Consider the following 55,222-nt stretch of genomic DNA (forward strand, 5'->3'; position numbering starts at 1 on the left):
GCGAGGCGCGCTTTGACGCCTTTGATTTCTGGCCGAACTTCACCGGCGATTTCGGCCCCTTCCTGACGCCGCTGGAAGAGGTCGGCACCCTGGCCGATCTGGGTTTCGATGATATCGCAAAGCCGTTCCAGCTGCTGAACCGCTACGAGAACAAGCTGGTCGGCGTGATGATCGACGGCGATATGTTCGTGAACACGATCCGCTCTGACCTGTTCGAGAGCGGCTCCGAGATGGAGGCGTTCAAGGCGAAATACGGCTATGATCTCGCGGCGCCGACCAACTGGCAGCAATATCGCAACTCGGCCGAGTTCTTCACCCGCCCGGATCAGAATCTTTACGGCGCGGTCGAGGTGACGAATTTCTTCGTCTATGCCTTCTTCATCAACCAACTGGTGCAGCTTGGCGCTGAAAAGGGCGTCCGCTACGGTGACCTGTTCGATGAGCAGATGAAGCCCAAGCTTCTGAATGAGATCGGGATCGAGGCGCTGAACCGCTACCGCGAAGTCACCGCCTTCATGCCGCAGGACCTGGCGGCTTCGATGCCCTGGGATGTCGGCCGGCAGATCTTCTTCGAGGGGCGCGTCGCCCAGGCCAACTGGTGGACGGACATGCCCAAAGGGGCGGCCGATCCCTCGATCTCGCAGGTGGCGAAGAAGATCAAGGTCGCGAAAAGCTGGGGCGATGTCACCGTGCTGCCCTATGGCCGCGCGATGGGGATCGCCAGCAATTCGCAAAACAAGGAAGGCGCGTTCCGGGCCATCGCCTGGCTGCAGCAATCGGCCCAGGCCAATCGCTGGGTTGCCGAGACCTTTGCGCAATCGCTGATGGATCCCTGGCGGATGTCGATGTTCAACGATCCGGCCAGCACTTTCCCGCTGCAATCGGAATCGGGCTTCGCCGACAATTTCGCCGAGGTGAGCAAGGCGGCGCTTTCCAATCCGAAGGCCTATCTGGATATCTCGATCCCCGGCACCAACCGCTATCTGGGCGCGATCATCCAGCATACGCAGCGCGCCGTGACCGGCCAGGCCACCGCCGAAGAGGCGCTTGGCGCGATGGAAGCCGAGTGGGAGGAAACCACCGAGACCTTCGGTCGCGACCGCCAGATCGGCCATTATCAGGAATATGTTCAGCGCATGGTTGCCGAAGGCTACTGGAGCTGATCCCTGCCTGACCAGTCCCGGCGCGGTATCGTGCCGGGAACTCATTTCCGAATTTCATGAGGCGCCGGCATGTCACATGCTGCAACGCGATCCGATGCTGCCCATCGGGACGCGGCGATTTTGCCACGATCCGCCGCCGCGAAGGCGCGGGCCCGCTCGGAACGCCGGGCGCTCTGGTGTCTGCTCGGGCCGGCTTTGGGCTTTCTGGCGCTTTTGTCGATCTGGCCCTTCGCCTATCTGATCTATGCCTCCTTCACCTCTTATCAGCTGGCGGTTCCGGTGCCGGTCGAATGGGTCGGCCTTGAGAATTTCCGCCGCGTGCTGGTCAATCCGCGCTTCTGGCACAGTCTGAGCGTGACCGCCACTTTCGCGTTGATCTCGGTGCCGTTGCAGATCGCGCTCGGGCTTGGCCTTGCCATGCTGATCAACCGGCTGAGCCGCGGCCGCGAGATCTATGCCTCGCTCTTTCTCTTTCCGATGATGCTGGCGCCGATCGTGGTCGGCTTTTCCTGGAACCTGTTCCTCAACCCGATCTACGGGCCGCTGAATGCGGCTTTGCGCGGGCTCGGTTTCGCGCCGCCGGCCTGGACCTCTTCGCCGGAATGGGCGCTGCCGGTCGTGATGCTGGCCGATATGTGGCAATGGACGCCTTTCGTGATGATCATCCTGCTGGCGGGGCTGCGCTCGATCCCGTCCAGGGTCTTCGAGGCGGCGCGGGTCGACGGCTCGAACCGCTGGCAGACCTTCCGCTACATCCTGCTGCCGATGATGGCGCCCTATATGACGGTCGCTTTCGTCCTGCGCTTCATCGACAGTTTCAAGGTCTTCGATGTGCTCTACATCCTGACCAAGGGGGGGCCCGGCACCAGCACGCAGAACCTAGCCTATTATACATATGATATGGGCTTTGGCCGGTTCGATTTCGGTCTCGCCGGGGCGCTTTCGATCATCCAGCTTCTCCTGCTGACCTTCGGCACCATGGCGATCCTGCATTTCGCCCGGCGCTCGGACCGCAAGCAGGCCCATCAGGAGTCGCGTCTATGACCGCCCTTACCGGATCCGGGCGCGGAACGCGGATCCTGCACGCCGTGCTGACCCACGCCCTGATGATCGCGCTGGTGATCCTGTTTCTCTCGCCGCTGATCTGGCTGATGCTGACCGCCTTCAAACCCTATGAAGAGCTGTTCATCAACCCGCCGACACTCCTGCCCGCCAATGGCACGCTGGAGAATTTCTCCGGCGGCTGGAATGTCGGCGGCGGCAAGGGGATCGTTGACAGCCTGATCGTCTCGTCGATCTCGACGCTGATCTGCCTGATCCTCGGCTATCCCGCCGCCTATGCGCTGGCGCGCCGCTTTCCGCCGCATGGACAGCTGAGCTTTACCATCCTGTCCCTGCGGATGCTGCCGCCCATCGTGCCGGTGATCGGGTTCTACCTGCTCTACCAGGAGCTGTCGCTGTTCGACACCTATACCGGGCTGGTGATCATCTACACCTTCATGAACCTGCCGCTGGTGATCTGGCTTCTGGCCGAGTTCCTGCGCCAGATCCCGCGCAGCTATGAAGAGGCGGCGCGGATCGACGGGGCGCCCTGGTATCGGTTGTTCCTCGATGTGCTTTTGCCGCTCTCGGCACCGGGGATCCTGACGGCGGGCATCCTTGCGATGATCTTCGCCTGGAACGAGTTCCTCTTCTCGCTGGTTCTGACCGGGCAGAATGTCATCACCCTGCCCAAGGCCCTGGCCAGCTTCTTCCTGTTCCAGCAGCCCAACTGGGGGCAGCTCGGCGCCATCGGCATTGTCGCCGCCGTGCCTTTGCTGATCCTTTCCTTCTACATGCAGCGGGCGCTGGTCCGCAGCTTTTCCGCCGAACTTGGCGGTCGCTAAGGATATCCGATATGGCCTCGATCACGCTTCAGAACATCAACAAATCCTATGGCCTGGTTCAGGCCGTAAAGGATGTCAGCTTCGAGATCGCCGATGGCGAGTTCTTCGGTCTGCTCGGGCCTTCGGGATCGGGGAAGACCACGGTTCTGCGGATGCTTGCGGGGCTGGAACATCCGACCGGCGGCTCGATCCTCTTTGACGGGCGCGCGGTCGAGGATCGCAGCCCGCAAGAGCGCAATATCGCGATGGTTTTCGAATCAAACGCGCTCTACCCGCATATGAGTGCGCGGCAGAACATCTCTTACCCGCTGAAGATCGCGAAACTGCCGGCGGCGCAGATTGCGGCCAAGGTCGGGGAAGTGGCGCAGATGCTGAACATCGCGCATCTGCTGGACCGCCGCGCCGGGCAGATGTCGGGCGGGCAGCAGCAGCGGGTGGCGATTGCGCGCGCCCTGGTGCGACAGCCGAACCTTCTGTGCCTCGATGAGCCGATCGCCCATCTCGATACGCTTTTGCGCGCCCGGCTGCGCGGAGAGCTGAAGCGGCTGCAACGCGCGCTCGGCACCACATCGGTCATCGTGACCCATGACCCGATCGAGGCCATGACCATGACCGACCGCCTTGCGTTGATGCGCGATGGCGTGTTGCAGCAGGTCGGCACCCCCGATGATATCCATAACCGGCCGGTGAACTCCTTCGTGGCGCAGTTCTTCGGACTGCATTCGATCAATCTACTGCCGCTCTCGGATCTGAGCGGCACCGACCGCCATACCGCACGCATGGGCGAGGCAGAGGTCGCGCTGCCCGCCTCGGTCCCGGGGGATGCAGGGCCGGACGGGCGTCTGGTGATCGGCGCGCGCCCCTCGCAGGTGGATGTGCAACGCCGGGGCACGGCAAGCGATACGCGCGATGCGGTGCGGCTTTCGGGCCGGGTCTATGTCGCCGAACAGCTGGGCGATGCGCTTCTGGTCACCGTGCAGTCGGGCGAGACCAGCCTTCAGGCGCTGGTGCCGCATGACCGCGATTTCGCGATTGATGAGCCGGTCGATGTGGTGATCCCCGACGAGGCGCTTTTCGTGTTCGACGCGGCGACCCAGGCCACCCGCCGCTTTGCCCGCCAGACCAGCACGGTGTCCCGTGCCGCAATCTCGGGGCCTGAACGCCTATGGGTCATGTGATCGGCATCGACAAGGGAACCAGCTTCGTCAAGGCGGTGGTTTTCGACGCGGCGGGGCGCGCCCTTGGCCTCGCTTCGGCGCGGGTCGCGGTGCTGAGCCCGGAACCCGGCTGGCATGAAGAAGATCCCGAGGCGAGCTGGGCCCTGACGGAGCGGGTTATCCGTGAGGCCATGGCGCAGTCCGGGGTCGATCCGGCCTCGGTTATGGGCATCGGTATTGCCGGTCACATGGGGGGGCTCTGGCTCATCGACGGGGCCGGAAAGCCGGTCCGGAATGCGATCTGCTGGCCCGATGCCCGGGCGCAGGCGCTGCAGATCGGGCTGGAACAGACCGGCGCGCTGGAACGGGCTTTCGCGATTTCCGGCAATGGCATGATGCCCGGCATTTCGGTCATGCTGATGGCCTGGCTGTCGCGCCATGAACCGGAAAGCCTGGCGCGCAGCCGCTATGCGCTTTGCGCGAAGGACTATCTGCGTTTTCGGCTGACCGGAGAGATCGCGACCGACCCTTCCGATGTCAGCTTCGTGCCCGGCGATATCGATGCGCGGGACTTCTCGCCCGAGCTGATGCGGCTTTGCGGTGCCGATGCCTGGGCGGACCGGCTGCCGCCGGTCATCGCTTCTGAGGCGATTGCCGGGCGGCTGACGCCGGCTGCCGCGGTCGGCACCGGCCTGCCCGCGGGCATTCCGGTGGTTACGGGGCTTGGCGATGCCTGTGCCAATGCGCTTGGCACCGGCTGCGTGGCGCCCGGGCAAAGCGTGACCGTGCTCGGCACATCCTGCCTCAACAGTCGGGTGCTCGACCGCGCGTCGCGCCAGCCCGAGGGCATGGGCTTTCTCTTCGCGATGCCCTTCGGGCGCTATCTGCGCATCCTGCCGAACACATCGGGCACGATCACGATGGACTGGTTCCTTGAAAGCTTCGGCGGCCCGCGCCGCGCCGATGGCGCCTGGGATTTCGCGGCGGCCGAGGCGCTTGCGGGCGCGATTCCGCGCGGGGCGGGCGGCGTGATCCTCTTGCCCTATATCAATGGCAGCGGGGTGCTGGCGCCGTTTCACGATGCCCGCGCGCGGGGTGCCTTTTTCGGCGCATCGAGCCAGACCAGTCGCGACCATCTGCTGCGCGCGGTCTATGAGGCGCTGTGCTACTCGACGCGAGACTGCCTTGCGGCGATGCCGGGGCAGCCGGGGCAATCCGGGCCGTCGGAGCGGCTGACCCTGACCGGCGGCGGCAGTCGCAGCGCCTTCTGGGCGCAGATGTTCGCCGATATCTGCCGGGTCGGGATAGATGTGACCGATACGGCGGAATCGGGCGCGCTTGGCGTGGCCATGCTGGCGGGCGCGGCGACGGGACTGTGGTCGGATCTGGAAGAGGCGCTTGGCGCCACGCAGCGGCGCGCGGCTTCCTATGAGCCTGACCCGGTCGCGGCTGCTGATTATGACGACTGGTTCGGCCTCTACCGCGAGGTCAGCGCCATGAGCCGCCGGCATTTCGCCGCCCGCGCCGCGCTGAGCCTTGCGGATGCAACGGGGGGGCAGGCGGCATGAGCTGCGTTCTCGGGATCGACAAGGGCACCACCGCGACCAAGGTCGTCGTCTTCGACGCCGCGACCGGGCGCGCGCTCGGATCGGCGAGCCGGCCGACGCCGGTCTTCCATCCGCGCCCCGACTGGCATGAAGAGGATATGGAACAGACCTTTGCCGGTGTGGTTGCGACCATCGGCGAGGCCATCGCCGCAGCCGGGATCGACGCGAGAGCCATCCGGGCGGTGGGGGTCTCGGGTCATATGGGCGGGCTCTGGGCGCTGGATGCGGATGGCGCGCCTGCCGGGCCGGCCATCGCCTGGCCCGATGCCCGCGCCGCCGGCCTGCTGGCGGAATGGTCGGAACAGGGTCTGACCGCGCATATCCATGAAGTATCGGGCAACGCCGCCATTCCCGGCGTGCCGCTCGTGTTGCTGGCCTGGCTCAAGGCCCATGACCCGGCGCGCTACACGCGGATCGCGACGCTGTTCTTCGCCAAGGATTACATCAACTACCGCCTGACCGGGGTCGCGGCGACGGACGAATCCGATCTGTCATTCTTCCCCTGCGATATCCGCGAGCGTCGGCTTTCGTCCGATCTGCTGGAGCGCGCGGGCATCCCGGAAATGGCGGCGAAACTGGCCCCCGTCCATGCAATCGGCGAGACGGTCGGCCATGTCACGGCCGAAGCAGCGCAGCTGACCGGCCTGCCCGAGGGGATTGCGGTCGTCACGGGGGCAGGGGATGCCGTGGCGGCTGCCATCGGGGTCGGCGCGCTCGCTCCGGGCGAGGCGGTGACGGTGATCGGCACCAGCTTCATGAACAATCTGACCGTCGATCGACCCGAGACCGAACCGGCGGGGGTGGGGTTTCTCTTCCTGATGCCAGGTGGCCGCTGGCAACGGCTGATGTCGAATACCGGCGGCGGCTCGCTCTGCCTTGACTGGATTTTGCGCGCCTTCGGGCAAGAGGTCTATGGCAAGCCCGATGCCGCGACCTGGGCGCGGATCGAAAGCGAGGTGCGTGCCGAGCCGCCGGTGCCGGGCGGGCTGATGATCCATCCCTATTTCGGGACATCGGGCATGACCGCGCCGCGCCATGAACCCGATGCCAGGGGCTTTCTCTTCGGGCTCGATCTGCAGACCCGGCCGGCGCGACTGGTGCGCGCGGTGATGGAGGGTGTCGCGCTGGCCATGGTGGATTGCTATGGCGCGCTCCAGACCGAGGTCACCTCGATCCGTATCACGGGCGGCGGCGCGCGCAGCGCGATCTGGCGCGAAATCTGCGCCGCTGCGGTCAACCGGCCGCTTCTGTTGCCCGAGGTCGAAGAGACCGGCGCCCTTGGCGTGGCGATGCTGGCCACGGTCGCCACCGGGCTGCATCCGGACCTTGCCACCGCCGCGACGCGCATGGTCCGCATCGCCGAGAAGATCACGCCCGACCCCACGCTTTCAGCGCGCTACGCCGCTGCCGCGCCGCTGTTTCGAGATATCGGTGCGGATCTCGTCCCTCTCTGGAAACACCGTGCGCGCCTGATCCGGGCCCGCGCCACGCAGGAAATGCCATGACGATCTTTACCCGACCCCATGTCCTTTTCGATCTGGACGGCACGCTTGTCGATACGCGGGCGGCGGTGCTCGAATGCTATACGCGGGTGTTCCGGGAGCGGTTGAACAGCGATTTCCCCCCGGATGCCGTCCCGAAGGGAGAGCTGTTCGCCATGCGCCCGGCCGAGATTTTCAGTCTGGTCGCCCCTGATCGCAAGGATGAACTCTATGCGGCCTACAGCGCGACCTATCCCGATTGCATCGACCATATCGCGGTCTTTCCCGGCGCCGCGAGGCTGATTGAGATGCTGGTGGCTGCGGGGCGCAAGCCGGGCCTCGTGACCAACAAGGGGCTGGAGCGGACGCTGATCGACCTCGATCACGCAGGGATTCCCACCGCCTCCTTCTCGACCATCGTCACCGCCGAGGACACGCGCGAAAGAAAGCCGCATCCCGCGCCAATCCTTCTGGGCCTTGAACGGGCCGGCGCCCGCCCCGAAGAGGCGGTCTATGTCGGAGACGGGCCGCAGGATGTCATTGCCGCCCATGCCGCCGGCCTTCCCTGCATCGGGCTGACCTACGGGTTCTACAAGGCGGATGATCTGACCCCGCATGAACCCGAGGTCCTGGCGGGGGATGTCGCTGCGCTGGCGCGGGCGCTTGGCGTGGATCTGGCAGAGCCCGTGGCATGAGCACTCCCTTCAGCATTCTGGCCGAGGATCTCGCCTTTCCCGAAGGGCCGGTGGTGATGCCCGATGGCAGCGTGGTCGTGACCGAAATCGGGCGCGCTTGCCTGACGCGGATCGCAGGCGGGCGCACATATCTGCTGGCCGAGACCGGGGGCGGCCCGAATGGCGCCGCTCTCGGCCCGGATGGCGCGCTTTATGTCTGCAACAATGGCGGCTTCTCCTGGGATACCAGCCAGGGCTGGCGACCGGTCGCACGCGCGCCTGAGAACCGGGGAGGCTCGATCCAGCGGGTCGATCCGGAAACCGGGCGGGTCGAGCTGCTCTATGATCGCTGCGGCGATATCCCGCTGGTGGCCCCGAACGACCTCGTTTTCGACGCGCATGGCGGCTTCTGGTTCACGGATCACGGCCATCGCTCGGGGCGAAAGCTCGATTTCGGCGCCGTGTTCTATGCCAAGGCCGATGGCAGCGCGATCCGCGAGGTCGCCTTCCCGCTGATCGGGCCGAACGGGATCGGCCTTTCCCCTGCGGGCGACCGGCTTTACGTGGCCGAAACCTCTTCGGGGCGGGTCTGGTCCTGGGCCGTCACCGCACCCGGAGAGGTCGCCAAAGCCAGCTGGCCCTCGCCGACCGGCGGCGATCTGCTGGCCGGGCTGCCGGGCTTCTGGCGCTTTGACAGCCTTGCCGTCGAGGCATCGGGCAATGTCGCGGTGGCCTGCCTGCGCCAGGGCGGCATCCTGGTGATCTCGCCCGAGGGCAGCCTCGTCGAAAGGCTGCATTTCGACGATCCCTATACCACCAATATCTGCTTTGCCGGTGCGGATCTGCGCACCGCCTGCATCACGCTTTCCGGCAGCGGGCGCCTCGTTTCGATGCCCTGGAAGCGTCCCGGCCTCGCCCTGAACTGATTCCCGAACTGATCCCCTATTCCGAACCGAACCGGAGACCGTCATGTCGCCCCTGAACCACCCGCCCGGCACTGCCGATATTGCCGGATTGAAGGCGCGCGCGCTCAATCTGCGGCGCCTGATGATGGAGATGGCCGCAGGCAAGGGCGAGGGATATATCGCCCAGGGGCTCGGCATCGCCGATTGCCTCGCTGCGCTTTATTTCCACGAAATGCGCTATGATGCCGCCAATCCGGCCTGGCAGGACCGCGACCGTTTCGTGTTGTCGACCGGGCATTATTCCATCGCCATGTATGCCGCTTTGGCCGAGGCCGGCTATTTCCCGAAGGAAAAGCTGCCGGATTACGGGCTGAACGGATCGCGTCTGCCGATGTCGACCTTTGACGACACGCCCGGTGTCGAGATGGTCGGCGGCTCGCTCGGGCATGGCCTTGGCCAGGCCGTGGGCATGGCAATGGCGCTGCGCCTCGACAAGCGCCCCTCGCGGGTATTCTGCGAATTCTCGGACGGGGAATTGCAGGAGGGCTCGACCTGGGAGGCGGCGATGGGTGCCGCCACTTTCCGTTGCGACAATCTGGTCGCGCTGATCGACTGCAACGGCATCCAGGCCGACGGGCCGGTGACAGTGGCGATCGAGCCGGTCGCCGCCAAGATGGCGGCCTTTGGCTGGGACACGGTCGAGATCAACGGCAATGACATCGCGGCGCTGGTCGCGGCGCTTGAGGGTGCGCGCAAACCCGATGGCCGCCCGAAATGCATCGTGCTGCGCACCGTGCCGGGCTTTGGCGTGCCGACCATCATGGCCCGCGACCGGGCGCATTTCGTGCGTATCGCTCATGACGAATGGGATGCGCTCAGGGAAGAACTGGAGGCCGCAAATGGCTGAGACCACCCTTCAGGGCCGCACCCGCGGCATGGGAGAGATCGTCGATGTGGCGGGCAAAGAGACCGTGCTTGCCCCCTTCGGCACCACATTGGCCGAACTGGCGCATGAGCGGCCCGAGATCGTCGGGCTGACGGCGGATATGGGGCGCTATTCCGATATCCTGCCCTTCCGCGACGAGCATCCGACCCGCTTCTTCAATGTCGGAATGGCCGAGCAGAACCTGATCATGACGGCGGCCGGCATGGCAAAGGCGGGCAAGATCGCCTATTGCACCACCTATTCGGTGTTCATCACGCGGCGCGCCTATGATTTCGTGGCCATCGCTTGCGCCCATTCCATGGCGAACGTGAAGATCTTTGCCGGGATGCCGGGCCTCGTGAACGGCTATGGCGCCACGCATCAGGCGACCGAAGATCTGAACATGATGCGCGGCATTGCCGATCTGACCATCATCGACCCCTGCGATGCGACCGAGTTCCGCCAGGTCGTGCGCGCCGTCGCCGATATTCCCGGCACGGTCTATGTTCGCAATATGCGCGGCAAGGTGCCGGTGGAACTGCCGGAAAGCTACCGCTTCCTGCCGGGCCGCGCCCAGGTCATCCATGCGGCGCCCGGCGCAAAGATCGGCATCATCGCGACCGGCTATATGTCGGCGCGCGGCATGGAGGCGGCGCGGGCCGCTGCGGGCGAGGGCGTCGGGGCTTCGGTCCTGCATGTCGGGACGATCAAGCCCTTCGACACGGCCGGCGTGGTCGATTTCGCCCGCCGCTTCGACCGTTTGATCGTGGCCGAGAACCACAAGACCACAGGCGGCCTGACCTCGCTGGTGGTCGAGGCGCTCTATGACGCCGGGGTCGTGAAGCCGCTGATCAAGATCGGTCTCGCCGACAGCTTCTTTGAATGCGGCTCGCAGGAATATCTCGAAGGCAAATACGAGGTCGACCTGCCGCGCTTCATGCGCGCCATCCTGGCGGGCAAGTGATGGCGGGCGAACTCGCGGGCCGGGTGGCCCTGATCACCGGGGCGGCAAGCGGGCTCGGCCTTGCCACCGCGCGCGCTTTTGCCTCCGAGGGCGCGCGGATCGTGATCAATGATCTGCGCCCTGATGCCGCCCGGGCGGCTGCGGCGGCACTGCGCGCCGATTTTCCGGGCGAGGCGCATCTTGCGGTCGCGGGCGATGTCTCGGATGAGGCGGTCGTCACGGCGATGGTCGGCGATATCCTCGCGCAGACCGGAAGGATCGACATACTGGTCAACAATGCCGGAATGCCCGACAGTTTCGTGCCCACGGTCGATCAGCCGCTTTCACATTGGCAGCGGCTGATTGATGTGCATCTGACCGGCACCTATCTGGTCTCGAAAACCGTGGCGCCGGGCATGATCGAGCGGGGCGAGGGCGGTGTGATCCTCAACCTCAACTCGATTGCCGGGGTGGTGGGCCTGCCGGTCCGCACCGCCTACAGCGCCGCCAAGGCCGGGATCGGGATGCTGACCCGGGTTCTGGGCTGTGAATGGGGGCCGCACCGGATCCGCGTCAATGCGGTGGCGCCGGGCTATATGATGACGCCGCTGACCGAGAAGCTGATCGCCGAGGGCAAGATCGACGAAAAGCGGATCCGCCGCCGCACGCCGATGGGGCAATTCGGCACGGCGGATGACATCGCCCAGGCTATGCTGTTCCTCGCCTCGGACCGTGCGCGCTTCATCACCGGCACCACGCTGCCGGTCGATGGCGGCTATATGGCCTGGGGCGCGCCCTCCGATGCCTTTCCGCTGGAGGAGTGAATGAACGCTGATCCGCGCAAGGTGCCCTATGCGAAGCCCCAGCCCTTCGGAATGCAGTCGGATATCTTCAGCCCCGGCGCGCTGGATCTGGATGCCGAGGACGGGCTCTGGGTGCCGCAGGCCGAGGGGGTCTGGTTCCGCCCGCTCGTGCTGAATGTCAGCCAGGGCTATTATGTCAACCTGCTGCGGGTGCGCCGCGCGGGCGTGCTGTCGCGCCACCGCCATGCCGGCCCGGTCCATGCTTTCACCCTGCGCGGGCGCTGGCATTACCTGGAACATGACTGGGAGGCGGTGCCCGGATCCTACGCCTTTGAGCCTCCGGGAGAGACGCATACCCTGGTCGTCCCCGATGATGTCGATGATACGATCACGCTTTTTCATGTCACGGGCGGCTATGTCTATGTTGACCCGCAAGGCGTGGCCGAAGGCTATGAGGATGTCTTTACCAAGCTTGATGCGGCGCGGTCCTGGTGTGCCGAAGCCGGGATCAATCCCGAACGCATCGCGGAGATCGTGAAATGAGCTTTCTCTTCGGCGCCCCCCATCGCTATCACCAGGGGCCGGGCAAGCTGGATGAGCTGGGCCCCGTCATCGCGCATTGCGGCCCCGCGCCGCTGATCGTCGCGGATGCTTTCGTGCTCGACCTGCTGGGGGATCGCATCCGCGCCAGCTGCGCCGCGGCAGGGCTTTCGCCGCAGATCCGCGCTTTCGCGGGCGAGATCACCTATCCCGCCATCGATGCGCTGATCGCCGGTCTTGGCGGGCAGATCCCCTCGGTCGCGGTGGGGGTCGGCGGTGGCAAGGCGCTGGATGCGGCGAAGGCGGTGGCGCTGAAGCTGGGCCTGCCGGCGGTGACGGTGCCGACCATCGCCTCGAATGACAGCCCGACCAGTGCCTCGATCGCGATGTATGACGAGAACCATACCATGATCGCGGTCGACCGGCTGCATCGTAGCCCCGAGGTGGTGCTGGTCGACAGTGCGCTGATCGCGCGCGCGCCGGTCCGCTTTCTGCTGGCCGGGATCGGCGATGCGCTGTCGAAGAAATTCGAGGTCGATGGCTGCGCTTCCGGCACCGGCATCACGCCTTTCGGCACCCGGCCCGGCCTGACGGGCATTGCCATTGCCGATGCCTGCTACCGGACCTTGCGTGCCCATGCCGTGGCCGGGGTGGCCGCCGCCCGGCGCGGCGAAGTCACCGCCGATCTGGAGGCGGTGATCGAGGCCACTCTGCTGATGAGCGGGCTCGGATTCGAGAATGGCGGCCTCTCGCTGGCCCATTCGCTGACGCGGGGCCTTGTGAAGGCGCGGGGCGCCGCTTCGGCACCGCATGGCGATCACATTTCCTGGGGGCTGCTGGTGCAGCTGGCTGCCGAGGAGCGCGAGGAGGCCTTCCTCAGGGATCTGCTGGGATTCTACCGTGAGATCGGGTTGCCGGCCTCTTTGCCGGAATTGGGCATGGATCAGCCAGAGGCTGCAGAGATTGCCGCAATCGCACGCGGGACCATGACGGCGCCGCATCTGAAGAACCTGGCCCGGCCGGTAGATGAGGCGGCGATCATCGCGGCAATCATCCGGATCGAGGCCCTTGCCGGGGGCCGCGATGTTTGACGATCTGGCAGGGAAAAGCGCGCTCGTCACCGGGGCCTCGGGGGGGCTCGGGCGGCATTTCGCCTGCACGCTCGCGGCGCGGGGGATGCGCGTCACCGTGGCTGCGCGCCGCCAGGCCGCGCTGGAAGAGACCTGCGCCCTGATCGCGAATGCGGGCGGCACGGCGCGGGCGCTGGCGCTTGATGTCAGCGATCCGGCCTCTGTGGCGGCGGCTTTCGCGAGCGAGGCCTATGACCTCGTGGTGAACAATGCCGGGGTCACCTCTGACGGTCCGGCGCTGATGACCGCCGAGGAAGACTGGGCGCGCGTGATCGACACCGATCTGGGCGGCGTCTTTCGCGTGGCGCAGGCGGCTGCGCGGGCGCTGATCCGAGAGGGTCGGGGCGGCAGCATCGTCAATATCGCCTCGATCCTTGGCCTGCGGGTCGCGGGTCAGGTGGCCGCCTATGCGACCGCCAAGGCCGGCGTCGTGCAGCTGACCCGCGCGCTGGCGCTGGAATGGGCGCGCCATGGCATCCGGGTCAATGCGCTATGCCCCGGCTATATCGAGACCGATCTGAACCGCGACTTCTTTGCCTCGGAGCCAGGCCAGGCCCTGATCCGCCGCATTCCGCAGCGCAGGCTCGGCCAGGCCTCGGATCTTGACGGTCCGCTTCTGCTGCTGGCCGGTCAGGCCGGCGCTTTCATGACCGGAACCGAGATCGTCGCCGACGGCGGCCATCTCGTCTCTTCGCTTTAGGATAAAGCCGATGGATTTCACGCTCTCGCCCCGTATCGAGGATTTCCGCGCCCGCATCGTGCGCTTTGTCGAGGCAGAGATCCTGCCGGTCGAGGCGGATCGCGCCAGCTATGACGAGCATGACAATATCACCCATGAGGCCCTGAAACCCCTGCGCGAAAAGGCCAGGGCGCAGGGGCTGTGGTGCCTGCAACTCTCGGCTGAGAATGGCGGCCAGGGCCTGGGTCGCATCGGCATGGCGGCCTGCTATGAAGAGATGAACCGCTCGATCTTCGGGCCGGTCGTGTTCAATTCGGCCGCGCCTGACGATGGCAATATGATGGTGCTGGAACGCGCCGCGACGCCCGAACAGCGCGCGCGCTGGCTGGCGCCGATTGCCGAGGGCCGGGTCCGTTCGGCCTTTGCCATGACCGAGCCCGCACCGGGCAGCGGCTCTGATCCCGGCATGATGCTGACCCGCGCCACGCGCCGGGGCGATGCCTATGTCATCCGTGGCCGCAAATGGTTCATCACCGGCGCGGGCGAGGCGCAGCATTTCATCCTGATGGCCCGCACATCTGAGGATGAACGCAAGGGCCTGACCGCCTTTCTGTTCGACCGCGACCAGCCCGGCTGGCGGATCGAGCGGCGCATTCCGATCATGGGCCCCGAGGAACATGGCGGGCATTGCGAGCTTGTGTTCGACGGGCTGGAGATCCCGGTCGAAAACCGTCTGCTCGGCGAGGGCGACGGGCTGAAGCTGACGCAGATGCGGCTTGGTCCGGCGCGGCTGACGCATTGCATGCGCTGGCTGGGCCTGTCGAAACGCTGCGTCGAGATCGCGTCGGACTATGCGGCAGAGCGCCAGGGCTTCGGCATCCGGCTGGCGGATCGCGAAAGCATCCGGCTGATGCTGGGGGAACTTGCGATGCAGATCGAGATCGGGCGGCTTCTGGTGATGAAGGCGGCCTGGGAGCTCGACCGGGGTGGCTTTGCCCGCAAAGAGGTGTCTATGGCCAAGGTCCATGTCGCCAATCTGCTGCACAAGGCCGCCGATACGGCGATCCAGATCAATGGCGCGCGGGGCTATTCAAAGGACACGCCGCTGGAATGGATCTACCGCTATGCGCGCCAGGCCCGGCTCGTCGATGGCGCCGATGAGGTGCATAAGATGGTGCTTGACCGCAATCTCGCCGCCGAAGGCCGCGACTTCTGGCGCTGGCCGGTCGGGGCCACGTGATGCACGCGGCTCAGCCCCATCTGGCGCCGCGCGCCGCCAATCACCGTCCGCTCAGCCCGCTCGAGCATCTGGCCCGGATGCTTGAGACCCGCGCCGATCAGCCGGCGGTGATCTGGCGCGACCGGCGCTGGGACTGGCGCGGCTTCGGCGCCATGGTCGCGCGGCTGGCCGCCCGGTTGCGAGAGGCCGGAATCGGCCAGGGCGATGTCGTCTCGGTTCTGCTGGTGAACCGGCCGGAAATGCTGGCCGCGCATTTCGCGGTGCCGATGCTGGGGGCGGTGCTCAACAGCATCAATACCCGGCTCGATGCCGGGGTCATCGCGCATATCCTGGCGCATTCGGGCAGCGCTCTTCTGCTGGCCGAGCCCGATACGCTTGAAACCGCCCGCTTGGCCGCGGCAGAGGGGCCGCTTGTGGTGCTGCTTGCCGATCCCGGTCCTGTGCCGGAGGGTGCCTGGCCGATCACAGGCTCTGACGAGGATCCGGGCCTGCCCGACGATATCCTGTGCAATGTCGCGGATGAATGGCAGCCGATCTGCCTGAATTACACCTCTGGCACCACCGGCCTGCCCAAGGGCGCGGTCTATCATCATCGCGGCGCCGCGTTGAATGCGCTTGGCAATGTGCTGACCATGGGGTTCGGCGCGGGCTCGGTCTATCTCTGGACGCTGCCGATGTTCCATTGCAATGGCTGGTGTCATCCTTGGGCGGTCACGGCGGCGGGGGGCGTTCATGTCTGCCTCGACAAGCCAGAGCCCGGTGCGATCTTTGCCGCGATCCGGGATCATGGCGTCACCCATATGGCCTGCGCGCCGGTGGTGCTTTACATGCTGCTGAACCACCCCGATCGCAGCCTGCGGGGCGGCGCCCCGGGCCGCGTGACGGTGGGTTCGGGTGGGGCAGCGCCTTCGGTCGCGCTGATCTCGGGGATGGATGCGCTCGGCTTCGATTTCTACCATCTCTACGGGCTGACCGAGAGTTTCGGCCCCGCCAGCGCCTGCATCGCCAGCGCCGGCAGCACGCCCGAGGAGAGGGCCGCCCGCCTCGCCAGGCAGGGCGCCCGGCATCCGACGGCAAGCCTGCTTTCGGTGCTGGATGCGGAGGGGCAGCCCGTCCCGCAAGACGGCGAGACGACGGGAGAGATCACCCTTCGCGGCAATACGCTGATGGCCGGTTACTGGCGTGACCCGGAGGCCACCGAGCGTGCCTTTGCCGGCGGTGCCTTCCATACCGGTGATCTGGCGGTGCGCCATCCAGGGGGTGAGATCGAGATCCGTGACCGGGCCAGGGATATCATCATCTCGGGCGGCGAGAACATCTCGAGCCTCGAAGTCGAGAATGCGCTGCACCGGCACCCTGCGGTGCTGCTGGCGGCGATCGTCGCGGCGCCGGATCCGAAATGGGGCGAGGTGCCCTGCGCCTTTATCGAGCTGAAAGAGGGCGCCGCGGTCACCGGGGCAGAGCTGTCCGCCTTTGCCCGCTCGCATCTGGCCGGTTACAAACTGCCGCGCCGCTATGTCTTTGGCCCGCTGCCGCGCACGGCGACCGGCAAGATCCAGAAATACATCCTGCGCGAGAGGCTGCGGCAAGGGGGCGAGGCACATGCAGACTGATTTCGATCCGGCAAACCTTCAGGCGCTGCTTGATGCCCGTTTCGGCCCGGCCGCGATGGATTTGCAACGCATCTCGGGCGGGCAGTCCAACCCGACCTGGTTCGTGACCCATGGCCCGGCGCGGATGGTTTTGCGCAAGCAGCCGCCGGGAGAGATCCTGAAGGGCGCCCATGCCATCGACCGCGAATACCGGGTGCTGAGCGCGCTTGCGCCGACCGCGGTGCCGGTGCCGCGCCCGATCCTCTACCATGCCGATCCGGAGCTGCTCGGCACGCCCTTTTACCTGATGGAGCGGGTCGAGGGCCGGGTGTTCGAGGATTGCGCGCTGCCCGATGCCCGCCCCGAAGAACGCCGCGCGCTCTGGATGGCCCTCGCGGATGCGCTGGCGCTTTTGCATGATGTGCGCCCTGAGGCGGTCGGGCTCGGGGATTTCGGCAGGCCCGGCAATTACTTTGAACGCCAGCTTGCCCGTTGGAGCGGCCAGCTCGCGCAGTCGGTCACCGGGCCCTGGCCCGAGCTGGAGCGCCTCGCCGCGCTTTTGCCGCCGCTTTTGCCGGAGGAATACGGCGCGAGCGGCATTGCACATGGCGATTTCCGCATGGGCAATGTGCTCTTCCATCCGAGCGAGCCGCGCGTGGTCGCGATCCTCGACTGGGAGCTTTCGACGCTCGGTCATTCGCTGGCAGATCTGGGCTTTTGCACCATGCCCTGGAATACCGCGCCCGAGGAATATGGCGGGCTGAAAGGGATTGACCTCGCGGGGGCCGCGCTGCCTGATAAGGCCGAATTCGTCGCCCGCTACCAGATGCGCCGCCCGGAATCCGGGCCGCTTCTGCCCTTCCACGAAGCCTTCGCCCTGTTCCGCTTTGCCGTGATATTCGTGGGCATCGCGGATCGCGCGGCGCGGGGAAATGCGGCCGGCAGCAATGCCTCTCGTGTGGCGCCGCTTGCCCGCAATTTCGCGCTTCGCGCCCTGCAGATCATTGAAAGGACCTGACATCATGCGCCATGGCACTGTCATCATCTCTCCCTGCGCACCGCCATCGGCGATTTCGGCGGATCGCTTGCAGGGATCGCGCCGACCGAACTCGGGGCGATCGTGATCCGTGAGGCTCTGGCGCAGGCCGGGGTCGCCGGGAATGAGGTCGGCCAGGTCGTGATGGGCAATGTGATCCATACCGAGCCGAAGGATATGTATCGCGGTCGCGGGCGGCGCCGAAAGCATGAGCCGGGCCGGTCATCTGCTTACCGCCACACGGGCGGGCCAGAAGATGGGCGATGTGACGGCCATCGACATGATGACCGGCGCGCTGACCGATCCTTTCGGCCATGGCCATATGGGCATTACTGCCGAGAGTGTCGCCGACCGGGACGGCATCACCCGCGATCCGTGAAGGTGGTGATGCCTTCCTCGGTCCCGTCGTGGATATGGATCATCTCGCCGTAGTCGATGTTGTCGGAGTTCCAGCTGACCACCTCGATCAGCTGTATCGGCGAGTGGACATCGAGATTCACTGCCGTGTCTTGCTTCTGGAACGCCTGCGGAGGTGCCGTGCTCCCAGATGTCATGCCATTGACTCCCAATCATCTTGGATGATAGTCCCAATCTGCAAGGATCGGAAGCTGGCATGTACGAGCGGTTCGTTACGCAGCGCGTGGAAGAGGTGCTGGCCGATACGCCGGTGGTCCTCATCGTGGGGCCGCGGCGGGCCGGCAAGACCACGCTGGTCCGTAAGATGGGTGAGGTCGGGCGCAGCTATATCACACTCGATGACCAGACCGTTCTGGAGGCCGCCCGGACGGATCCAGTGGGCTTCATCCGTGGTCTTGACCTTGCAATCATCGACGAGATCCAGCGCGCACCTGACCTGCTGCTGGCGATCAAGAAATCCGTCGATGACGACTACCGCCCGGGGCGCTTCCTGTTGACCGGCTCTGCCAATGTTCTGACGCTGCCCCGCGTGGCCGACAGCCTTGCGGGACGGATGGAGACCATCCGCATGTTGCCATTGGCCCAAGCCGAGATCGAGGGCCGGGCGCCGACTTTCCTGGAGCAACTATTCGACGGCAAGCTGCTGAAGTGTGAAAGCCCAATCCTTGGCGAGGATCTTGTCAGGCTGGTGCTTCGAGGCGGCTATCCGGAGGCGATCGGCCGCGAGAGCGAGCGGCGGCGGCAGGATTGGGCGCGAGCCTATCTCACCTCGATCCTGACGCGCGATCTCAGGGATATCGCCGATCTCGAGAAGCTGACCGAACTGCCAAAGTTTGTCCGGCTGCTGGCGGAGCATGCCGGGCAGTTGGTCAACTACTCCCAGTTCGGGGCCGCCATCAATGTCACGCACAAAACGGGTCAGCGCTATGTCGGCCTGCTGGAACAGGTTTTCCTGATCACGACGCTACAGCCCTGGTTCACCAATGCGCTGAAACGCATCGTCAAGACGCCAAAGCTGCACTTTCTGGATTCCGGTCTTCTCGCCGCCGTGCGCGGGATGACCATCGAGCGAGTGCAGGCCGATCGCGGCGCGTTCGGCGCCTTGCTGGAGAATTTCGTCTTCGCCGAAGTAATGAAGCTGATGACGGCTTCCGAATTGCGGCTCAGCCCCTATCATTTCCGCGATGGCCAGATGCGCGAAGTTGACATCGTGCTGGAGCGTGACGACGGAATGATCGTGGGGATTGAGGTCAAGGCAAGCGCCACGGTGAAGTCAGGTGACTTTGGCGGCCTCCGGGCTTTGGCTGATGCTTGTGGCGACCGCTTTGCCTGCGGTGTCGTACTCTACGATAGCGCGGACGTCGTTCCGTTTGGGGATCGTTTCGTTGCGGCCCCCTTGTCCTGCCTATGGGCATGAAGGCGAGGCGAGTGGACTTCGAAACGGGGTTTCCCAAACGACGGCAACGAGTTACACTAAGCGGCGAGCTTGGGGATCTGGCGTTCGACCAATCGCAAGTATCGGTGGTTGCGCGCCCCCGCAACCAGTGGATACGAGAAAGCCTCGCCCTCCCGGGCGAGGCCCATGAACGCGGCCAGATCGCCCTCGATCACGAGGGCATACTGGCCGCGCTTCGGTTTCGGCTCCACCTTGATCCGAGAGATCAACGCCCCGAGCGCCGAGCGCGCCTCCGCGCCCTCTACGGGATCGTCGGCCAGCCGCGCCCAGAGTTCCTCGAGGTTCCGGATCAGGTGATCCGCCGAAAAGCGGTTCAGGTCGACCACCGAAGCCTCGGCCGGCAGCTCTGCGATCTCCGCCTTCAGCTCTGCGATCCGCTCCGCGACCACGCCCAGCCGAGCGGCGAGCGCGTCGACGGCCGCCTCCGGCACCCGACCGATGGTGCTGACGATACGATCCTGCTCGCGCTGCAGCTCGCCGAGCTTCCCGGCGCAGCTCTCGCTCCCTTGCGGCGCTCGTCTCCCGAAGGCGTTTGCGCTCGGCCACATACGCGCGAGCATAGGCTTCCACCGCGTCGGGGTGGCAGAGATGCGTACGCAGGCCCACGAGGACGCGGCGCTCGGCATCCACCGCCGGGACCGTCCGGCCGTTCTCGCAGAGGCCCTGCTCCTTGTTCACCGGGCAGCCATAGCGGTCGGTGCCGACAATCGTCATCTTCCGCCCGCAGCAGCCGCAGACGAGCAGGCCCGAAAGGGGGCGCGTCGGCCGCTTGACGCCTCCTCGCTTCACCACCGCGCCCTGCCGCTGGCGAACCGCGGTCCAGAGCGCCTCGTCCACGATTCGGAGCTGCGGCGCGGCGGTGACCACCCACTGCGCCTCGGGCAGCGGGAAGGGCTGGCGCCGGCCGGTGGTCGGGTTCTTCCGCCACGTCGAACGGTTCCAGACGATCTCGCCGACATAGATGCGATTGTTCACGATCCCGACGCCGAGGGCGCGGTCGCCGAGGATGGTGTTCCCCTTCCACGTCCCGCCGCGCGGGCCCGGCACACCTTCCATGTTCAGCGTCTTCGCGATGGCGCGCGGGCTGATCCCGGCGGCGTACTCCCGCATGATCCGGCGGACGATCTCCGCCTCCTCCGCCACGATCTCGAAGCGGCCGCGCTCGGCCGTGGGGCGGTAGCCGTAGGCGCGCCCGGCGGCGATCCGTCCGTCTGCCACCACGCCGCGCAGTCCGCGACGGGTCTTCTCGGCGAGCTGCTCGAGGTAGAGCTGGGCCATGGTGCCGGAGAGGCCGATATGGAGCGCGCCGATCTCCCCCTCGGAGAGCGTGACGATCCGCGCGCCGCGGAAGGCGATGCGCTTGGCGATCCGGGCGACGTGCTCGAGGTCGCGACTGATCCGGTCGAGCGCCTCGGCGATGAGGACGTCCGCTCGGCCCGCCTCGATCTCGGCGAGCGCCGCCTCGAGGCCCGGGCGAGCGAGGGACGAGCCGCTGATCGCGGCATCAGAGAAGGCGCCAATCTCGCGGAGGCCGAGGCGGGGCAGCGCATCCCGAAGGGCGCGGTTCTGGTCGTTGATGCTCGCCGGCGACTGAAGGTCCGACGAGTAGCGGGCGTAGAGGACGGCGCGCATCAGGGCTTCCGCTCGGCTTCGACACGTTCATGGTCCATACGTGCGGCCGCCCTGGCAAGGGCTTCCGCTAACCGTATCACGGCTTCCTTAACCGCCGGCGGGAGGGGCGGCGCCGGCGAGCGATCAGCCATCGGGCAGATTCCGGCGTTCCAGGAAGGCGAGCGCCCGCGACCGGCACGCCGCCAGGCTCTCGTTGGGGATGGCCTTCCCGCTGGTCTCGATGAGGATATCGAGCAGCATCGCCTCAGCCGCAGCGAGTTCCCGTTCAAGGCGGACGATCTCCCGATCGGCTTGACGAATTCGGGGAAGTCCGAGATCCGAGGGCATCATTCGCCCTCCGCAAGGTCGGTCTTGATGGCGCGCACCGCGTGGGTGAAGTTCGCGGCCGCCTTAACGAGACCGAGCTTCGCTCCCCATTGCGGATCCGCATGGACGCGCATGAACAGGGTGGGGTCCCGGAAGGCGAGCATCCCGTCGCGATCCGACATCACCGCATACAGCCCCTCCCAATCGACGTGCTGAAGGATCTGGCAGGCCAGAGAAACCTGCTGCATCGCCTGAGCGAAGTCGGTCAGGCGCCCCGGGATGGCCGGATGGATGCCCTCCATGATCATCCCCCGCACTGCAGGACCGCCAGCACGGCGATGGCGCCGACCGCGACGATGGACATCCATCGCTCGAGGCGCAGCTGGCGGCGCAGGCCTGCGAGTTCGAAATTGGCCTGCGCCAAGGCCAGACCGGTTTCCACCCGTTCGAAATTGAGGGCGGAATTCATGGCGTGGCGCCCGGGACTTCGACGGCGCCGAGAGCCGCACTGACCATGCGCAGGGCGTCACCGACAGTCTGCATGGCCTCGCCGTCCTCCTCGGGGAGTTCAACGCCGAACGCATCCTCGAGCGCCATGAAGATCTCGAGCCGGTCGAGGCTGTCGGCGTGGAGGTCGGCAACGAAATGCGCGTCGTCGGTCATGCGCGCGATATCCGCGAGCAGGCAATCGGCGATCACACGGCGCAGGCGATCCGCGATCTCCGTCACAGCCGCATCTCCGGCCCGGCGAATGCCCCCGGCTGCTGCTCCGCCTCCGGCAGGATGTAGTGGTCGTCCTCGATCTCGTAGTGCCAGTCGGCCAGCCAGCGGTCGATCTGCCAAGCCAGAGGAAGCCCGATGCCGGCAGCGAGCGCCAGCCCTACGCAGGCCGCGCGGATCAGCGTCAGATGGCGCCGGTGCTGCACAGCATCCCGGCCGTCGTCCCGCGCCGCATAGACCGTCTTCTGCACCGGGGGATGCCGCCGGCCAGGCCGGTCAGGGGAATCGAGCACATGCGCCTCCATCGTTTCGATGGGCCGGGGTTCGCATGGGCGGGTTGGTGGCGAAGAGGCGGTGAACGGCGGTGGAGGTCCGGGTGGGCCGCCGATCGTGCCGCCAGCCATTGACGCGAGAGTCTTTGTGCGGCCGCGCGTGATCGTGATACGGAGGATCGAGAGCGCGAGAACGCCGAACTGAACGAGGAAAGAGCAGGAAGTGATCGGCAGACCGGAAGCGCTGCGCATCTATCGCGTCAGGAAGTCCGACCGGCAGCCGCTGGTGGATTTCATGATCGCCGGGCTGCGTGACGCGGGATGCCGGATCCTTCATGAGCCCGACGCTTCGCAGGCGCCGTTCCTGATCGCGTTCGAGACGCCGGACAAGGAGCGGATAGGAATTGTCGCCTACGCTTTCTATATCGGGCCGCGAACCGAGACGAAGAACCGGCCGACGGACGAGCGGAGCTTTCAGATCAAGTATGGATCGAAGGTGCTGACGCCGGGCGGCGAGCCGGAGGAGCACGAGCTGTTCCACGACCCGCTCGACCTCCTGGTGACCCTGCTGGTCGGCATTTCGCCGGAGGAGGGCTTCTTCGTCGCGGCCGATCCAGCGATGCACAACCCGACGAAGATCTTCATCCGGCTCGAGTTCAAGGATCACCACGTCGAAGCCGTTCAGGATGGAGGGTGGGTCGCGTGGGAGCGCGACCACCGCGGCCGGAACCCGGCGCCGATCGAGGTGCTGGTCGGCGGCACGCGCGAGCGCCTCCTCGACCTGGTCCTGTTCGAGCGGGCGGCGGAGGGCTTTGCGCCGGGCGACCGCCAGCTGCTTGCCGAGCGTCTCTACGCGTCGCCGATGCTCATGGCCGCCGGGGCAGTCGTTCCGGCGTCGGCCGTCACGGTCGCAGAGGCGGCGGATCTCGCCAAGCATCCGCTCATAGCCGAGCTGGGGCTCGACCCCGAGCAGGTGCTCGATCTGATCGCCGGGGCGAAGCGCCTGAAGATGGCGGTGCGTGGCTGGGTGGCCGAAGAGCATCTCAGGCGCGAGCTGGTAGCGATGCCCGGCGTCACCGACTGCGAGTTCATCAACGGTGAGGGCCGTCCCGACCTTCAACTCCGCTGGCATGGCGGGCCGCTCCTCGAGATCGAGTGCAAGAACGTCCTCCGGGTGACGAACAAGGCAGGGATCCCGAGAATCGACTTCCAGAAGACCCGCGCCTCGAAGAGCGACAAGAGCTCCCGGAACTACGGTCCCGGGGACTTCGACGTTGTTGCCGGATGCCTCCACGCCGTCACCGAGAAATGGGAGTTCCGCTACATCGTCCCGAGCGCCCTGGAGCCGCACAAGGATCACCCGGGCAAGCTCGCGTCGAATGTACTTGTCGATGGCCGGTGGTCCGTCGATGCTGGCCCCGTCTTCGATGAAGCGTACCGGGTGAAGGGCCTATGACCGACCTGACAGCGATCAGCCTTTTCACCGGCGTGGGCGGGCTCGACCTCGGGTTCGAGGCCGCCGGATTCCGCACGGCCGCCGCCGTGGAAATGGACCCGGCGGCATGCAGGGCGCTTCGCGCAGCGCGGCCCGAATGGCCGGTCCTCGAAGGCGACATCCACCGGACGCCGACGGACGCGATCCTCGCGGCGGCAGGGCTCGCGCCGGGCGAGGCGGACATCCTGATCGGCGGGCCGCCGTGCCAGCCATTCTCGAAGTCCGGCTATTGGGCGCGGGGCGATGCGCTCCGGCTGGACGATCCGCGCGCCGGCACCCTCGGCGAATACCTGCGGGTCCTCCGCGAGGCGCGGCCGCGCGCCTTCCTCCTGGAGAACGTCCCGGGTCTCGGCTTCCGGGGCAAGGACGAAGGCCTCCGCCTCATCTTGGACGGCATCCGGCAGCTCAACGAGGCGGCGGGAACGAACTACCGGGTCGCGTGGCGGAAGCTGAACGCCGTCGACTACGGGGTTCCGCAGATGCGGGAACGCCTGATCCTGATCGCAGCCCGCGACGGGCGGGAGTTCCGTTTCCCGGAACCGACGCATGCCGATCCCGCGGCGATGGAGCCGGGCGACGCCCGCGAGCCGTGGCGGACCGCATGGGACGCCCTCGGCGATCTGCCCGCCCAGCCGAACGAGCGCGGGCTCGAGATGGGCGGGAAATGGGCGGCGCTGCTGCCGTCGATCCCAGAAGGCCAGAACTACCTCTGGCACACGAGCCGCGGCGGCGGCATGAGCCTGTTCGGATGGCGGCGGCGATATTGGAGCTTCCTGCTGAAGCTGGCGAAGGATCGGCCATCATGGACGATCCAGGCGCAGCCCGGGTCTGCCATCGGGCCGTTCCACTGGAAGAGCCGCAAGCTCTCGACGCTCGAGCTTTGCCGGTTGCAAACGCTGCCCCGCGACGTCGCCCTCGCCTGCGGCAGGACCGATGCCCAGCGGCTCCTGGGGAATGCCGTCCCCTCGCTGCTGGCGGAGGTGCTTGGGCGGGCGATCCGCGAGCAGCTCCTCGATGCGCCGCTGCGGACGCCGCTGCAGCTGATGCCGCCTCGACGCACTAAGGTCCCGGCGCCGGAGCCGATCGCCGGCGTTCCTTCGCGGTACCTTGGCATGATCGGAGACCACGCCGATCACCCCGGAACGGGGCTCGGCTGGGGAAGCACCGCGCGAGGACAGGAGCGCGCTCTCGTCGCAGGCGAGTAGCTTGCGCGCAGGACACTTGACCTTGCGGATTTTTTCGACCGCCCTGTTGGCGTGAAAAATCCGCAAGGAGTTTCCGGCAGTCGCTCAGGAAGCGGCCGATAGCCGGTCGAGGCCTTTGGGGATCTCGAGGCCCGGGGACGGGATCAGCACTTCGCCCGCCGTCCGCTTGGTCTGCACCGAGTAGTAGACCTGCACCCGGTGGAGCGGTCGCTCGTCATAGAGGGCACAGATTTCGGGAGCCTCGTCGTAAGTGACGATCCACGGCCGCTGCAGCGCAAGGATTTCCTGCGCGAGCGCGGCATGATCGTCAGGCCGATAGAAGCTGGTGTAGAGGCTCGACCCCTTGTTGAAATATGGAGGATCGATACAGAGGAACGCCTTCTCGGGAAGCTCCAGGTCAGCCTGTCGGAGAAAATCAATGGCATCCATTCTATAGAGCGATATGCGGGATCGATACTTCGCAATCCGTTGAATCCGCCGCGCCAAGTCCTCACGGTTAAACCGGCAGTCGAGCTTGTATGTCCCGGTCTGATCTAGACCGCCGATGACTCCGGCACCCTTGATAATTCCGGAGCGGTTTGTCCGATTCAGGAAGAAAGCCGCGAACCCCAGGTCGAGCGGATTGGACATGTCCTCGGCGAGATAGATCTCGCGCTGCCGTCGCCAGCCCGCGATGGTGATCTCGACGGACAGAATGCGGTCTACGAACCGATCCGTGTCGTTGAGCACAGAATGCCAGAAAGCCCAGATGGATGGATCAATGTCGTTCAGATGGATCTCGCTCACGAAGCCGCCATAGAGAAGACCCAGTGCTAGCCCGCCCCCGCCGGCGAAGGGCTCCGCATAGGGCCGACGATCCAGATCGTTCAGGCGCAGGATCGAAGCCACCACGTCGAGAAGGCCGGTCTTCCCCCCCGGATACCGCATGGGGGAGAGAGACCTAGCCATTCTGGATCATGCTCTTGAGCGCAGCGCGCATGAGGGGGGTAAGAGTTTCCATGTCGTTAATCAGCTGCCTTGTGTCGACGTGCGCCGCAGATTTGTGATGTTTTGTAATATTGCCATAGTCAGCTACTTTTGACAATGCTTGAGTTGTTGCATTTAGTTCTTTTCCGGATCCTAGGCCCATAGCCGCTAGTTTGCTTTTTCCGAAGTAATCCTTAAAGGCGGTCGTCTCTGTCTTCCCCATGGATGCGCCCAAGCACTCGATAAAAGTCCAAACGCCGACCGCTATCAGCGGAGTATGATGCTCAGCGTTGATCATGCAGATGGAGTAATACAGGCTCTTCAGCTTGTAGGACCCGAGGGTATCGAGGGAGGCCAATATCTCGTCGTCGGATGCGATGTTCGCGGCAGACTTGGGCTTGACCGGCTTAGCCGGGGGTTTCGAGGGCTGGACGGCCGGGGCGCCAGGTTCGGCCCCGCTGCCATCAGACGGCACCTCTGTCACCATTTCGATCAGCGGTTCCGGCTCAACACGGGCCGAAGACACGCCGGGCAGCTGCTGCAGCGTCGTCCTGGCGAAATGGTCGATCTTCTCTTTGCGGACCTGAGAGCCAAGATTCTTGGCACCCGCCTCTTTCAGAACCTCCTTCAGGACGGTCTCGAATTCCTCCTTCGGTCGGTTTCTCATCGGGTCGTCCGCCCCGCGAGATACATCGACCCCGAGGGCGTCTTTCACGAGCGCATTGCTGAGAAGCCTAGCGAGGTGCGAGAGGCGCCCAGGCCGGTCTTCGTTCGAGATCATCCCGCCAACCACGGCATAGTCGAGGACAGCCTGCGCGAGCGCATGTCGGCCGCTGCCGGTGAAGCGTGTCTTCTGCTCCGACGTCCACGGCTTCCGCCCGCGACCACCCTGCGCACCGTCGTGGATGCGGAGCAACCAGTGCCGAACCCTATCCGGGTCGCTGATCACCACTGCGTCGATTTCCGCCGGGGCCGTCCAGAGCGCGGCAGAGGCCTTGATCGAATTGCGAATTTTCGCGGGCGCGAGATCCGGATCCTTCAACAGCTTCATCGCACAGACGCGTCGGTTTCCCTCCGCGACGTAGTAGGCGGTCTTGTCATTGATGGGCCCGGCCTCGTCCACGGGATAGAGGATCAGGCGCTCGGCCGGGTTGGTGCCATTGCGGGCAATGTCCCGCGCGAGCGCGTCGATGTCCTCGGTCCGACAGAGCCGATCGATCGCTTCCGGCTCGCCATCCACCTCCTCGTGCCGAGGATTATTCATCGCAAGGAAGAGCTGGTCGAGACGCACCGTTGTCTTCACCGGGGCCACCGAGGCACCATCGCTCATCCCATCCCCCTCCACTACCGCCGGTTGCGCTATGCGGCGTTTCTCGCAGGAGTAAGGGGATGCGGAGGGCACTTCAACAATTCTATCCCAGCTTTCTACATTCCCGATTAGCGGATCGCCTCGACCATGGCGATCCGCTCGCCGATCCACTCCGCGCAGTTCACCGCCCACGAGTTCCCGAGCGCCTTGTAGCGCGGGCCGTCCGCCGCCAGCTGGCGGGCCTCGTCCATCGACAGATCCGGGTTCGTGAGCCGCATGTAGAGCAACTCGGCGGCCTTGATCCGCTTCCGGGCGCCCCACGGGATTCGGTGAAATCGTCAGGGAATCCTTGAAGCCGCTCGCACTCCCTGGGCGTCAGGCGGCGCACCGCCCAGGGCTCGGCGACATAGCTGCGGCTGGACCCGCCGGAGGCGGCACGGAGGTTGGCGGTGTCGTGGGGGCCCTCCGGCATGGCCCCGCCCTCCCGGCCGCGGAGGTCGAAGGCCACGGCGGCGCGACCGCCGTGCTTCCCGCCGCCGTGCAGTGCGCCCGGGACGTCGCCGACCGCGAAGCCGGTATTGCCGCCAGCCAGGCAGTCGAACGCGATGATAGGCGCCTCGTGGTTGCAGTTGAGCGTAGGGCTGTGACCGACGGCGATCTCCGCGCTCCCCTGCCCGTGAGCCATGGCGATCAGCTCTCCGCCGCGAGCGGCATCCGGCGCGCCGCCACCGCCTCGAAGGCCTGCCGGAGGATCGGCGGGATTTGGCGCGATCCGACGCGGCGGAGGATGCCCCGACAGGCCCGCGCGGTCAGAGAGAACCGCTCCGGCACGTCGCCAGTCTCCAAGATGGCCGACAACCCACACACGACGTCGTCGCTGGGACAGAGCGAAGGGGAAACGGCATGTTCGCACATGCTGAGCGTCAAGCACGCGCCATGCGAGGCCGTATGCGCCCGGGATGCCCTCGACAACTCCCGCAGACTGCCAGCCGCCAGCGGGGACCTCGACCTGTCGACCGGAGAGCAAGCCCAGAAGGCCCGCAAATGCTCGTCCTCGATCGTTCGAAAGGACGCCGGGGACGTTCTCCCAGACCAGCCAGCGGGGGCGATATCGGCGAGCAATCGCGCCATAGGTGAGCATGAGGCCGCCACGCGCTCCATCCAGTCCAGCTCCGAGGCCGGCGACGGAGAAGTCCTGGCAGGGGGTTCCGCCGCAAAGGACATCGACAGCTGCATCGGGCCATTCCTCGAAGCGGGTCATGTCGCCCCAGTTCGGGACGGCGGGGTGGTGATGGGCGAGGACCGCGCTGGGAAACGGTTCGATCTCGCTGAAGGCCACTGGCCGCCAGCCGAGGGGAGCCCATGCCTGCGTCGCGGCCTCGATGCCGGAACAGACTGAGAGGAAGCGGAGCGGGGCTGTCATGCTCCGCGTGTCCCATCCTCATGGCGCCGGCGAAGAGGCGCCGGACGGCGCCGGAGGGCAAGGCCTGCCGCCGCTCAACGGGCTGTCGTGACCTTTGGGGCGGCTGCTTCGCCGGGTTCGACCACGGCTCGCAGGCCGATGCCGCAGACAGCCTCGACCCTGATGCCGCTGCCCACGACCTTCCGGCGAATATGAAACGCCTGGGTCTTCACGGTATTGTATCCGGGGAAGTCGACCCGGGCCGTCCCGGACGCGGCCGCTGCGACGCTCAGCGCCTCATAGGGCACGACCTCTCCCTTCGCGCGCAACAGCCGCCCGAGAATGGCGGCCTGCGCCGGCGTAAGGGACAGCATGTCCACCAGCGGGACGAACTCTGGCGGCGGCTTGGTCAGTTCGGCCAGAAGGTGGCGCAGATGCTCCACTTCCTCTTCCAGCGCCTCGACACGTGCGTCCCGCGGTCCGGCCCAGTTCAGCCAGCCGCGAATGGCGATCCGACCCAGCGCGGATTGCGACATCCCGCGCGCCTTCGCCTCCGCGGCGATCCGGTCGCGCAGCTCTGGCGTAATCAGGGTTACCTTGAGATCGATGCTCATGGGCCGCCGCATCCCGCGTCGAGCCGGGCGATCAGCGTCCGGCCCGCCTCCCGGCTCTGCGGCCCGCCGTCCGCGACCAGCGCGGCAGCAAGCGCCGACCGCGCCGCCGCCGTCCCGTCGCAGACCGCCTCACCGGCCGGCCCGGTCGCGCAGCCATTCAAGATCAGCAGCAGCGTCACCGCGCGACACATCCGCATCGTCCATCTCCTGTCGGGTTTCGCGATAGCGGCGCAGGCCGGCCTCGGCTGCGTCCCGCCGGCCGTCGCGATGGCCAGCGAGGAAGGCGGCGAGCCCGGCCGCGAGCAGTGCTCCCAGGGCGGCGAGAAGGCGGCCAGGAGGGGTTGTGAGGAGCCATGCCATCACGCGACCCCCCGGCGCTTGCGGAAGGCGAAGAACGCCAGCGCCGCCAGCCCGCAGAGCGCCATGGCGACGATCAGGATGTTGAGCGAGGATTCCGGCAGGGCCTTGCCGATCGTGGCCACCGCGCCCGCGCCCGTCGCCGCGGCGCTGGCGATTTGGCCCGCGCGCGCGACGCGATCTTCTTCCGCCGGCTGGCGGATGGGATGCGCATCCCGGTTCTTCTCGAGCGCTTCCCAGGTGCGGGCGCCGACCACGCCGTCGACCGGCAGCCACCCGGCCTCCTGGAAGGCCTTCACCGCGCGCAGGGTCTCCGGCCCGAAGGACCCGTCCTGCGGGATGCCGAGCGCCGCCTGGAGTCGGCGGACAGCAGGCCCCTTGTCGCCGGAGCGCAGCACCACCGGCGAGGCGGCCCCGCCGCCCCGCTGGAAGGCCGTCTCGATCCGGGCGGCGTATTCGGGCACGTTCGCGTCGCCGTTGTAGCGGGCGGCGAAGCGCGCCCAGTCGTGGGCCCGCAGCGCCCCGTCGAGCCGCCAGGCGCGTATGAGCGCGACGAAGGCCTGCAGCTGCGCCCCTTCGTCGTCGGCCATGGCCTCAACCATTTGAGCGGCTGAGGCGAAACCGGCCGCCTCGCAGTTGAAGCCCATGATCTGCGGCGCGCCCCAACTCGTCGCCCGCATGGCGTCCTCGGGGTCGCGGGCGAAGGCGGCTGCGAACTGCCGCTCCCGCTCGACGGGGGAGAGGGCGAGGCTCGTCCGCCATGTGCCGACCGGAGCCGCCAGCTTGTGCGGCTCGAACCTACGCTCGAGCGAGCCGTCGGGGCGGAACGGACGGCCAGCAGCCTCGACCTCCCAGACGGCGCGCAGCGCCTCGACAGAGCAGTCGAGGCTTTCAGCCGCCCGCGCGAAATCCTCGGCCGCGGCCCGCTGGGCCGCGCCGATCCAGAACGTCGTCATGTGCTCTCCTCGGGAACGATGAGGCCCGCCGGAGGCGGGCCGAGGGATCAGATCAGGAAGGCCGGAGCGCGATCAGCCGAAGCCGAAGGTCTTCGCGATCACGGCGACGGCGCCGCCGATCACGAGCCAGGCGAGCTTGTCGAACACCCGGAAAAAGTGACTGCGGCTGACATCCTGCCGCTCCATCGCGGCGACGCGCTGCTCGACGGCGGCGACTCGCGCGTCGCAGCTGTCTGTCCACCGAAACAGCGTCACCATGCGCTCCTCGACGCGGGCCAGCGCCACCATCGCTTCCGCCAGACGATCCAGCTTTCCCTCGATCCGGCTCAATCGCTGCTCGTCCGTCATTCCTGCCAAGCCCGTCATTCGTATTCCCAGACGACGACAAGGCCGGCTCCACCGCCCCCGCCGGCGCGCGCGGTGGCGCTGGTGGAAAGGCCGCCGCTGCCGCCGGCGCCCGGCGCGATGCCGCCCGCTCCGCCCGACGACGCAATCCGCGCCACGCCGCCGCCGCCCATGGGGCCGGCCGCTCCAGCGCCGGATGCGCCGACGGCGCCCGAGATGCGCTGCCCGACTTGGCCGACCGCGCCATGGCCCCATTTCGGGGTGGTGGTGGGCGAAGCCGCGCCGCCCGCGCCGCCCGCCGAAAACCCGGCTGCCGTGCCAGCCGTCTGCCCTACGCCGCCGTCTCCACCGTCGGCCGCGCAGATCGACCCGCCGAACGAGGAAGAGCCGCCCGTGCCGCCCGTGCCGCCGGTGTTCGCGCCGCTGCTGCCGCCGGACCCGACCACGACCACGTAGGACGCGGCGGGGTCCTCGATCAGCAGGGAGTTGTAGGCCCCGCCGCCGCCGCCGCCCGCTGCGCCGATGGACGACGCGGCGCCGCTGACCCCGCCACCGCCACCGCCTCCCCCGATCACCTCAACTACAATAAGGCGGATGCCCGAGGGCCGGGTCCATGTCCCGGACGCGGTGAACTTCTGGACGGATTTCAGGCGGCCGCCGCCCAGCAGCCCGCCGGGGAGCATTGCGACTTTGCCCGTCGCGCCATCCACCTTGAGCGCCTCGCGCCAGGTCGAACCGTTCGCCGAGACCTTGACCACGAAATCGTCATCCCCTGCGAGGCCCATCTCAGCCCGGCCAGACCAGTTGTCCTGGAACAGCAGGCTCGCGGTATCGGGGGCAGCCTGCTTGTTGACCTTCACTTGGTGCCCGTCGCCAGCATGGGTCAGAAGGGTCTCGTCGGCGGCGACCGCAAGCCGGCTGACCGCGTCCGCCGTCGCGCCGCCGATCGAGACCGTGTCGAAGGCGGCATCCCCGCCGCCGCCACCGCTGACTTCCGCCCAGGCGGAGCCCGACCAGACCAGCAGCTTGTCCTCGTCGGCCACCCACGCGACCCAGCCCTCCTGCGGAGCCAGCTTCATCCACGCGCCGTCGATCCGATAGGCGATGTTGAGGTCCCAACCGTCCCATGCCCCCGACCCGCCGGACGCGACGATGTAGCGCGCTCCGTCGGCGGGCGAGCCGGGCGGCGCGGTGAGGTTGCGGTCGAGCACCGACAGCTGGACGATTCCGTCGAGCAGCCGCAGCGCCTCGTTGTGGGTGACGTGCTTCTGGGCCTGCCCGGCCAGCATATAGGGCAGTCGCAGGTGCGAGGTCTCGTCGGGCATGGTTTCCTCAGAAATGCAGGGTGTCGATACGGGGCGTTCCGCGGCCGACCACCGCGGAGACCTGGTAGACGTGGACGGCGAGCATGGCGCCCGGCCCGAGCGGCGCACCCCAATCCGCCGTCTGCTGGGCGGCTGTGTAGACCACGCTGGTGGCCGCAGCTGTCAGGGTTCGCTTGACAGATGCGCCGCCATTTCGGTATAAAACCGGGAACGCCGATTCCCGCCGATTTCCCTCCCTTAGCCGCGATCAGCGTCCTCAAGAGGGTGCTTTTGCTGCCATTGATGTAGATCGCGTTGTCTGCGACCTCGACGCGCTGTGCGAAAGCGCGGACATGATCCCGCCGATAGCCGCCCTCTCCAAGCCGGAGCCGGGTGCGCGCTTCGCTCGCCAGTTCCCGCACGGCCGCGCCGGTGATGCCCTGATGGGCCGAGCTTTTCAGCATGGCCTCGGTCCTTGCGGCGTCGGCCCGTGCCTGATCCCGTATCGCCGTGAGGCCCGCGATGCGTTCGCCGAGGGCGGATTCGGCCGGGTCGAGCGAACCGCCCTCGATAGCGTCATAGAGCCGCTTTAGCCGCATGTCGGCCTCGGCCGCGCGCTGGTTCAATTCAGCGATGTGCTGGCTGCGTCGCTCGACGCTCTCCTGCCGGCGATCCAGCAGCGAGGCGAGCACATCTTCGATCCGCTCGGGGTCCAGCAGCCTTTCCTCGATGTGGCTGACCACGATGCGGTCCAGCTTGTCCATCGGGATCGCGCGGCCCTTGCAGCCGGTGTCGCCCTGCCGTGCCCGGATCGAACAGGCATAATAGCGGTAGCGGCCGTTCTTGCCGGTGCGCAGCGTCATGGCCCCGCCGCAATTGCCGCAATAACAGATGCCCGTCAGCAGGTTCGGGCCGCTGACGACGCGCGGCGGCGTCACCTTCGGATTGTTGACCTGCAAGCGCCTCTGCACCCCCTCGAATATCTCAAGGTCGATCAGCGGCGGCACCGCGACGGTGACGACTTCTTCCTCGGGCTTCACCTCGCCTTTCTTGGACCGGCGATTGAAGCGATGTTCGCCGATATAGGTGCGGCGGGTCAGGACGCGGTGAAGCTGGCCGATGCCCCAACGTCCGCCGCTGCGGGTGAACATGCGGTTCCTGTTGAGGTAGCTGACGATGTTCTTGACGCCCATGGGGCCGGACGTGCCATCGCCTTCCGATGCAAGGCGGAAGATCAGCCGCACGGTGTCGGCATGAAGCGGGTCGATCTCCAGCTTCTTCTTCATCTTCGCGCCGCGCTGCTCGGCGTCGATAACGCGGTAGCCGATGGGCGGCAGCGAGCCGTTCCAGAAGCCTTGCCGGGCGTTCTCCTTCAAGGCGCGCAGGACGTGCTTGGCGTTTTCCTTCGACTGGTATTCGTCGAACAGCGACATGATCCGCCGCATCATCTGGTGGATCGGATCGTCACCAAGTTCCTGCGTCATGGAAACGAGCTTGACGCCGTTCTTCGCCAGCTTCCGGTAGTAGTATTCCATTTCAAATTCGTCGCGGAAGAAGCGCGAGAAGCTATGCACCACCACCACGTCGAACGCTGGCGGCTTGGACGTGCCGGCTTCGATCATGCGCTGGAACTCGGGGCGGCGGTCGTTGGTCGCCGATGCGCCCGGCTCGACGAAGGTTTCCACAAGCTGATAGCCGCGAGACTCGCAATAGGCTTCGCCCTGCCGCTTCTGGTCGGGGATCGACACGTCATGCTCTGCCTGCCGGGCGGTCGAGACGCGCAGATAAAGGGCGGCGCGCAGGGCGACATGGGGGCTTTGCATATTCATGGCCGGTCTCCTTTCGCCGCGCGGCGTTCTATCAGCGGCAATTCCAGCGCCACGCGATCATGCAACACCTTCGGCATGAGCTTCCGACCCTCGCCGGGTTCCATGCGGACAAGGCCGTAGTTCGCCATTGTCTTGAGGGTTCGGGACAGGCTCGGCTTGGTCCGCCCCGTGATCCGCGACAGTTCCTCCAGCGAGCCGGGCGACTGCTCGTCGATGACGCGCAGCAGCTCCCGGTTCCCGCTGGACAGGATTTGCGCGAAGGATTCCGTGGACGTGAACCACACCTTCGGATCGTCGGACGCGGGCTTTTCCTCGCCCTTCGCAACCCGCATGGTGCGGGCCTTCATTTCCTCATAGTCGGCAATCCCGACTTTCAATGTGGTCATAGGACACCTCGCTCCTTCAACACCGCGTCCACCGCCTGCCAGAAGTCGGCCAGCAGCGTGGCCGCGTCCTCGTAGGCATAGGGCTTCACGGTCTGGAGGCGGTGCCGATGGTCCATCGGCTCGCCGCGTCTGCCCCGGCCGACCGGATGGGCGTTATCGAAGCCGACCAGCCGTTCGCCCGAAGGCCCGTGAAGCGTGAGCGAGTAATCGAGGCCGTGCGGCTTTTCCGGCGATACCGGAACGCGGGTGACGATAAACTTCACCCAATGGCCGCCCTCGGGATCGACAACGAGCACCTGTCCGTCGAGGTCCAGAAGCGTGTCGAGGCTCGGGTCACGATCCTCGCTCATGGCTCATTGTTACCATCTGGTGTTAACTTCGGCAAGCCTTGATTGTCAGGATCGTCGATTGGCCCGAACAGCCGGTCCAGAACGTCGCCGAAATACCGCTCGAAGATTTGCAGTTCTTCCTCGGTGATCGGCACCTTCTCGGGCCAGTCGTCGAAGACCGGCAGCGTCTCAACATCGACGATACGAAGCGGCGACCGGCGGCGTTCCCGGCCGTCTAGCGTGGGTTCGTCGGCGTAGTCGAACAGATCGTCGGGGAGTGCTTCGGGGACCGGGTGTCGCGGTCGCCCTTTGCGGGCGCGGCGGCGCTCTGCGCACATGGAATCCTCCTTGGTTCTGGTGGATTCCGGGGCGCTCAAGGCCCCGGAATTAAGCGAACCATGGAGGGCAGTCGGCGGCCTGTAGCGTGCCGCATTTGCGTCTATGCGCTGGCGGCACCCCTGCCGGGATAGGACTTAGCTTGCGGTTCGTCGGGCCTTGGCGAAGCCGCGATCCGTGGCGATGAACCGCTCCAGCATGGGCACGATCAGCCTGACGGGATCGGCGGCGGGCTGGCCGTTCTCGCGGGCCAGCACCTCGGCATAGGCGACCAGATCGCGGTGAAGCGGCGCGGGCAACTCTACGGTGATCTTCACGGGCTTGTCGTCGGCCAGAGGGCCGAGTTTCAGTTTCGTCATGGTCAACCTCCTGCCGGCTCGAACACAAGGTCGCGGGTGACGATGATCCTGACCGGGAAGCCGGGGCGGATGGTCAGCGTCGGTGCGACCTGCAACTGCCGCTGGACGATCTGCTGGCCTGCCTGATTGATGGTGTCCTGCGCCCCGTCGCGGATGGCCCGGATCAGCCGGTCCTCGTCGCTGGTCGCCAGCTCCGTGCCCATGCCGAGCAGCGTGGACAGCCCTGCGGCCTTCATCAGATCCCACCAGTGATAATCGACGCCATCCTCAAGGCCAGCGTAACCGCTGGCGTCCGCGCCCGGCAGGCGCTCAAGGACGATGGAACGGCCGCCCGGCAGGATCAGGCGGTTCCATACAAGCAGGACGCGGCGCTGGCCGAAGGTCACGCCATCATCGTATTGGCCGATGATCCTCGTCCCCTGCGGGATCAGGAGCAAGCTGCCGGTCGGGCTGTCATAGACGTTCTCCGTCACCTGCGCGGTGATCTGGCCGGGCAGATCGGAACGGATGCCGGTGATGAGCGCGGCCGGGATCACGGCCCCGGCCTGAAGGATATAGGGCGATGCCGGCGGCGTGACGCGATCCGGGGCGACGGTCTGCCGGTCCACCGGCCCGTTGAGAAACGCCGCGTGGCGGTCCTGCGTCGCAGGCTGTCCGCCAAGGCCAAGCCCGGCGAGGCCGGGCATGGCCGTTCCTGCCGGCGCTCCCGTGCGCGGGCCGGACTGGAAAAAGACGTTGCTCAAGCGCGCGGCTTCTTCCTCGGCCCTGCGGCGTTCCTCTGCGGGATCGACGGTCGGCGTCGTCATGACGGGCGGCGCGACCGGCTGTCCCCGGTTCTGGGCGTCGAGGATCGGACGGCCGAGGTCGCCCGGCAATGCCGGCCCCAAGACAGGGCCCGTATAGTCGCGCGGCAAGCCGGACAATCCGTCTGCCGTGGGTCGGTTGTCGGTCGAATAGAGTTCTTCGCCGCCCGGTCCCGCATCGCGGGTCTGGAGGGCGTAGATCAGCGCCCCGCCGACGCCGAACAACGCGACGGCCCCGACGCCTGCCAGCATCTTGCGCGACAGGCGGGTGACGCGGGGCGGCTCGGCGCGTAGCCGCATGGGCGCAGCGGTATCGGTGATGGTGTTCTCGCTCATGACGGGGTGTCTCCGGTCGCGCTGGCGGGCTGCGTGGCGGCGGCCTGCGTCGGGTTGGTGCGGACGATCCTGACGACCTGCTGGCGATTGCCGCTGCCAAGGCGCAGTTCGGCCGATCCGAACAGGCGATCAACGATCAGGACGTTCCGGTGGACCCGGCTGTTGACGATCTGCGGCTCGCCGTTCGATCCAAGCACGAAGATCGGCGGCATCTCGCCCTGCACGATCCCGGCCGGAAAGACGACATAGACGCGCCTGCCATCGTCGAAGACGGAAACCGGCCGCCATGGCGGGCTGTCGCCCTGCACCTGCAAGGCGTAGCGATAGTTCCGCGCCGCCTCGGCCGGAATGACGGGTGCGGCCGGGACCGTCTGGCGCTGGCCGGCAGGCGGTGCGGGATAGGCCCATGCCACGGATGGCATGTAGAGCGATTCCCGCGCGCGCAGCTCGAGCATGTATGTCCGCCGGTCGGTGGTAACGACAAGGTTGGTGGAAATGTCCGGCCGCGTCGGCTTCACGAGGATATGGACACGGCGGTTTGCACCGCTGCCGCTCTCGGTGTCGCCAATGATCCACCGGGCGGTGTCGCCGGCCGCGATCGGCCCCGCACCTGTCAGGCTTTCGCCCGGCTCCAGCGCAATGGTCGTGATCTGCCCGACTGCGGCATAGACCTGATAGAGCGCGCCTTCCGACCACGGATAAATCTGGATGGCGTTGTAGTAGCCTTCCCGGCGCGGCTCGACGCGAGCGGCGGCATTGGCGTTCTCGACGCGGCCGGTCGGCGTGCCTGCGGCGGTGCCGCCGCGCGCCACGGTCCATGCCGGGGGCACATGCAGCGGCCGGGGCGTATTGTCGGTTGCCGCCGCCTGCACGGTCGGCAGCGGCGGCACGCTGGCGTCGTAGCTGAATTGCGGCGTCCGGTTGGTGGCGCAGCCTGCGAGCATGGTGGCCGAAAGCAGCACGGCCGCGATTGCCGGGGTGTGGGTGATCGTCCTCATTGGCTCATCTCCCGCGACCACGAAATTGCATTGACGTAGATTCCCAGCGGATTGGCGCGCAGGCGCTCGGCGTCGCGCGGCGGCTGGATGACGATGGTGAGGATGGCCGTCCATCGTTCCGTGGTGGAAAGCTGGCCGTTCTCGAAATGGCGTTCGGTCCACGCCACGCGGAAGCTGTTGGGCGATGCCCGGATGACGCTGGACACCTCGACGGCGACTTGGCTCCGGCCGACCTTGGCGAAGGGGTCATTGGCGCGGGCGTAGTCGTTGAGCGCCGCCGCGCCGCGATCCGTGGTCCACTCATAGGCGCGAAGCCAGTTCTGGCGGACAATGATCGCGTCGGCCGGGATCGCGCGGACCTGCTCGATGAAGCGGCCGAGATGGAAAGCGATCTGCGGGTCAGTGGGGCGATAGTCGGCATTGGCGGGCGCGACGGTCTGCGCCTGACCGAGATTGTCCACCTGCACCACCCACGGCACCACGGTTCCGCGTGCGGATTGCCAGACAAGGGCGGACGCGAAGCCGGCCGAAAGGATCAGGGAGCCGAAGGCCATGAGACGCCAGTTCTTCGCCTGCACGCGGGCCGAGCCGATGCGCTCGTCCCATGCCTGCGCGGCGCGCTGATAGGGTGTCTCGGGTTCGGGCGATTTGCCGTAGTGGGTTGCTGGTCGTTTGAAGATGCTCATGAGCGGTCACTTTCGGAAAGGTTGACGGAGGAACCGGAGCCGTGGCTGTCGCCGGAGCGCACCGCATGGGCGGCCATGGTGGTGCCGTGGTTCATGGCCTGCGAGCGCCGCATCTGCTGCGCCCATGCGGGAGGGCTGCCGGTCGGGGCGGATGATGCGGTCGGGGCGGCGTTTGCACCGCCGACCGTGCCCATGGTGGAGCTGCCGCCCGTCACGCCGAACCCGGCCTTTGCGCCAGCGAAGAAGCTGGATTTGACGCTCTCGGTTGCTTTCGCGGCGGCGCGTTTCAGGGGTGAGATAGCTGCCGAGCCTGCGGCGCGTGCAACGCCACCCATACCGGAGGCGACACCTGCCGCGCCGGACTGGCCGAGCGAGCCGACGCTATAGGCAGCGGTCGCCGCGCCTGCGGTGGCCGCGCCGCCGCGAACGGCCGCGGCACCACCGGACAGAGCGGCGGCACCGCCCTTGGCGGCGAGCATGGTCGCGCCACCGGCAGCGATAGCCGCGCCGCCGACCGCAAGGCCGGTTCCCACGGCCGCGCCTGCGCCGAGTTGCGGCCCGCCGCTTACGATGCCGTTCGCGATACCGGGACCGAAGATGCCGAGGCCGAGCAGCGACAGGGCTGCCAGCACAATCGCCATGGCGTCGTCGATAGTCGGCGTCGCGCCTCCGAAACCGGCCGTGAACTGCGAAAACAGGGTGCTGCCGATGCCGATGATGACGGCAAGCACCAGCACCTTGATGCCGGACGACACCACATTGCCCAAGACCTTCTCGGCCATGAAGGCGGTCTTGCCGAAAAGGCCGAAGGGGATCAGCACGAAGCCGGCGAGCGTGGTCAGCTTGAACTCGATCAGCGTCACGAAAAGCTGGATGGCGAGGATGAAAAACGCTAACACGACCAGCGCCCATGCGAACAGCAAGCACGCGATTTGGATGAAGTTTTCAAAGAAGGCGATCCAGCCCATCAGGTCGGAAATGGATTCGAGCAGCGGGCGGCCGGCATCGAGGCCGGTCTGCGCCACGCGGCCCGGCCGCATCAGGTCGGTGACGGAAAATCCGGTGCCCGACGCCATCAGGCCGAGGCCGGCGAAGCTCTCGAAAACGATCCGGGCGAGATTGTTCCAATTACCGATGATGTAAGCGAAGACGCCGATGAACAGCGTCTTTTTGACCAGCCGGGCGATAATGTCGTCGTCCGCGCCCCATGCCCAAAAGAGCGCGGCGAGCGTCACGTCGATGACGATCAGGGTGGTGGCGATGAAGGCGACTTCGCCGCCGAGCAGGCCGAACCCTGAGTTTATGTAGCTAGTAAAGACTCCGAGGAAATTGTCGATGACGCCCGTGTTCCCCATGGTCAGCGCCCTTCGCTGGACTGCGGCGCGGCCGGCGCTGGCGTGCGGCCGAGAAAGCGGTCGCGGGATTCAGTCCAAGCGGCGAGGCAGTCGGCATCGCTCGCCGCCGCCTCGCCGAGCTGCTGACAACGGCGCAAGGTGGCGCGCAGCGGATCGGCGGAGGGCTGGAGGGCCGATGCGGGCCGTGGCGCGGAAGGCTCGTCCTTTCGCGCCATGTCGATTGCGGTCGCCGTGACGGCGATGGCGACGAACACCACGGCCCCGAGCCGGGCCAGCATCTTGCCGTCCATGGCGCGCCTCCCGATCAGTTGTTGCCGTTACCGAACATCCGGGCATTGCCCGGCTGGTAGCCGGTGCCGGGCGTCAGGAACCGTTGGCGCTGGATGCGACCCTGTTCGGCGGCGGTCGCGCGCTCGGCTTCCGTCAGCGCGTCCGCCCGGCCGTTCGCCGAGATGACCGCGATCAGGTCGGAAAGCTGCTGCGACTGGAGCGCGAGAAGCTGGTTGCCGGCCTGCGTGGCTTGCAGCGCGCCGGTCGCGCCTTGGCTCTGGCCGACCAGCGCGGCCATCTCGGCGCGGTTGCCGTCGATGTTGCCGACCGCGCCCGCCTGAACGCGCATGGCGTCCTGCAAGCCGCCGACCGTGTTCTCCCACCGGCTGCGCGCATCGGCGACAAGCTGGGCGTCGGTCGCCGATAGTGAGACATTGCCGTATTGGCGTTGGAACGCTTGGTCGATCTGCCCGACCTCGAACGCGATATTCTGCGCTTGGCCCAAAAGCTGCTGCGTGCGGCGGACGTTCTGCTGGAGTTGCTGGAGCGAGGAATACGGCAGGCTCGCCAGATTGCGGGCCTGATTGATGAGCATCTGCGCCTCGTTCTGGAGGCTGGTGATCTGGTTGTTGATCTGCTCCAGCGTGCGCGCGGCGGTGAGCACGTTCTGCGCATAGTTGCTCGGATCATAGACGATGCGGCCGAAGCCGAATTGCGCATGGGCCGGGCTGGCGAGCATGGGCGACAGCGCGACAGGCACGGCGAGCGCCAGCGCGAGGGTCGAAGCCCCGACGAACTTGGAATAGGTCATGGAAGAATCTCCTGCGTGGGGTGGGTATCGAGCCGGGTCGGCGCGGCGGATTCCGGTCGGTCGGCAAGATTGGTGAGGTTGGGGATCAGGTCGGCGGCCCAATCGACTCCGCGCGCGCGCAGCCATGCGGCGAGGAAGCCGTCGCGGCCGTGTTCGGCGACAAGATCGGCAATGCGCGTCTGGTCGGATTTGGCGGATGCCGCGCAGAGCGCGAGGCCGACTTCGGACAGGCCAAGCTCGAACAGGCGATTGCCGCGCCGGGACTGGCAGTAATAATCCCGCTTGGGCGTCGCCCGTGCGAGGATTTCGATCTGCCGGTCATTGAGGCCGAAGCGGCGATAGATGGCTGTGATCTGCGGCTCGATAGCCCGCTCGTTCGGCAGCAAGAGCCGCGTCGGGCAGCTCTCGATAATCGCGGGCGCGATATTGCTGCCGTCAATGTCGGACAGGCTTTGCGTGGCGAAGACGACCGATGCGTTCTTTTTGCGGAGCGTTTTCAGCCACTCCCGGAGCTGGCCGGCGAAACCCTCGTCGTCCAGCGCAAGCCAGCCCTCGTCGATGATGAGCAGCGTGGGCCGACCGTCGAGCCGGTCGCCGATACGATGGAACAGGTAGCCGAGCACGGCCGGGGCCGCGCCGGTCCCGACAAGGCCCTCGATCTCGAACGCCTGCACGGCCGCCGAGCCGAGATGTTCGGCTTCGGCGTCGAGCAGCCGGCCTGAGGGGCCGCCGACGCAGAACGGCCGGAGCGCCTGTTTCAGATCGTTGGATTGCAACAGCACCGCAAGGCCGGTGATGGTGCGTTCCTCGACCGGCGCGGAGGCGAGCGAAGTCAGCGCCGTCCAAAGATACTCTTTGACCTCGGGCGTGATGGCGATGCCTTCCCGCATGAGGATGGCGGCGATCCAGTCCGCCGCCCATGCTCGTTCATAGGTGTCGTGGATGCGGGCGAGCGGCTGGAGCGAGACGGACGCCTCGGCCCCATCGGTCAATCCGCCGCCAAGGTCGTGCCAGTCGCCGCCCATGGCGAGCGAGGCGGCGCGGATGCTGCCGCCGAAGTCGAAGGCGAAGACCTGCGATCCAGCGTAGCGCCGGAACTGCAAGGCCATGAGGGCGAGCAGCACGCTCTTGCCCGCGCCCGTGGGGCCGACGACAAGGGTGTGCCCTACGTCGCCGACATGCAAAGACAACCGGAACGGGGTTGAGCCTTCGGTCTTTCCAAAGAGCAAAGGGGGCGCACCGAAATGCTCGTCCCGTTCCGGCCCCGCCCACACTGCCGAAAGCGGGATCATGTGGGCGAGATTCAAAGTGCTGATGGGCGGCTGCCGGACATTGGCGTAGGCGTGTCCGGGCAGACTGCCGAGCCATGCGTCAACCGCGTTGACGCTCTCGGGCATGGCGGTGAAGTCGCGGCCCTGAACGATCTTCTCGACCAGGCGCAGCTTCTCGTCGGCAATGCGCGGGTCGGCATCCCATACGGCGACGGTGGCCGTGACGTAGGCCATGCCCGCCACGTCTGCGCCGAGTTCCTGCAACGCCATGTCGGCGTCGGCCGCCTTGTTGGCGGCGTCGGTGTCCACAAGCGCGGACGCCTCGTTGGTCATTACCTCTTTGAGAATCGCCGCGATGCTCTTGCGCTTGGCGAACCATTGCCGCCTGATCTTGGTGAGCAGTCGGGTTGCGTCCGTCTTGTCGAGCAGGATCGCCCGCGTGCTCCACCTGTAGGGAAACGGCAGGCGGTTCATTTCGTCGAGCAGTCCCGGCGTCGTCGCGGTCGGGAATCCCACGATGGTCAGCACGCGCAGATGCGCGTCGCCAAGGCGCGGCTCCAGCCCGCCGGTCAACGGCTGGTCGGCGAGCAGCGCGTCGAGGTGCATCGGCACTTCGGGCACGCGCACGCGATGCCGGTTGGTCGAGATGGTGGAATGGAGATAGGTCAGCGTCGCGCCATCATCCATCCAACGGCACTCCGGCATGAAGCCGTCGAGCAAGGCCAGCACGCGGTCGGTGCGGTCGATGAAGCCGCGCAGCAGCTCCCACGGGTCCACGCCGGTTTTCTCGCGGCCCTCGTAGAGCCATGTTTCGGCGCGGGCGGCTTCCTCGGCTGGCGGGAGCCAGAGGAAGGTCAGGAAATAGCTCGACACGAAATGCGTGCCCGCTTCCTCGAAACCGGCCTTGCGTTCGGCGTCGAGCAAAGCCGATGCTGGATCGGGAAAGATGCTGTCGGGATAGGTCGCGGCGTCGCTGCGCTGCGCCTCGACGAAGATGCTCCAGCCGGAGCCGAGACGGCGCACGGCATTGTTGATACGGCCGGCGACGGCGACCAGCTCGGCGGCGACGGCGGAATCCAGATCGGGACCGCGAAACTTCGCCGTCCTCTGGAAACTGCCGTCCTTGTTCAAGACGACGCCGGAGCCGACCAGTGCCGCCCATGGCAGATAGTCGGCGAGCCGGGTTGCGGTGCGGCGGTATTCTGCAAGGTTCATCATGGTCGCGCCCTCACACCGCCAGATGACCGGGGATGCGCAGATGCCTGCGGCCCACCTCGACGAATTGGGGATCGCGCTTCGCCGCCCATACGGCGGCGAAATGGCCGATGGCCCATATCGCGAGGCCGACCAGCCAGAGACGCAGGCCGAGGCCCACGGCCCCGGCCAGCGTTCCGTTCATGATGGCGATGGAGCGCGGTGCGCCGCCGAGCAGGATATGCTCGGTCAGTGCCCGGTGGACCGGGATCGAGAACCCCGGCACCGCATCCAGTTGTTCGAGGCCGCCCGCCATCAAACGAGCGCCCCGCCGCCGAACGAGAAGAACGACAGGAAGAAGCTCGACGCGGCGAAGGCAATCGACAGGCCGAACACAATCTGAATCAGGCGACGGAAACCGCCAGAGGTATCGCCGAAGGCCAAGGCGAGGCCGGTGGCGATGATGATGATGACGGCGACGATCTTGGCGACCGGCCCCTCGATCGACTGGAGGATGCTCTGAAGCGGCGCTTCCCACGGCATCGACGAACCCGACGCATGGGCGGCCGGGGCGAGCATGAGGCTGATGGCAAGGGCGGATGCGGCGGTCGCGATGCGGCTATAGCCGCGCGAAAGAGTGCGGATCATGAAGATTCTCCTGTGCTGGTGGGGGTTGCGGGGGTGGTTTGGTAGTCGCCGTCCGGTCCCAGCCCCTCGACGCGGGCGAGTTCGGCCAGCCGGCGCGCGGAACCGCGCCCGGAAAGGACGGCAACAAGGTCGATGGTCTCGGCGATCAGGGCGCGCGGGACGGTGACGACAGCCTCTTGGATGAGCTGTTCAAGCCGACGCAGCGCGCCGATCCCGGTGCCGGCGTGAATGGTGCCGACGCCGCCCGGATGGCCGGTGCCCCATGCTTTGAGCAGGTCGAGGGCTTCCGATCCGCGCACCTCCCCAATCGGGATGCGGTCGGGGCGCAGGCGCAGCGAGGACCGGACCAGATCGGAAAGCGTCGCCACGCCGTCCTTTGTCCGCATCGCGACAAGGTTGGGCGCAGCGCATTGCAGCTCGCGCGTATCTTCGATGATGACGACGCGATCCTGCGTCTTCGCCACCTCGGCGAGCAGCGCATTGGTCAGCGTCGTTTTGCCGGTGCTGGTGCCGCCCGCGACCAAGATATTGGCGCGGGCGGAAACGGCTTCGCGCAGCGTTTCCGCCTGATCGGCGGACATGATTCCGGCGGCCACATAATCGTCGAGCGTGAACACCGCGACGGCAGGTTTACGGATTGCGAAGGTCGGGGCGGCGACCACGGGCGGCAAAAGCCCCTCGAACCGCTCCCCGCTCTCCGGCAGCTCGGCCGAGACACGGGGGCTGCGGGTATGAACCTCCGCGCCGACATGATGCGCGACCAGCCGCACGATGCGTTCGCCATCGGCGGCCGACAGGCGTTCGCCCGTGTCGGAAAGCCCTTCCGACAGGCGGTCCACCCAAAGGCGGCCGTCCGGGTTCAGCATCACCTCGACCACCGCCGGGTCTTCGAGCAACCGGGCAATGGCGGGGCCAAGCGCGGTGCGCAACATGCGCGCGCCGCGCTGGATCGCTTCCTGTCTGTGGTGGTTGGCAGTCATGTCGGCCCCGGCTTCTGGCGGGGCGCAACAGGCGGTCCCCGGATCGGGGTCGATTAAGAAAGCCCGGAATTGGGCCGGTTCAACAAGTATCTAGCTCTGTGCGGTGATCGGCGGCGAACGGCGGTAAATAGGATGGGTCCGAATACCTACTCTTGATCGCCGTTGCTCTCGGACTCGTCCGGCAATGGGTCGTCGGGAAGTGAGTCGAGGTCGCGCGAAATCTCTTTGAGGAACCTGTCGCCCGTCGCCAGACGCCGGCCGAGATTCTGCATGAAGCCCTCGAACCGCTCCGCTCCTTTGGCGCGGGCAGCGGATTGCGCGGCTCCCGTAAGCGGCGGCGTGATGGTCATCCAGAAGTGGATGAACTGCGCGACCGTCTCGCCGAGAACGGCAAGGTCCATGTCGAGCGTGTCGATCTGGCGGCCGAGCTTGTCCAAGCGGCGAGACATGGCGGCTTCAAGCTGGTCGTCGGCATCGCCGGACAGATAGGACATGACCGCCGCCTCCACGATTGCGGATTTTGAGACATTGCGGCGCAATGCCACCGAGCGGCGCAGCGCCATCGCCTCGATCTGCGGAATGAGCGCGGGGTCGAAATAGATATTCAGGCGGGTGCGTGTGGTCATGGGCCTGTCCTCAAAGGTCGATTCCATCATCGGGGTTCATCGCCACCTGCCGCGCGACCATCCTCATGCGCTGGCGCATGGCGCGGGCCTTGGCCGCGTCAACGTCCGGCTCGTCGTCCAGAAACTCGAACTCCTGTTCGGGCGACGGCGGCGCAGCGACGATTTCCTCATGCTCGGGCAATTCCGGCTCGCGGCGGATGCCGGCATTGGCCGGATCGCCATCGGCCCCGTCTGCGGCGCGCGGCGCGGAACGGCTTTCCGCCGCGACCACGCGGCCGGACCAATCATCGGCGGATCGGCCGGGCGCCAGCGGAGCGGCGGCCAGATCGGGCAGGGTCAGGATGCGTTCCTGAAGCCGCGCATCCTCGAAATAGCGGGCCTTGGTCGCGCGGATCGGCGGCGTGCCCGCGACCATCACGATTTCGTCGGTGGGTGGAAGCTGCATGATCTCGCCCGGCGTGAGCAGCGGCCGGGCCGTCTCCTGCCGCGACACCATGAGATGCCCGAGCCACGGGGCCAGTCTGTGCCCGGCATAGTTGGTGGAATCCCGCAACTCGGTCGCGGTGCCGAGCGCGTCGCTCACTCTCTTGGCGGTGCGCTCGTCGTTCGTGGCGAAGCTGACGCGCACATGGCAGTTGTCGAGAATGGCGTTGTTCGGCCCATAGGCGCGTTCGATCTGGTTGAGGCTCTGCGCGATCAGGAAGCCTTTGATTCCATAGCCCGCCATGAAGGCGAGCGCCGACTCAAAGAAGTCGAGCCGGCCGAGCGCCGGAAACTCGTCCAGCATCAACAGCAGGCGATGGCGCTTGCCGGAACTGGTCAATTCCTCGGTCAACCGCCTGCCGATCTGGTTGAGGATCAGGCGAATGAGCGGCTTGGTGCGGTTTATGTCGGACGGCGGCACGACCAGATAGAGCGTGACGGGCTGACGGCTGCCGACCAGATCGGCAATGCGCCAGTCGCATCGCGCCGTCACCCGCGCCACCACGGGATCGCGGTAGAGGCCGAGAAAGGACATGGCCGTGGAAAGGACGCCGCTGCGCTCGTTCTCGCTCTTGTTCAACAGCTCGCGGGCCGATGACGCGATGACAGGATGAACGCCGGCTTCGCCCAAATGCGGCGTGTCCATCATGGCGCGCAAGGTCGCCTCGACCGGGCGGCGCGGGTCGGACAGGAAGTTGGCGACACCCGCCAGCGTCTTGTCGGTCTCCGCATAGAGGACATGCAGGATCGCGCCGACCAGCAGGCTGTGGCTGGTCTTTTCCCAATGGTTGCGCTTGTCGAGGCTCCCTTCGGGATCGACCAGAATATCCGCGATATTCTGCACGTCGCGGACTTCCCATTCCCCTTGCCGGACCTCCAGCAACGGGTTGTAGGCGGACGATCCGGCATTGGTCGGATCGAACAGAAGGACGCGGCCGTGCTTCGCACGGAATCCCGCCGTGAGGGTCCAATTTTCCCCTTTTATGTCGTGGACGATGGCGGATGCGGGCCATGTCAGCAGCGTCGGCACCACCAATCCGACGCCCTTACCGCTGCGCGTCGGGGCGAAGCACAGGACATGCTCGGGACCGTCATGGCGCAGATAATCCCTGTCGTATCGGCCAAGCACCACGCCATCGGGGCCGAGCAATCCGGCGCTGCGGATTTCCCGATCCTCTGCCCATCGCGCCGATCCGTATGTGGCGACGTTGCGGGCTTCCCGTGCCCGGATGACCGACATGAGGATGGCGGCGGCGATGGCGACAAGGCCGCCGGACGCGGCGATGATCGCCCCTTCGGTGAAGATCGCAGGCGCATAGGCGTCGAACGAAAACCACCACCAGAAGAAGGCGGGCGGATAATAGACCGGCAGGCCCGCCAACTCGAACCATGGCGCTCCAAGCTGCGGCTGGAAGCCGAGGCGAAACGCCGTCCATTGCGTCGCCGCCCACACCATCACCAGAACGATGGCGAAGACGATAGCGATCTGACCCCAAAGGATTCGGCCTCCGCGCAATGCAGGCTCCAGTCGGCAAAAGAGACGGAGCCGATCAGAGAATAGGCGAAAGCGGGACGGGCAATAGGAAACAGGATGCGGGAGGGCTGCCGGATACTATCGGCGGCAAATAGGACGGGTTGCCTTTGCCGTTATCGCGCCGGCCAAGCGCCATCGCCGCGCAACTGGTGGAGCGAGTCGTTGGAACGGCTCATCTTGCCTGCGAGGTCGAGCAGGTTTTTCAGGGCGGCGCTGCGATTGAATGGCGACCAGACGGCGGCAAAGGCAACCGGCTCCGGCTCGTCGGCGAAAGGTAGGAAGACGATGCCGGTTGTCGGCAGCAGCGCCGTGGCCGCGCCGACGATGGTGATGCCGAAGCCCTGTCCGACCATGGACAGCAGCGTGCCGCGCTCCACGTCGAAGCGCAGGATCGACGGCGAAGGCCAGCTCCCTGCGAGGCGCAGAACGATGTGGTCATGCACTTGCGGGCCGGTGCCGCCATGCCGCACAAGGAACGTCTCGCCGACCAGATCGGCCCAAGTGATTGTTGGTTGTCCAGCAAGGCAATGCCCGTCCGGCAGCACGGCAACCAGCGGTTCGGTCCAGACCGGGCGGGTGTGGCAGTCGGGCAGTTCGGGCTTTCCGATGACGAACGCCACGTCCAGCCGGTCGTCGCGAAGCTGCATCACCGCATCGCGTGCCGTGCCCTCGGTGATTTCGACCTCGATGCCGGGGTGATCTTCCCGGTATTGTGCAATCAGCTCGGCGAGAAAGCTGCCCGGTATCAGGGCATGGATGCCGATGCGCAGGCGACCATTTTCGCCTGCCGCTGCCATGCCTGCGGTCTTCACCGCATGGTCCAGTTGATCGACGCCGGCAGCGACGCGCTCAACGAACTGGCGTCCGGCTTCGGTCAACCGGACGCCTCGCGCATGACGCTCGAACAGGAGGATGCCAAGGTCTTCTTCCAGCGCCTTCACGCGGGCGCTGACGCTGGATTGCGCAACGCCGAGCGCATTGGCGGCATGGCGGAAGTTCAGATACTCGGCGACGGCGAGCGTCTGGATCAGCGACGCGAGGGGAATGCGCGATCCGAGCGCGGTCGGCACTCCCCATAGGCGGTCATTCATCGGTGCAGATCGCCGCCGCCGCATCGCTAGCCGCCCCCTGTCACGCTGCGGCAGCCTTGCCTTTGGCCGGGAGGGCAAAGGCCGCAACGAGGCTAACGAGGATACCGGCAGCGGCCAGCCAGAACGCCAATTGTGTGCCTTCTGCTATGGCGGCGCGGAGCGCATCGCCCTCCAGCCCGCCGGTATGCCGGTTGGCGAGCGCGATCAGCACGGCGAGACCGATGGCATTGCCAACGCTGAGCGTCGTGGACGCCATGCCCGACGCAACACCCTGCTCGTCGTGATGCACGCCGGAAGCGGCAGCGATCCACATTCCCGTCCAGACGATGCCTTGACCGATGCCCGAGACGATCAGACCCGGCACGATGGCGAGATAGCCGCTATCGACATTGGAGCCGGGAACCAGCAGCGCGGTGCCGACAGCGCCCACGATCATGCCGACGATCAGCGTCGTGCGGGTGGAGAGACGAGTTGCCAGCCGCTCGCCGATCTGTGTGCCGACCGCGATGGCGATGGACGGCACGAGGAAGGCCCATCCGGTTTGGAGCGCGGTCAATCCCTGCACGTTCTGGAACAGGACGGTCAGGAAATACGGTAGCGCGCCGAATGTCCCCATGTAGAGGAAAGTGATCGTCATGCCGGCAACGAGGCTGCGGTTCGTGAACAGGCGCAGCGGCATGAGCGGATCGCGGCTGCGCGCCTCGATCACAGCGAAGGCAATGAGGAAGATCGCTGCCAGCGCCAGCGCCGAAACGACGCTCGTTGCGCCCCAGCCGATTTCCGGTCCCTCGACCAGCGCGAAGACCAGTGCCGTCGCGCCAATCGTGACGGTCAGCGCGCCCGGCAGGTCGAAGCTGCGCTTTTCATGCCGTTGCGGATCGCGCGGGATGACGAAGAAAGCCGCGATGATGGCGATGCCGGCCAGCACGACATTGACGTAGAAGACGGCAGGCCAGCCCCATGCGGCGGTCAGGAAACCGCCCGCCAGAGCGCCGATGCTCAAACCGCTCGCGCCCGCGCCACCCCATACGGCCAGCGCCCGGTTGCGCTCCGGTCCCTCGGCGAACAGGCGATTGATGAGCGACAACGTAGCCGGAAACAGGAAGGCCGCTCCGATGCCCTGCACGGCGCGCGCCGCAACGATGACGGTCGGCGACGTAGCCAGACCGCCGGCAAGCGAGGACAGCGCGTAGAGCCAGAGCGCGAAGATGAACATGCGCCGCTGGCCGATCAGGTCCGCCGCCCGCCCGCCGAACAGCAGGAAGCCGCCGCAGAACACCATGTAGGCGCTGACCACCCATTGCAGGGTTTGGCCTGAGAATCCCAGCCCCGCGCCGATCTCCGGCAGGGCGACGAAGACGATGTTTATGTCCAGCGAATAGATGAGCTGGGCGAAGGCGAGCAGCGCGAGCGCCAAGCCCCTTCGCGCGCCAATGTCTGATGCCGGCGCTGCGCCGGCATGATCCGATGCGGTCATGTCAAACTCCGTGATGACGATTCTTTGTCAATCACTAAAGAATATGACCTTGCATCGAGCGGTCAAGCGAATTATTTGTTGGTCATTCAAGAATGGAGGAAACGATGGCGGGACGCCCGCGCGAGTTCGACCGGGATGCGGCCTTGGCCAAGGCGCGCGATGCCTTCTGGTCGCGTGGCTATGAGGGCGTGTCGATAACCGATCTGGTGGAGACGCTGGGCCTTGCCTCGGCGCGCATCTATGCGGCCTTCGGCTCGAAGGAGAAACTATTTCAGGAAGCGGTCGCGCTCTACGATGATGGCGAAGGCGGCTTCGCCACGCGGGCGCTCGCGGAAGAACCGACAGCGGCCCGTGCGATTGAACGGAGCCTTCGCGAAGGGGTCGAAACCTATACCCGGAAGGGGCGGCCGCAAGGCTGCATGGTCGTGTCGGCCGCGACCAACTGTGCGGCCGAGAATGATGGTGTGCGGGAGTTCCTGGCCGACTATCGCCGCCGCCGCACGGCCTCGCTTGTCGAACGGCTGGGGCGTGCGGTGACAGAAGGCGAGTTGCGGCCGGATGCCGATGCGCAGGCGCTTGGAGACTACTACGCCACCGTCCTGCACGGGCTATCCGTGCAGGCGCGGGACGGCGTTTCGCGGAAGCGTCTGCTGGCGACGATTCCCACCACCATGCTTGCGATACAAGCTGTTGCTCAATGACCTTTCGGTCGATCATTGGAATGAGCGCCGCCGCATTGATTACCTTGCTTCTGCCGGCATCAACGCCTCCAGCGTCAGCTTTGCAGTCAATGCAGAGGACGCCGGATTTTGGCCGGTAACGAGTCGGCCATCGGCAATGGCGAAGGGCTGGAAGTCGGCTATGCTCTCGTAGCGGCCGCCCAATTCGCGCAGGCGGGTTTCCAGAAGGAAGGGCACGGCCTCTTCCAGCCCGGCCGCGCGTTCCTCGCTGTCGGAAAAGGCGGTGACGCGGCGGCCGCTCACCAGCGGCGCTCCGGTCTCGTCCTTGACGTTCACCAGCCCGGCCGGGCCGTGGCAGACGGCAGCGACGATCTTGCCCTGCGCCCATGCCCTGCCGAGCAGCGCGGCCAGTTCGGCGCTCTCGGGCAAATCCCACATGGTTCCGTGGCCGCCCGGCAGGAACACCGCGTCGTATTCCGAAATGTCGATGGCGGAGAGCGAAAGGGTTTCGGCCAGCGCCCCGGACGCGGCTGCATCGCCGAGGAAGCGGTCAACGCTCGCCTCGTTCTCACCCTTGGGCTTGACCGAACGCGGGTCGATGGGCGCGGGACCGCCCGCGATGGAGGCAAGCGTCACCGACGCGCCGCTGTCGAGGAACGTGTAATAGGGCGTTGCCAATTCCTCGAACCAGAGGCCGGTCGGCTTGTCGGTGACGCCCATGGTGCTGGCGGACGTGAGGATGAAAAGGATTTTGATCTGGGAGAGAAGTTCGGTCATGGGACTGCTCCTTGCTTGGGTTGCACGAGCCTGACCGATCCAGAGCCATGACAGAAATCGTTCTTTCTGCTATCAGCTATAGATAATCCTATGGCTTGTCTGGCATGAACCACCTTATCTATCTGCGCACCTTCCTCGACACCTATCGCGCCGGCTCGCTGACGCGGGCCGCGCAGCGGCTCGGCATCACCCAGCCCGCCGCCTCGGCGCATATCGCGGCGCTGGAAACGATGCTGGGCAAGCCGCTGTTCGTCCGGCAGGCGCGCGGTGTTGCCCCGACACCGGCGGCTGACGACCTCGCCCGCTCGGTCGCCGCCCATCTCGACGGGATCGAGGCGACGATGGGGGCGGCGCAGGCGCGGTCGTCGCAGTTGAGCGGCACGGTGCATATCGTCGGCCCGGCTGAATATCTGTCGCTACGTGTCGCGCCACGGCTCGCGCCGCTGACTGGCGAAGGCTTGCGGCTGCGCATTCAGACGGGCGACCGCGCGCGCATCTATGCCGCTCTCGACGATGGACATGCCGATCTCGCCGTCACCGCCTCGCCGCCGGAAGGCAAGGCGCATGGCTTCGCCGAGTTGGGCCGCGAACGATTGCTGCCGGTAGTCGCACCCGGCATTGCGGAGCGGGCAAAGGCGAGAAGTGTGACGGCCGAGTTCCTGTGCGGCCTGCCGTTGATCGCCTATGGCGAGACCCTGCCGCTGGTGCGCGAGTTCTTCCAGCGCGTGTTCGACAAGACCCCCGACATGCAGGCCGTGGCGACCGCGCCTGATTTGCGCCTGCTTCTGGAGATGGCGAAGGCCGGCGCAGGCTGGACGGTGCTGCCCGACTATCTCTGCGCGGATGCGGTTACGGCCGGGCAGCTCGCCGTGCTGCCGACGCCGGCGGCGATACCGGAAAACACGCTCTATCTCGCGTGGAACAAGCCCGCGCTGCGCCACCCCCGCGTCGTCTATGTGCGGGATTTCTTGTTGAGCGGCGTCGCGCATTAAGCCGGCCCTTGGCCGGCCATTGGCAGATTAGGGCGACGCGCCGTGATTGTGCGACCGCGACGTGTGATCCGATAGACGCTGGCGGGCGGAATGTTTCGCAACGTCCCGCCAATTCTCGTCGCCTTGAGGCCGAGCCGATCAAGCAGGCGACGGGGAACGGGGCAATTTCGCCTGTATGTCACCTGATAGAATGCTCCCCTCGCAGGGAGACGGTGAAAAGCGGCCGTGAGGATCGCATAGACTTGGCGCAGCGGCATCGACGACAGGGGCAAGGCGCTGATGACCGCGCCTACGCTCGCAACGTCCGGCGGAAGTCTGGCAGCATCGGTGCATAGGACACGCGCCCTCGGGAATCGCGTTTCCAGCAGTTGGGCAAAGCCGGTGTCGAACTCGGCGAGAACAAGCGAATCCTCCGCGACGCCGCGTCGGATCAGAGCGCGGGTGAAAACTCCGGTCCCCGGACCTAGTTCAAGGACGGGCGCGCAATCAGGCCCGATCTCCGCTGTGGCAATTTCCGCAAGGGCGAAGCTGGAAGGTGCAACAGCTCCCATCTGCACCGGCCGCGTGAACCATGCGTGCAGAAAACGAAGGTAGTCCCGATTTCGTCGGCCAAAGGGTTCGGTGATCTGACGTGGCCCGTCTTGCAATGGCCGTCCGTGAAGTTCACTTCTCGGGCCGGCACGGGCACGCTCCTTTTGCGCATCTGTGGGCATGGATTCTCTCGCGCTGGTTTGGTCGATGTGGAGACGCAGGCCGAGGGCGCGGCGTTGCTTCCCGCCACGCCCTCGGCATCCCGTCGCGCCTAAAACCCCTCCAACGCGATCTTGCCCTTGGCCTTGCCGCTTTCGATCAGGGCATGGGCGCGCTTGAGATTCGTCGCGTTGATCGGTCCGAAGTTCTCGGCCAGCGTCGTGCGGATCGTGCCGTCATCGACCAGACGCGATACCTCGTTGAGCAGCACGCCCTGTTCGGCAATATCGGCGGTGCCGAACATCGAGCGCGTGAACATGAACTCCCAATGCGCCGACACGCTCTTGCGCTTGAGCGGATTGATGTCGAGCGAGGCGGGATCGTCGATCAGCGCGAAACGGCCTTGCGGCGCGATCAACTCGACGATTTCGGCAAGATGCTGCTCGGTGTTGGTGGTCGAGAAGACGAAGGCGGACGCACCGATGCCGAGGGCTTCAACCTCCTTCGCTAATGGCTTGGAATGATCGACGACATGATGTGCGCCAAGATCGGTCGCCCATGCTTTCGTCTCCGGCCGCGAGGCCGTGGCGATGACGGTCAGGTCGGTCAGCTTGCGGGCAAGCTGGATGGCGATAGAGCCAACGCCGCCAGCCCCGCCGATGATGAGGACGGCCGGCGCGGCACCGGGAACGGCACGCCCCTTCACGTCGAGGCGGTCGAACAGGGTTTCCCATGCCGTGATCGCGGTCAGCGGTAGCGCCGCCGCCTCGGACTGTCAATCGGCGCGGGATCGGGACCCCTGATCGGCTTCCAATAGGGACCCCCGTCGGCGAGGAGCGGGACCCGGCCCGGCGCAGCGGTGCGGGTGGCGGAGACGGGCCGGTTCCCGCTCCGGTGAGGCGGTGAGGGTGGGGTCAGGCGCGGTTTTTGAAGCGCCAGCTCTCGTTGCCGGTCTCGACGATGTCGCAGTGGTGGGTGAGGCGGTCGAGCAGCGCGGTGGTCATCTTCGGATCGCCGAAGACGGCGGGCCATTCGCCGAAGGCGAGGTTGGTGGTGACGACGACCGAGGTCTGCTCGTAGAGCCGGCTGACGAGATGGAAGAGGAGCTGGCCGCCGGCCTGGGCGAAGGGGAGGTAGCCGAGCTCGTCGAGGACGACCAGGTCCATGCGGCAGAGGTGGTCGGCGAGGCGGCCCTGGCGGCCGGCGCGGGCCTCGGCCTCGAGCTTGTTGACGAGGTCGACGACGTTGAAGAAGCGGCCCCTGGCGCCGCCGCGGATGCAGGCGCGGGCGATGCCGACGGCGAGGTGGGTCTTGCCGGTGCCGGTGCCGCCGACCAGGACCAGATTGCGCTGCTGCGCGAGGAAGCCGCCGCCGGCGAGGTCGCGCACCAGGGTCTCGTTGATCGGCGTGGCGTCGAAGACGAACTCGTCGATCTCCTTGGCCATCGGCAGCCGGGCGATGGCGATCTGGTACTTGATCGAGCGGGCCTGCTTCTCGGAGAGCTCGGCGGTCAGCAGGTCGCTGACCACCCGCTGCGGCTCGTGCTGGCGCTTCACCGCCGAAGCGACGATCTCGTCGTAGGCCGCCCGCATGCCGAAGAGCTTGAGCTCGCCCATCGTGGTCATGATCGCGCTGCGCTCCATCATCCGCTCGCCCTCCTGAGGCTGTCGTAGCGGGCGCAGTCGGCCGCGGGCTCGTGCCGCAGCCGCAGCGCCTCGGGGGTCATGATCGTCGCCGGCGGGCCGGGGTCCCGGCGCCGGGACA

Annotated in this window: 59 protein-coding genes and 7 pseudogenes (2 of these 66 cut by a window edge); 23 read left to right on the forward strand and 43 right to left on the reverse strand. The window is 66.5% G+C overall.

Annotated elements, in window-relative coordinates:
* The 18 genes and pseudogenes from QM699_RS01465 to QM699_RS01550 all read left to right on the forward strand — a co-directional run.
* On the forward strand, nt 1-1,163 hold the 3' portion of the coding sequence (locus tag QM699_RS01465) for an extracellular solute-binding protein (RefSeq protein WP_415009489.1). The gene continues 334 nt to the left of window position 1, outside the view; only the last 1,163 of its 1,497 coding nucleotides appear in the window; its start codon lies off the left edge, out of view; its stop codon occupies nt 1,161-1,163.
* 195 nt (nt 1,164-1,358) lie between these two features.
* Nucleotides 1,359-2,207, forward strand: coding sequence for a carbohydrate ABC transporter permease (locus tag QM699_RS01470; protein ID WP_415009490.1), 849 nt, complete (start codon nt 1,359-1,361; stop codon nt 2,205-2,207).
* Nucleotides 2,204-3,049 carry a carbohydrate ABC transporter permease gene (locus tag QM699_RS01475; protein ID WP_415009491.1) on the forward strand — a complete coding sequence of 282 codons (846 nt, stop codon included), beginning with the start codon at nt 2,204-2,206 and terminating at the stop codon, nt 3,047-3,049. The genes QM699_RS01470 and QM699_RS01475 overlap by 4 nt, the downstream gene beginning before the upstream one ends.
* An 11-nt stretch (nt 3,050-3,060) precedes the next feature.
* Nucleotides 3,061-4,227, forward strand: a complete 1,167-nt coding sequence (locus QM699_RS01480) for an ABC transporter ATP-binding protein (RefSeq protein WP_415009492.1) — start codon at nt 3,061-3,063, stop codon at nt 4,225-4,227.
* A complete protein-coding gene (locus tag QM699_RS01485; RefSeq protein ID WP_415009493.1) occupies nt 4,215-5,774 on the forward strand; it encodes an FGGY-family carbohydrate kinase in 1,560 nt (519 codons plus the stop codon). Before QM699_RS01480 ends, QM699_RS01485 begins: the two co-directional genes overlap by 13 nt.
* Nucleotides 5,771-7,318 carry an FGGY-family carbohydrate kinase gene (locus QM699_RS01490; RefSeq protein ID WP_415009494.1) on the forward strand — a complete coding sequence of 516 codons (1,548 nt, stop codon included), beginning with the start codon at nt 5,771-5,773 and terminating at the stop codon, nt 7,316-7,318. Before QM699_RS01485 ends, QM699_RS01490 begins: the two co-directional genes overlap by 4 nt.
* Nucleotides 7,315-7,989: an HAD family hydrolase gene (locus tag QM699_RS01495; protein ID WP_415009495.1), complete on the forward strand. Its 675-nt coding sequence runs from the start codon at nt 7,315-7,317 to the stop codon at nt 7,987-7,989. Before QM699_RS01490 ends, QM699_RS01495 begins: the two co-directional genes overlap by 4 nt.
* Nucleotides 7,986-8,894 carry an SMP-30/gluconolactonase/LRE family protein gene (locus tag QM699_RS01500; RefSeq protein WP_415009496.1) on the forward strand — a complete coding sequence of 303 codons (909 nt, stop codon included), beginning with the start codon at nt 7,986-7,988 and terminating at the stop codon, nt 8,892-8,894. The genes QM699_RS01495 and QM699_RS01500 overlap by 4 nt, the downstream gene beginning before the upstream one ends.
* A gap of 43 nt (nt 8,895-8,937) precedes the next feature.
* Nucleotides 8,938-9,780 (forward strand): transketolase, encoded by an 843-nt coding sequence (locus QM699_RS01505; RefSeq protein WP_415009497.1) that lies wholly within the window; start codon nt 8,938-8,940, stop codon nt 9,778-9,780.
* Nucleotides 9,731-10,762, forward strand: coding sequence for a transketolase family protein (locus tag QM699_RS01510; protein ID WP_415009498.1), 1,032 nt, complete (start codon nt 9,731-9,733; stop codon nt 10,760-10,762). Before QM699_RS01505 ends, QM699_RS01510 begins: the two co-directional genes overlap by 50 nt.
* Nucleotides 10,762-11,565 (forward strand): SDR family NAD(P)-dependent oxidoreductase, encoded by an 804-nt coding sequence (locus tag QM699_RS01515; protein WP_415009499.1) that lies wholly within the window; start codon nt 10,762-10,764, stop codon nt 11,563-11,565. Before QM699_RS01510 ends, QM699_RS01515 begins: the two co-directional genes overlap by 1 nt.
* Nucleotides 11,566-12,087 carry a 2,4'-dihydroxyacetophenone dioxygenase family protein gene (locus QM699_RS01520; RefSeq protein WP_415009500.1) on the forward strand — a complete coding sequence of 174 codons (522 nt, stop codon included), beginning with the start codon at nt 11,566-11,568 and terminating at the stop codon, nt 12,085-12,087. It begins immediately after the preceding gene.
* A complete protein-coding gene (locus QM699_RS01525; protein ID WP_415009501.1) occupies nt 12,084-13,175 on the forward strand; it encodes a glycerol dehydrogenase in 1,092 nt (363 codons plus the stop codon). Before QM699_RS01520 ends, QM699_RS01525 begins: the two co-directional genes overlap by 4 nt.
* Nucleotides 13,168-13,914 (forward strand): SDR family NAD(P)-dependent oxidoreductase, encoded by a 747-nt coding sequence (locus QM699_RS01530; RefSeq protein WP_415009502.1) that lies wholly within the window; start codon nt 13,168-13,170, stop codon nt 13,912-13,914. Before QM699_RS01525 ends, QM699_RS01530 begins: the two co-directional genes overlap by 8 nt.
* A gap of 10 nt (nt 13,915-13,924) precedes the next feature.
* A complete protein-coding gene (locus QM699_RS01535; protein ID WP_415009503.1) occupies nt 13,925-15,133 on the forward strand; it encodes an acyl-CoA dehydrogenase family protein in 1,209 nt (402 codons plus the stop codon).
* Nucleotides 15,133-16,746 carry an AMP-binding protein gene (locus QM699_RS01540; RefSeq protein ID WP_415009504.1) on the forward strand — a complete coding sequence of 538 codons (1,614 nt, stop codon included), beginning with the start codon at nt 15,133-15,135 and terminating at the stop codon, nt 16,744-16,746. Before QM699_RS01535 ends, QM699_RS01540 begins: the two co-directional genes overlap by 1 nt.
* The gene (locus QM699_RS01545) at nt 16,736-17,743 is read left to right on the forward strand and encodes a phosphotransferase family protein (protein ID WP_415009505.1); all 1,008 of its coding nucleotides are present in this window, start codon (nt 16,736-16,738) and stop codon (nt 17,741-17,743) included. Before QM699_RS01540 ends, QM699_RS01545 begins: the two co-directional genes overlap by 11 nt.
* A gap of 75 nt (nt 17,744-17,818) precedes the next feature.
* A pseudogene (locus tag QM699_RS01550) lies at nt 17,819-18,140 on the forward strand (hypothetical protein).
* Here QM699_RS01550 and QM699_RS01555 read toward each other — a convergent pair.
* A complete protein-coding gene (locus tag QM699_RS01555; RefSeq protein ID WP_415009506.1) occupies nt 18,124-18,315 on the reverse strand; it encodes a hypothetical protein in 192 nt (63 codons plus the stop codon). The pseudogene QM699_RS01550 and the gene QM699_RS01555 overlap by 17 nt on opposite strands.
* Nucleotides 18,316-18,374: 59 nt before the next feature.
* Between QM699_RS01555 and QM699_RS01560 the strand changes: the two genes are divergently transcribed.
* Nucleotides 18,375-19,595: an ATP-binding protein gene (locus QM699_RS01560; protein WP_415009507.1), complete on the forward strand. Its 1,221-nt coding sequence runs from the start codon at nt 18,375-18,377 to the stop codon at nt 19,593-19,595.
* 51 nt (nt 19,596-19,646) lie between these two features.
* On the opposite strand, the gene QM699_RS01565 is transcribed toward QM699_RS01560, so the two are convergent.
* The 6 genes from QM699_RS01565 to QM699_RS01590 all read right to left on the reverse strand — a co-directional run bounded on the left by QM699_RS01565 (nt 19,647) and on the right by QM699_RS01590 (nt 22,585).
* Nucleotides 19,647-21,266, reverse strand: a complete 1,620-nt coding sequence (locus tag QM699_RS01565; RefSeq protein WP_415009508.1) for a recombinase family protein — start codon at nt 21,264-21,266, stop codon at nt 19,647-19,649.
* Between the two features lie 123 nt (nt 21,267-21,389).
* A complete protein-coding gene (locus QM699_RS01570) occupies nt 21,390-21,593 on the reverse strand; it encodes a hypothetical protein (protein WP_415009509.1) in 204 nt (67 codons plus the stop codon).
* Nucleotides 21,593-21,874, reverse strand: coding sequence for a hypothetical protein (locus tag QM699_RS01575; protein WP_415009510.1), 282 nt, complete (start codon nt 21,872-21,874; stop codon nt 21,593-21,595). The genes QM699_RS01570 and QM699_RS01575 overlap by 1 nt, the downstream gene beginning before the upstream one ends.
* 2 nt (nt 21,875-21,876) lie before the next feature.
* A complete protein-coding gene (locus QM699_RS01580) occupies nt 21,877-22,041 on the reverse strand; it encodes a hypothetical protein (RefSeq protein WP_415009511.1) in 165 nt (54 codons plus the stop codon).
* Nucleotides 22,038-22,301, reverse strand: a complete 264-nt coding sequence (gene acpP, locus QM699_RS01585) for an acyl carrier protein (protein WP_415009512.1) — start codon at nt 22,299-22,301, stop codon at nt 22,038-22,040. Before acpP ends, QM699_RS01580 begins: the two co-directional genes overlap by 4 nt.
* Complete coding sequence (locus QM699_RS01590; protein ID WP_415009513.1) at nt 22,298-22,585, reverse strand: hypothetical protein; 288 nt, start codon at nt 22,583-22,585, stop codon at nt 22,298-22,300. The genes acpP and QM699_RS01590 overlap by 4 nt, the downstream gene beginning before the upstream one ends.
* A gap of 202 nt (nt 22,586-22,787) precedes the next feature.
* Here QM699_RS01590 and QM699_RS01595 point away from each other — a divergent pair, with 202 nt between their 5' ends.
* Nucleotides 22,788-24,020: a hypothetical protein gene (locus QM699_RS01595; RefSeq protein WP_415009514.1), complete on the forward strand. Its 1,233-nt coding sequence runs from the start codon at nt 22,788-22,790 to the stop codon at nt 24,018-24,020.
* Nucleotides 24,017-25,264, forward strand: coding sequence for a DNA cytosine methyltransferase (locus QM699_RS01600; protein WP_415009515.1), 1,248 nt, complete (start codon nt 24,017-24,019; stop codon nt 25,262-25,264). Before QM699_RS01595 ends, QM699_RS01600 begins: the two co-directional genes overlap by 4 nt.
* Before the next feature lie 84 nt (nt 25,265-25,348).
* Here QM699_RS01600 and QM699_RS01605 read toward each other — a convergent pair whose 3' ends face one another.
* From QM699_RS01605 to QM699_RS01755, 31 genes and pseudogenes are all read right to left on the reverse strand, one after another.
* Entirely contained in the window at nt 25,349-26,212 is an 864-nt protein-coding gene (locus QM699_RS01605) for a DNA adenine methylase (protein WP_415009516.1), read from the reverse strand.
* Nucleotides 26,205-27,560 carry a hypothetical protein gene (locus QM699_RS01610; protein ID WP_415009517.1) on the reverse strand — a complete coding sequence of 452 codons (1,356 nt, stop codon included), beginning with the start codon at nt 27,558-27,560 and terminating at the stop codon, nt 26,205-26,207. Before QM699_RS01610 ends, QM699_RS01605 begins: the two co-directional genes overlap by 8 nt.
* 107 nt (nt 27,561-27,667) lie before the next feature.
* Nucleotides 27,668-27,817 (reverse strand): hypothetical protein, encoded by a 150-nt coding sequence (locus QM699_RS01615; protein WP_415012821.1) that lies wholly within the window; start codon nt 27,815-27,817, stop codon nt 27,668-27,670.
* A gap of 86 nt (nt 27,818-27,903) precedes the next feature.
* A pseudogene (locus QM699_RS01620) lies at nt 27,904-28,224 on the reverse strand (hypothetical protein); the annotation flags it as partial.
* A 5-nt stretch (nt 28,225-28,229) separates the two neighbouring features.
* Complete coding sequence (locus QM699_RS01625; protein ID WP_415012822.1) at nt 28,230-28,370, reverse strand: hypothetical protein; 141 nt, start codon at nt 28,368-28,370, stop codon at nt 28,230-28,232.
* A gap of 211 nt (nt 28,371-28,581) precedes the next feature.
* A pseudogene (locus QM699_RS01630) lies at nt 28,582-28,962 on the reverse strand (DNA cytosine methyltransferase); the annotation flags it as partial.
* A 74-nt stretch (nt 28,963-29,036) separates the two neighbouring features.
* Nucleotides 29,037-29,555 (reverse strand): hypothetical protein, encoded by a 519-nt coding sequence (locus QM699_RS01635; RefSeq protein ID WP_415009518.1) that lies wholly within the window; start codon nt 29,553-29,555, stop codon nt 29,037-29,039.
* Complete coding sequence (locus QM699_RS01640; protein ID WP_415009519.1) at nt 29,552-29,752, reverse strand: hypothetical protein; 201 nt, start codon at nt 29,750-29,752, stop codon at nt 29,552-29,554. Before QM699_RS01640 ends, QM699_RS01635 begins: the two co-directional genes overlap by 4 nt.
* Before the next feature lie 162 nt (nt 29,753-29,914).
* Nucleotides 29,915-30,868 (reverse strand): N-acetylmuramidase domain-containing protein, encoded by a 954-nt coding sequence (locus QM699_RS01645; RefSeq protein ID WP_415009520.1) that lies wholly within the window; start codon nt 30,866-30,868, stop codon nt 29,915-29,917.
* A gap of 72 nt (nt 30,869-30,940) precedes the next feature.
* On the reverse strand, nt 30,941-31,216 hold the full coding sequence (locus tag QM699_RS01650; protein ID WP_415009521.1) for a hypothetical protein: 276 nt from the start codon (nt 31,214-31,216) through the stop codon (nt 30,941-30,943).
* A gap of 14 nt (nt 31,217-31,230) precedes the next feature.
* Nucleotides 31,231-32,424 (reverse strand): DUF2793 domain-containing protein, encoded by a 1,194-nt coding sequence (locus QM699_RS01655; RefSeq protein WP_415009522.1) that lies wholly within the window; start codon nt 32,422-32,424, stop codon nt 31,231-31,233.
* Between the two features lie 121 nt (nt 32,425-32,545).
* Nucleotides 32,546-32,725: pseudogene (locus QM699_RS01660) on the reverse strand (hypothetical protein); the annotation flags it as partial.
* 532 nt (nt 32,726-33,257) lie between these two features.
* A pseudogene (locus tag QM699_RS01665) lies at nt 33,258-34,346 on the reverse strand (recombinase family protein); the annotation flags it as partial.
* Nucleotides 34,343-34,732: a helix-turn-helix domain-containing protein gene (locus QM699_RS01670; protein WP_415009523.1), complete on the reverse strand. Its 390-nt coding sequence runs from the start codon at nt 34,730-34,732 to the stop codon at nt 34,343-34,345. The pseudogene QM699_RS01665 and the gene QM699_RS01670, both read right to left, overlap by 4 nt.
* Nucleotides 34,729-35,082 carry a DUF6516 family protein gene (locus QM699_RS01675; protein WP_415009524.1) on the reverse strand — a complete coding sequence of 118 codons (354 nt, stop codon included), beginning with the start codon at nt 35,080-35,082 and terminating at the stop codon, nt 34,729-34,731. Before QM699_RS01675 ends, QM699_RS01670 begins: the two co-directional genes overlap by 4 nt.
* Nucleotides 35,079-35,399, reverse strand: coding sequence for a hypothetical protein (locus QM699_RS01680; protein WP_415009525.1), 321 nt, complete (start codon nt 35,397-35,399; stop codon nt 35,079-35,081). Before QM699_RS01680 ends, QM699_RS01675 begins: the two co-directional genes overlap by 4 nt.
* A 135-nt stretch (nt 35,400-35,534) precedes the next feature.
* On the reverse strand, nt 35,535-35,756 hold the full coding sequence (locus QM699_RS01685; protein ID WP_415009526.1) for a DUF2274 domain-containing protein: 222 nt from the start codon (nt 35,754-35,756) through the stop codon (nt 35,535-35,537).
* A 2-nt stretch (nt 35,757-35,758) separates the two neighbouring features.
* A complete protein-coding gene (locus tag QM699_RS01690; RefSeq protein WP_415009527.1) occupies nt 35,759-36,895 on the reverse strand; it encodes a TrbI/VirB10 family protein in 1,137 nt (378 codons plus the stop codon).
* Complete coding sequence (gene trbG, locus QM699_RS01695; RefSeq protein WP_415009528.1) at nt 36,892-37,893, reverse strand: P-type conjugative transfer protein TrbG; 1,002 nt, start codon at nt 37,891-37,893, stop codon at nt 36,892-36,894. The genes QM699_RS01690 and trbG overlap by 4 nt, the downstream gene beginning before the upstream one ends.
* Nucleotides 37,890-38,579 (reverse strand): conjugal transfer protein TrbF, encoded by a 690-nt coding sequence (gene trbF / locus QM699_RS01700; RefSeq protein ID WP_415009529.1) that lies wholly within the window; start codon nt 38,577-38,579, stop codon nt 37,890-37,892. The genes trbG and trbF overlap by 4 nt, the downstream gene beginning before the upstream one ends.
* A complete protein-coding gene (gene trbL, locus QM699_RS01705; RefSeq protein ID WP_415009530.1) occupies nt 38,576-39,934 on the reverse strand; it encodes a P-type conjugative transfer protein TrbL in 1,359 nt (452 codons plus the stop codon). Before trbL ends, trbF begins: the two co-directional genes overlap by 4 nt.
* A 2-nt stretch (nt 39,935-39,936) precedes the next feature.
* Complete coding sequence (gene trbK-alt, locus QM699_RS01710) at nt 39,937-40,224, reverse strand: putative entry exclusion protein TrbK-alt (RefSeq protein WP_415009531.1); 288 nt, start codon at nt 40,222-40,224, stop codon at nt 39,937-39,939.
* Nucleotides 40,225-40,238: 14 nt separating this feature from the next.
* Nucleotides 40,239-41,015: a P-type conjugative transfer protein TrbJ gene (trbJ, locus tag QM699_RS01715; RefSeq protein ID WP_415009532.1), complete on the reverse strand. Its 777-nt coding sequence runs from the start codon at nt 41,013-41,015 to the stop codon at nt 40,239-40,241.
* A complete protein-coding gene (trbE, locus tag QM699_RS01720) occupies nt 41,012-43,504 on the reverse strand; it encodes a conjugal transfer protein TrbE (protein ID WP_415009533.1) in 2,493 nt (830 codons plus the stop codon). The genes trbJ and trbE overlap by 4 nt, the downstream gene beginning before the upstream one ends.
* 10 nt (nt 43,505-43,514) lie before the next feature.
* Nucleotides 43,515-43,796, reverse strand: a complete 282-nt coding sequence (locus tag QM699_RS01725; RefSeq protein ID WP_415009534.1) for a VirB3 family type IV secretion system protein — start codon at nt 43,794-43,796, stop codon at nt 43,515-43,517.
* Entirely contained in the window at nt 43,796-44,128 is a 333-nt protein-coding gene (locus tag QM699_RS01730; protein ID WP_415009535.1) for a TrbC/VirB2 family protein, read from the reverse strand. Before QM699_RS01730 ends, QM699_RS01725 begins: the two co-directional genes overlap by 1 nt.
* Entirely contained in the window at nt 44,125-45,108 is a 984-nt protein-coding gene (gene trbB / locus QM699_RS01735) for a P-type conjugative transfer ATPase TrbB (protein WP_415009536.1), read from the reverse strand. Before trbB ends, QM699_RS01730 begins: the two co-directional genes overlap by 4 nt.
* Before the next feature lie 146 nt (nt 45,109-45,254).
* The gene (locus QM699_RS01740) at nt 45,255-45,734 is read right to left on the reverse strand and encodes a CopG family transcriptional regulator (protein ID WP_415009537.1); all 480 of its coding nucleotides are present in this window, start codon (nt 45,732-45,734) and stop codon (nt 45,255-45,257) included.
* 10 nt (nt 45,735-45,744) lie between these two features.
* Nucleotides 45,745-47,733, reverse strand: a complete 1,989-nt coding sequence (locus QM699_RS01745; RefSeq protein WP_415009538.1) for a conjugal transfer protein TraG — start codon at nt 47,731-47,733, stop codon at nt 45,745-45,747.
* A gap of 131 nt (nt 47,734-47,864) precedes the next feature.
* Nucleotides 47,865-48,821: a LysR family transcriptional regulator gene (locus QM699_RS01750; RefSeq protein WP_415009539.1), complete on the reverse strand. Its 957-nt coding sequence runs from the start codon at nt 48,819-48,821 to the stop codon at nt 47,865-47,867.
* Between the two features lie 61 nt (nt 48,822-48,882).
* On the reverse strand, nt 48,883-50,319 hold the full coding sequence (locus QM699_RS01755; RefSeq protein WP_415009540.1) for an MFS transporter: 1,437 nt from the start codon (nt 50,317-50,319) through the stop codon (nt 48,883-48,885).
* Between the two features lie 104 nt (nt 50,320-50,423).
* Here QM699_RS01755 and QM699_RS01760 point away from each other — a divergent pair, with 104 nt between their 5' ends.
* Complete coding sequence (locus QM699_RS01760; RefSeq protein ID WP_415009541.1) at nt 50,424-51,020, forward strand: TetR/AcrR family transcriptional regulator; 597 nt, start codon at nt 50,424-50,426, stop codon at nt 51,018-51,020.
* A 39-nt stretch (nt 51,021-51,059) separates the two neighbouring features.
* Here the strand turns inward: QM699_RS01760 and QM699_RS01765 are convergent, their stop codons facing one another.
* Entirely contained in the window at nt 51,060-51,776 is a 717-nt protein-coding gene (locus QM699_RS01765) for a type 1 glutamine amidotransferase domain-containing protein (RefSeq protein ID WP_415009542.1), read from the reverse strand.
* A gap of 104 nt (nt 51,777-51,880) precedes the next feature.
* Here QM699_RS01765 and QM699_RS01770 point away from each other — a divergent pair, with 104 nt between their 5' ends.
* Nucleotides 51,881-52,768 carry a LysR family transcriptional regulator gene (locus QM699_RS01770; protein ID WP_415009543.1) on the forward strand — a complete coding sequence of 296 codons (888 nt, stop codon included), beginning with the start codon at nt 51,881-51,883 and terminating at the stop codon, nt 52,766-52,768.
* On the opposite strand, the gene QM699_RS01775 is transcribed toward QM699_RS01770, so the two are convergent.
* The 4 genes and pseudogenes from QM699_RS01775 to istA all read right to left on the reverse strand — a co-directional run.
* A complete protein-coding gene (locus QM699_RS01775; protein WP_415009544.1) occupies nt 52,765-53,481 on the reverse strand; it encodes a class I SAM-dependent methyltransferase in 717 nt (238 codons plus the stop codon). The two genes, QM699_RS01770 and QM699_RS01775, sit on opposite strands and share 4 nt — an antisense overlap.
* Before the next feature lie 89 nt (nt 53,482-53,570).
* A pseudogene (locus QM699_RS01780) lies at nt 53,571-54,215 on the reverse strand (zinc-binding alcohol dehydrogenase family protein); the annotation flags it as partial.
* Nucleotides 54,216-54,372: 157 nt separating this feature from the next.
* Entirely contained in the window at nt 54,373-55,104 is a 732-nt protein-coding gene (gene istB, locus QM699_RS01785) for an IS21-like element helper ATPase IstB (protein ID WP_415009310.1), read from the reverse strand.
* 5 nt (nt 55,105-55,109) lie between these two features.
* Nucleotides 55,110-55,222, reverse strand: a pseudogene (istA, locus tag QM699_RS01790) (IS21 family transposase); its annotated part runs 1,381 nt beyond the window's last position; the annotation flags it as partial.

The organism is Amaricoccus sp. (genome assembly GCF_047602525.1).
Taxonomy (GTDB): domain Bacteria; phylum Pseudomonadota; class Alphaproteobacteria; order Rhodobacterales; family Rhodobacteraceae; genus Amaricoccus.

Coding starts and splice junctions, on each gene's coding strand:
- QM699_RS01475 (WP_415009491.1), top strand. CDS start 2,204: ATGACCGCCCTTACCGGATCCGGGCGCGGAACGCGGATCCTGCACGCC.
- QM699_RS01480 (WP_415009492.1), top strand. CDS start 3,061: ATGGCCTCGATCACGCTTCAGAACATCAACAAATCCTATGGCCTGGTT.
- QM699_RS01485 (WP_415009493.1), top strand. CDS start 4,215: ATGGGTCATGTGATCGGCATCGACAAGGGAACCAGCTTCGTCAAGGCG.
- QM699_RS01490 (WP_415009494.1), top strand. CDS start 5,771: ATGAGCTGCGTTCTCGGGATCGACAAGGGCACCACCGCGACCAAGGTC.
- QM699_RS01495 (WP_415009495.1), top strand. CDS start 7,315: ATGACGATCTTTACCCGACCCCATGTCCTTTTCGATCTGGACGGCACG.
- QM699_RS01500 (WP_415009496.1), top strand. CDS start 7,986: ATGAGCACTCCCTTCAGCATTCTGGCCGAGGATCTCGCCTTTCCCGAA.
- QM699_RS01505 (WP_415009497.1), top strand. CDS start 8,938: ATGTCGCCCCTGAACCACCCGCCCGGCACTGCCGATATTGCCGGATTG.
- QM699_RS01510 (WP_415009498.1), top strand. CDS start 9,731: ATGACGAATGGGATGCGCTCAGGGAAGAACTGGAGGCCGCAAATGGCT.
- QM699_RS01515 (WP_415009499.1), top strand. CDS start 10,762: ATGGCGGGCGAACTCGCGGGCCGGGTGGCCCTGATCACCGGGGCGGCA.
- QM699_RS01520 (WP_415009500.1), top strand. CDS start 11,566: ATGAACGCTGATCCGCGCAAGGTGCCCTATGCGAAGCCCCAGCCCTTC.
- QM699_RS01525 (WP_415009501.1), top strand. CDS start 12,084: ATGAGCTTTCTCTTCGGCGCCCCCCATCGCTATCACCAGGGGCCGGGC.
- QM699_RS01530 (WP_415009502.1), top strand. CDS start 13,168: ATGTTTGACGATCTGGCAGGGAAAAGCGCGCTCGTCACCGGGGCCTCG.
- QM699_RS01535 (WP_415009503.1), top strand. CDS start 13,925: ATGGATTTCACGCTCTCGCCCCGTATCGAGGATTTCCGCGCCCGCATC.
- QM699_RS01540 (WP_415009504.1), top strand. CDS start 15,133: ATGCACGCGGCTCAGCCCCATCTGGCGCCGCGCGCCGCCAATCACCGT.
- QM699_RS01545 (WP_415009505.1), top strand. CDS start 16,736: ATGCAGACTGATTTCGATCCGGCAAACCTTCAGGCGCTGCTTGATGCC.
- QM699_RS01555 (WP_415009506.1), bottom strand. CDS start 18,315: ATGACATCTGGGAGCACGGCACCTCCGCAGGCGTTCCAGAAGCAAGAC.
- QM699_RS01560 (WP_415009507.1), top strand. CDS start 18,375: ATGTACGAGCGGTTCGTTACGCAGCGCGTGGAAGAGGTGCTGGCCGAT.
- QM699_RS01565 (WP_415009508.1), bottom strand. CDS start 21,266: ATGCGCGCCGTCCTCTACGCCCGCTACTCGTCGGACCTTCAGTCGCCG.
- QM699_RS01570 (WP_415009509.1), bottom strand. CDS start 21,593: ATGCCCTCGGATCTCGGACTTCCCCGAATTCGTCAAGCCGATCGGGAG.
- QM699_RS01575 (WP_415009510.1), bottom strand. CDS start 21,874: ATGGAGGGCATCCATCCGGCCATCCCGGGGCGCCTGACCGACTTCGCT.
- QM699_RS01580 (WP_415009511.1), bottom strand. CDS start 22,041: ATGAATTCCGCCCTCAATTTCGAACGGGTGGAAACCGGTCTGGCCTTG.
- QM699_RS01600 (WP_415009515.1), top strand. CDS start 24,017: ATGACCGACCTGACAGCGATCAGCCTTTTCACCGGCGTGGGCGGGCTC.
- QM699_RS01605 (WP_415009516.1), bottom strand. CDS start 26,212: ATGGCTAGGTCTCTCTCCCCCATGCGGTATCCGGGGGGGAAGACCGGC.
- QM699_RS01610 (WP_415009517.1), bottom strand. CDS start 27,560: ATGAGCGATGGTGCCTCGGTGGCCCCGGTGAAGACAACGGTGCGTCTC.
- QM699_RS01615 (WP_415012821.1), bottom strand. CDS start 27,817: ATGCGGCTCACGAACCCGGATCTGTCGATGGACGAGGCCCGCCAGCTG.
- QM699_RS01635 (WP_415009518.1), bottom strand. CDS start 29,555: ATGAGCATCGATCTCAAGGTAACCCTGATTACGCCAGAGCTGCGCGAC.
- QM699_RS01640 (WP_415009519.1), bottom strand. CDS start 29,752: ATGCGGATGTGTCGCGCGGTGACGCTGCTGCTGATCTTGAATGGCTGC.
- QM699_RS01645 (WP_415009520.1), bottom strand. CDS start 30,868: ATGACGACGTTCTGGATCGGCGCGGCCCAGCGGGCCGCGGCCGAGGAT.
- QM699_RS01650 (WP_415009521.1), bottom strand. CDS start 31,216: ATGACGGACGAGCAGCGATTGAGCCGGATCGAGGGAAAGCTGGATCGT.
- QM699_RS01670 (WP_415009523.1), bottom strand. CDS start 34,732: ATGACCACATTGAAAGTCGGGATTGCCGACTATGAGGAAATGAAGGCC.
- QM699_RS01675 (WP_415009524.1), bottom strand. CDS start 35,082: ATGAGCGAGGATCGTGACCCGAGCCTCGACACGCTTCTGGACCTCGAC.
- QM699_RS01680 (WP_415009525.1), bottom strand. CDS start 35,399: ATGTGCGCAGAGCGCCGCCGCGCCCGCAAAGGGCGACCGCGACACCCG.
- QM699_RS01685 (WP_415009526.1), bottom strand. CDS start 35,756: ATGACGAAACTGAAACTCGGCCCTCTGGCCGACGACAAGCCCGTGAAG.
- QM699_RS01690 (WP_415009527.1), bottom strand. CDS start 36,895: ATGAGCGAGAACACCATCACCGATACCGCTGCGCCCATGCGGCTACGC.
- trbG (WP_415009528.1), bottom strand. CDS start 37,893: ATGAGGACGATCACCCACACCCCGGCAATCGCGGCCGTGCTGCTTTCG.
- trbF (WP_415009529.1), bottom strand. CDS start 38,579: ATGAGCATCTTCAAACGACCAGCAACCCACTACGGCAAATCGCCCGAA.
- trbL (WP_415009530.1), bottom strand. CDS start 39,934: ATGGGGAACACGGGCGTCATCGACAATTTCCTCGGAGTCTTTACTAGC.
- trbK-alt (WP_415009531.1), bottom strand. CDS start 40,224: ATGGACGGCAAGATGCTGGCCCGGCTCGGGGCCGTGGTGTTCGTCGCC.
- trbJ (WP_415009532.1), bottom strand. CDS start 41,015: ATGACCTATTCCAAGTTCGTCGGGGCTTCGACCCTCGCGCTGGCGCTC.
- trbE (WP_415009533.1), bottom strand. CDS start 43,504: ATGATGAACCTTGCAGAATACCGCCGCACCGCAACCCGGCTCGCCGAC.
- QM699_RS01725 (WP_415009534.1), bottom strand. CDS start 43,796: ATGGCGGGCGGCCTCGAACAACTGGATGCGGTGCCGGGGTTCTCGATC.
- QM699_RS01730 (WP_415009535.1), bottom strand. CDS start 44,128: ATGATCCGCACTCTTTCGCGCGGCTATAGCCGCATCGCGACCGCCGCA.
- trbB (WP_415009536.1), bottom strand. CDS start 45,108: ATGACTGCCAACCACCACAGACAGGAAGCGATCCAGCGCGGCGCGCGC.
- QM699_RS01740 (WP_415009537.1), bottom strand. CDS start 45,734: ATGACCACACGCACCCGCCTGAATATCTATTTCGACCCCGCGCTCATT.
- QM699_RS01755 (WP_415009540.1), bottom strand. CDS start 50,319: ATGACCGCATCGGATCATGCCGGCGCAGCGCCGGCATCAGACATTGGC.
- QM699_RS01760 (WP_415009541.1), top strand. CDS start 50,424: ATGGCGGGACGCCCGCGCGAGTTCGACCGGGATGCGGCCTTGGCCAAG.
- QM699_RS01765 (WP_415009542.1), bottom strand. CDS start 51,776: ATGACCGAACTTCTCTCCCAGATCAAAATCCTTTTCATCCTCACGTCC.
- QM699_RS01770 (WP_415009543.1), top strand. CDS start 51,881: ATGAACCACCTTATCTATCTGCGCACCTTCCTCGACACCTATCGCGCC.
- QM699_RS01775 (WP_415009544.1), bottom strand. CDS start 53,481: ATGCCCACAGATGCGCAAAAGGAGCGTGCCCGTGCCGGCCCGAGAAGT.
- istB (WP_415009310.1), bottom strand. CDS start 55,104: ATGATGGAGCGCAGCGCGATCATGACCACGATGGGCGAGCTCAAGCTC.